Below are 57,671 nucleotides of genomic sequence, written 5' to 3' on the forward strand. Positions count from 1 at the left end.
AAGGCTAAAAGCTGGGTGGGATGAAAAATATTTATCAAAACTTTTACAGGATAATGATTTTTAATGCGTCTGCCCTGCTGAAAGGATGAAACCACTAAAGATACAAAATAAATCAGTAAAAAGCAATAGTAAGGTAGGAAATTTGTCTGGACTGCAAACACACTTAATTTGTTTCAATGCAGCATAATAAAGAGGCCGCATTCATATAATGCAGATTAAATCTAACCTGTTAATTGCAGAACCTCCATCTCTCACTCTCTTCGTGATATGACGGTCTTTTTACTACCAATTATCTTACCCCTTTTATATTAGAAATTTTTCCGGAAAGTACATCCATTTCTCCATTCCGAACATCCGTAAGCAGTTTTTCCTTTAATAATAGTTCCCTTACCACAAAGCGGACATGGCTGACCTACAAACGTATCTACATCACCTGCAGCAGAAGGAGTTGAAGCAGGAGTAGTAACCGGAGCCGGAGAAGGTGCCGAATTAGAACTTACTTCGTTTGCCGCTTTTCCTGTTTTTGGTTTCTTTTCTTTCGGTGCACTTGATTTACGTTCGCGCTTTTTAGTTTCTTTCTTTTCTTTCTCTTCGGCTTTTGCAGCTACTGCATCCTGAATAGTAATGCGTCGGTTTGTGTTATCAGAAAGTACACTCATCACTATTTCCGAAACCATCTGTTTCAGTTCTTCAAGAAACTGGCGGGCATCGTATGTCTTCTTTTCAATTTCGCGCAACTTCTTTTCCCAAATACCAGTCAGTTCTGCCGATTTCAATAATTCTTCGTGAATGAGCTGCACCAACTCCACTCCTGTCGGGGTGGCAATCAGGTTCTTTCTTTCTTTACGAATATAGTTCCGTTTGAATAATGTCTCAATAATGGCAGCACGGGTAGACGGCCGACCGATACCATTCTCTTTCAAGGCATCACGAAGTTCATCATTGTCCACCAGTTTTCCGGCTGTCTCCATTGCACGAAGCAAAGTTGCTTCGGTATAAGGTCTGGGCGGCTGCGTCCATTTTTCATTCAGGTCGGGAATGTGAGGACCACTTTCTCCTTTTACAAAAGCAGGAAGTACATTTTCATCCTCTTCCTCTTTTTCTTCGGTAGGTTCTTTTACATCTTTGGCAAATACAACACGCCATCCCGGTTCCAGGATTTGTTTTCCGGTTACCCGGAATTCTATCTTATCCACTTCGCCCATGACTGTAGTAGTAGAAATCTTACAGTCCGGATAGAATACGGCTATAAAACGACGGGCTATCAAGTCATAGACACGACGTTCCATATCCGTCAGGTTTTGAGCATAGACTCCGGTCGGGATAATGGCGTGGTGATCCGTTACTTTCGAGTTGTCAAATACCTTTTTTGATTTAGGAAGTGTAGTGCCGGCTAACGGAGCTGTCAAGACTTCGTAATCACGAAGTCCTTTCAGGATAGCGGGACATTTCGGATAAATATCATCACTCAAAAAAGTAGTATCGACACGCGGATAGGTAGCTACCTTCTTCTCATAAAGAGACTGGATCAGTTTCAGCGTTTCATCAGCTGAATAAGCGAATTTCTTGTTGCACTCTACCTGAAGAGAAGTCAAGTCGAACAAACGTGGGGCGAACTCTCTCCCGTCTTTCTTGCCAACACTAGTGACTACAAACGGAAGATCCTTTATACGTTCTACCAATGCCTCACCTTCTTCCCGGTTAGCAATAGGGTCGATACCCGGATTATCTATTTTCTTTTTTCCACCGTTCTTTTCTTCTTCCGCAGCTATTTCTTCATCACTTTTGCGGATAAGTGCGGAAAAAGTAGTATCCCGATAGTTGGTTTTCAGTTCCCAGTATTGCTTGGGTTCGAAATTGGCTATTTCCAACTGGCGGTTGACAATCAGTGCCAAGGTCGGTGTCTGCACACGACCAATGGAAAGCACCTGTTTATTTTGACCGTATTTAATGGTATAAAGACGGGTGGCGTTCATTCCCAATAGCCAGTCACCCATCGCACGGGAAAGTCCGGCTTCATAGAGTGATTGAAAATCAGTCTGATCTTTCAGCTTCGCAAACCCTTCCCGGATAGCTTCTTCTGTTAATGAAGAAATCCACAGCCGTTTCACCGGACAGCGTGCACCTGCTTTCTGCATCACCCAACGCTGAATCAATTCTCCTTCTTGCCCGGCATCACCGCAGTTGATAATTTCATCTGCGTTCTGCATCAGTCCCTCGATAATGTGGAATTGTTTTTCGTATGTAGGATTCTCTATCAGCTTGATGCCGAAACGTGGAGGAATCATTGGCAGACTACCTAAATTCCACGATTTCCAGTTAGGCGTGTATTCATGCGGCTCTTTTAGGGTACAAAGATGCCCGAATGTCCAGGTCACCTGGTATCCGTTTCCTTCTATATATCCTTCTTTTCTGGTATGAGCGCCGAGTACTTCGGCTATATCGCGTGCTACTGATGGCTTTTCGGCTATGCAAACTATCATTTTTTTCTCTTCTTGTTTTTACACTAACAGTTTACAAAGTTACACGATTATTTCTCATTGACCGCATGAAGAGAGAAAAAAGTCCATAAAGTCATAGATCGGAGAAAGAATGATAACTTCAACTAAATAGTTTTCAAGATGTACCACTTTCTCCTTTTTTATACCACTCCATTTGATGTTTGATAAGCTATATAATGAAGCTGCACAGTTCTACACACGATATGTGCATAGCTCTGTGCAGCCTCTCTATAACGTTTCTATTTTAAACCGGAGAAATCACAGAAAAGAGGATAATGTGTAGAAGCAACGGTCACATCTACTCCCGATAGACTTTCTATCACATCAGTCTGCGTCACGTTTACGTTGTGACTCTTCAAAGACACGATAAAGTCAAGGCGACGTTTCTTACCACTGACTTCGGTAGACTTATCAGCACTAAGAAGATTCCAGTTACTCTTCACCATTTGGAAAAACTCGCTTTCCAAGTCGCCCTCATTGAAGTATCCTAACAGGAATGCAGGTTTATTATAGGCGGACAGTTTCGTTTCTAACGTTTGAAGGGCCTCTATACGCTTTGCCATATCCGTATCGAAATTGGTACTGGCTACTACAAACTTTTCATATTCCACTACCATAGCTGCACGCATCTCGCTCTTTCCCGCCATTTGGTATCTGTCTACACTTACAGGTTCTTCTTTTGTCAGTATACCAACACCGAATTCACCGCCTTTATAATCAATGGCTTTAGCAAAGTAATCATGCATATTCGTTTTCTGTGCCAGTACGTTCAACTGGTCGATACCTTCCGAACGTTCCGTTTCCTTATCCAGTCCCTGCAAGCAAACAATATCCGCATTCATTTTGGCGATAATACGTCCTGTCCGGTCGTAATCAATCACGCCATCTGTGCCTTTACAATAGGTCAGGAAATAGTTACCTATGCGCAGGTCACCTTCTGCCTTCGGATATTCTTCAAGTCCGGCCGGCTTCTTAAAATCACAATAAAGTGGATAATGGTCGGAAGTTATTGCTACGTTGACACCATCCAGGTTGTATATTACATTCGATTTTACCACAGTGGTAGGTGGAGTTTTCAAAGTAACAACAAAATCAATCCGTTTGGTAGCCTGTCCGGTAGGAAAAGTGTTTTCTGTAGAACTGACAACCTCCCATTCTTTCTTCAGTTCCGTAAAGAATGTGCCATTCATCAAGTCCTCGTTAAAGTCACCAGCCATATAAACCACTTTATTATATGTTTTGGCAAGGTCTGTGAGCTGTTTTGCAGATTCAACTCTATTATTCTCTTCCAAAGCCAAGTGGGTGGAGATAACTACATAGTTCTCAAATTCAGCTATGGCAGCAGAACGGAGTTCGGCACCGGGAAGGGGATAAGTCTTCGTGCTGATCGGCGTCCCTTTGAACAAAAGACCGTTACCATATTCACCACCCTGATAAGCGATTGACTTACTAAAATAGTGGTTCATGCCTGTTTTATCCGCCAAGGTTTTCAGTTGGTCGACTTTATTACTGCGGGTAGTCATGTAGTCCACTTCCTGCAGGCAAACGACATCGGGTTCCATTCCGTTGATAACAGCGGCTGTCCTGTCATAATTAATCACGTCATCGTTACCGGCACAATGCCTTATATTAAAGGTCAACACTCTAAGGTTCCCCTCCCCTTTCGGATAAGTATAGGAAACTTCCTGTTTACCGTAAGGTATCATATTATCGAATTTAGAGTTGTCCATGTCGTCGGCACAGGACAAGTTGGCAAACACGGTTGCCAAAAGACATATATAAGAAATCATATTTTTCATAAGAATTTATATTTCTGAATCTAATTAATTAAAGTTCAATCCGTCATTCCAACCGGGATTCTGTGTTATCACACCATTGGACAAAGTACGTTCGCTGATAGGAACAGGGTACAAATAATCTCTGTCTTCATTCCATTTCTTGGTAATCAGACTATGACAGATGATATAACCACTTTCACCATTCGACAAGCGAATCTGCTCGCCAATCTCTAAATATAAAGGTACATTTCCGGCAGGTTTTGTTCCTACGTAGAAACAGACATCATCCGTACCGTCTTTATCTAAATCGTAAGTACCGGGCCCGGGAACATAGATTCCCAGCAGATCGTTCTCAAATAGTTTACCTTCTTTCCAACGCATGATGTCGTAATAACGGAAACCCTCCATTGCCAGTTCGATGGTTCGTTCGCGACGGATTTCAAGGATTACTCCCTGATTGGCTCCTTCCACATTCGGATAACCTGTGGCAGCACTCATCAAATACGGGTCGGGTTTTGAATTTGCCAGTTCCATATCCAGGTTAGTCATTCCTACCCTGTCTCTAAGTAATTTTATGGATTTATTGATGTCAGCTTGCTTCAAAGTGCCCAGTTCGGCTTTTGCTTCTGCAAAATTCAGATACACCTCTGCTGTGCGGAACAGGGGAATATCGTTGCACGATTTATTATATTCATCGTAGTTAGCCGTCATCGAATATTTTACCAGGTGATATCCGGTCATGGTATAAGCCAGGTTCGGGGCTTCTTTCTTTGTACTTCCGATTCTCGTATATCCAGGGGTACGGATGGTTTGTGCCAGTCGTGGATCCCGATTCTGACATTCCTGATCGAATGTCATCGTTTCATAACCGGCTTTATCCGTGAAACGGCTTCCGTCCGCCATCAGATAAGAATTCACTATCTTCTTGTTCATTCCCGGACGTCCCATTGTGGTGGAGTTCTCATAATTCTGCACATTATGAAGCACAGAAAGAGAAGCTTCATAATCACGCCCGAAAATCACTTCATCCGCTTGTAGATTTATGGAAGCGAATAAATCCCTGTAAGGTGTGCTGCCCGATTTATAGAGTGTATATCCGCTTTCGTTCATAAAGGTTTCAGAAGCCGAGACACAGGCATTCAGGTATTTTTCATAATCCTCCAGTCCATGATATTTGCGGAAAGTACCCTCAAACAGGCAGACACGGGATTTCAGTGCCAATGCCGTCCACCGGGTCAGTACATACGCATTCTTCGTTTTCGGAAGATTGGCTATCGCAAAATCCAGATCCTCCAGCATTTTCTGCATGACAAATTCACGTGAGTCCCGGGCTTTATACAATTCGGGATCATCCGAGTCGAGTGCTTTGTCATACCAGGGAATATCGCCGTATCTCTTCACCTTCTCAAAGTAGAAATAAGCTCTGAAAAAACGGGCAACACCATCGTAACGGTTACGGGCATTCACTTCCGTGCAGTTATGGGAATACTGCAGATAGAAATTAATATCGCGAAGTGCCGTAAAATTCCAACCGTTTCCTTCATCGGGTATGATGCGCTGTCCGGACATTTCGAGCATCAAGTCGGACTTGACAATCAAATCGGACGACTCGGAATAAATATCGACAGCGGACGGAACCAGATTGTTATAAAACTGATTCGTAAATAATCGCAACTCATCTTCAGTCTTGAAATATACATCCGGATACAGGCGGTCTTTTGGTGTCTTATCCAACCAATCGTCGCAAGACACGAAAGATATCGCCAATGCGAACAACCAAGATACTATATAAACAGGTTTCATAATTCAAATATTAGTTAGTTTAAAAAGTTACGTTCACTCCAAAAGAATAGGTCTTTGACCAAGGGTACAACTTTGCGTTACCATTTGCCGATTGGATGGAATTTTCTGCCGATGCTTGTTCCGGATCAATGTAGTCGCTCTTTAGCGGAGAGAAGGTAAACAGATTCTCACCACTGAAATAGATATGCAGGCGCTCTATCTTTACCTTCTTCGTCCATACGGCGGGAATCGTATAGCCTACTGTGATATTCTTCACTCTGCAATAAGCCAGATTCTGCAAATAACGATCATTCACCACTCCCAAAGAACGGTTGTTGCCGAGGGCAAGATACCCTATCGGGCGCGGGAAATAGGCATCGGGATTTTCCGGACTCCATACCTGACTCAAGAAATCGCGTGGAATGAACGATGAATACGGACGAGCGTATGGTCCCCAAAAGAATACAGAATTAGTGCCCGGATACCAGTCTTGATGTCCTACTCCCTGAAGATAGATGGAGAAGTCGAATCCATACCAGTCGAAACCACCTTGAATACTGTATGTATAGCGCGGTAATGAGTTTCCGATTATTTTGCGGTCGCCCGGATCATCTGCCGTGTTCGAGCCGGAAGATATTGTATGGTCGCCATCCAAATCAACAAATTTCATATCACCGGCATGAAGTCCCGGATTCACCTGTGCTGTATTGATAACGAAGTTGACTGCTGTTTGGTCAACGTTATAGTTTGCCGCTTCTTCGTCTGTTCTGAAAAGTCCGTCCACTACATATCCCCAGATATCTCCCAATTTCTGACCTACATAATAATCACTCAATATCTTGGAAGGATTATCGAATTTGGTTATTTTCGATGTATTATCTGCCAAACCTACGGACAGGTTATAACGGAAAGGTTTGTTTGTCAGTTTGAAAGCATCATTCCAAGTCAGCATCAATTCCCAGCCTTTGGTACGCAAGTTGGCTGCATTTTGCTTGGGCTCGTTGGCTCCATAAGCACCGGGAAGTTTTTTACCGGAAGTTTGCATACCTTTAGTATCACGAACATAGGCATCGGCAGTCAGGTTCAAGCGGTTGTTCAGGAATCCGAGATCCAGTCCTATGTTCCAAGTCGAAACGGTTTCCCAGGTCAGGTCAGCGGAGTTCGGGTCGGAGACACTTGCATAAGAGCCTTTCTTCTGATCGCCAAAGATATAATTCATTGTACCGTTGGTATTAATGGTTTGGATATAATCGTAATATCCTACCTGCTGATTTCCTAACGAACCGTATGAGAGACGCAATTTCACATTATCAATATTCTTCTTTAAATTCCCGAAAAACGGTTCTTCACTTATTCTCCATCCTACGGAAGCCGAGGGGAAGAAACCGAAACGGTGTCCGCTTCTGAAACGTGAACTTCCGTCATAACGTCCGCTTGTCTCAAATAGGTAACGACCTCCTTTATAGGAGTAATTAAGACGATAAAATGCTCCCAAAAGCGCATATTCATTCTGTCCGCCGGACATAGTCATCGCATCTCCGACTGCCAGATTTAAGTCATTCAAGTCATCGGAGAGCAAACCCTGGCGGGAGACTTTGATATCTTTCAGACGCTTGGTTTCATAATTGTAACCTGCCATGATTTTTATCTGATGGTCGGCAATATCCAGCATATAATCACCATAAACATTGAAAGCTTGATACCAATGATTGGTCTGTGTTTCCTTCAACTGATTCACACCGCTTCCGGTAGTCAGATAGGATATCTCACCCGGATATTTGGAATATGGTACATTTACTGTTCTATTCATGGTCTGATAGTTATAGTGCAGGTAGCTGTAGTTTGCACGGACATTCAGGTTCTTCATTACATTGAAACTTGCTTCGAAAGTCGTGGAAAACTCATACCGCTGGTCTTCATTCTTATGTTTTCCATAAGCAAGGATAGCTCCCATGCCATCCAAAATGGCAGAATTGCTCAACGAAGTCAGATACACTGCACTGCCATCCGGATTAATGGGTACAAAGCTCGCCAGTGCATGATTCACCGCAGTATTGAAGTTGTTATTAATACCCGATAATCCCGGATAAGAGTAACTATTATAATGGTACTTCGTGTTATTGCTGATTGTCAGTCGTGGAGTGATCTTTGCCGAAATTTTACTTCTGAAATTATATACCTTATATTTATCAGGATTCTGTCTGAAGATACCCGTTTGGTCAACTGTATTTCCTGATAAATAATAGTTCAACTTTTCATTTCCCCCACTGACACTGATATTGTGCTCCCACATCGGTCTGTTTTTACGATAAAGATAATTATACCAGTCGAAGTTACCGTAATAGACGTATGTATCTCTTCCGTCACGTTGGTCGGTAACCACCCAGGGACGTTCGGGATTCTCCGTTTTATCATTCCGGCGCAACCAAAGCTGGCGGTAGTCTTCTTCCGTATAGTTGGTATAAGGCTTTCCGTTATAATTGGTATAAAACAAGTCGTTGATACCTGCCGAGTAATATCCCCTGGTTTCAAAATCAGTAGAAGTCGTCTGATTGCTCCATGAATATCTTCCATCATACGAAACGGTAGTCTTACGGGCTGAACCTTCTTTGGTAGTCACGAGGATAACGCCATAAGAAGCACGAGCTCCGTAAATAGCGGCCGAAGATGCATCTTTTAATACGGAAATGGAAGCGATGTCATTTGGATTCAAGCGGTCGATATCCCCTTCTATTCCGTCAATCAGCACTAATGGCGATGCATTGCCACTGATAGAATTCACACCACGGATATTGATAGTTGCCGAAGCTCCCGGATACCCTGACCCAAAAGTTACATTCATATTGGGCACAGTCCCTTGCAACATCTGTGAGGCTCTCGGCACGGGTCTGTCTTCCATCGCTTTACTGTCTACTACTGCAACAGCTCCCGTCAGGTTTATTTTCTTTTGAGTACCGTAGCCTACCACCACCACTTCTTCCAGCGTAGCCGTATCTTCCCGGAGTATTACCCTCGAAGATTTCTGCAGGTCGGAGACTTTAATTTCTTTCTTCTCAAATCCGATATAGGACACAACGACTAGGGCATTGGCCGGAACCGAGGACAATGTAAATTCACCATCCAAATTCGTGATCGTTCCCATAGACTGTCCCATCACCTGTACACTGGCACCGATTACCGGATCACCGTTCACATCGACCACTTTCCCCGTAACCCGATGTAAAGGCTGCGATGGGACGGCAGCAGTATTGCGTGCTGTTTTCTTTGTGATGATAATCATCCGGTTTTGTAGTTTGTACTCTACATCCTTATCCAAAACAGTAGCAAGCACATTATTAACAGTTGCCTGCTGAAAGGAAGCCGTAATCTTCTTGTTTTCATTAACCTCGTCCGTTTTATAGATAATGGAGTACTTCGTCTGCCGCTCAACTTCTTTCAATACCGCCTTCAGCGGCTCATTTTTAAAGACCTTTGTAACTGTCTGCGCCCGTAGTGACTGGACGCCCAAACACAACAGAATCAGGAGAAACAGTCTAAAAAATGAGTTTCTTCGGTCATTCATAATTTTATCAATTAAGTTGTTACAATTTAAAGTGATTTATATTTAAGGATATATATATTCGATTGTAGTATTTCTCTGAATCGCTTCTATAAGATAAAACAACTCATCATTCATCTGCCCAACCCCTATAAAAGCAAAAAAGCAGATTATTTCTGCTTTTTTGTATCGACTGGCTTTATTTATTCAGACCACTGGAATATCGGATAACCGTTCGTTCCTTTTTTCCAAAGATTCGGATTCCAGGCTACGATGATATTCCCCAGTTCTTCCGCTGACTTCGCCACTCCGTGAAAAGTTGTTCCCGTGGCTGATGATTCGTCTGATGCGGTAATCGTTTTTTCATTCACTTTGAGTACAATACTTTCGCAGGCGTAACAATTCTCATAATTGCCTAATGAAGCAGAGACCCCAACAATGCGTCCTACGGTTGACGAAGCATCCACTCCGGTCAAGTTACTCCATGCTGCGCTGTTCTTGATAGCAATGTCACAACTTTTGTCAATTTGTCCCAAAATACCGCCTACGCCTCCTTTAGTTGCACTGACTGCTCCGTATGCATAGCAGTTCTCAATAAATCCGCCGACACCTACTTTCCGTCCGGCAATACCGCCTGCTTTTCCGCCACTTGCCGCCTGATCGCTGACCGTTGCATTTGAATAACAGTTCTTTATATAACTTTCCTGCCCATCATAGCTATTTGCCAATACACCGGCTATTCCACCTGCCGCACCAGAACCGATCACTTCACCGGTCGTATAGCAGTTCACAATTCTTCCTGTCTTATTTCCGTTACCTTTATCTTTAAGTCCGAGATAACCGGTAATAATTCCAATCCCCTGCCGAGCAGATGATACAGAAGCATTCACAAAGCCTACATTACGACAATCACCGCACAATACTCCGAAGAAACTCGGATAATCACCGGCAGAACATTTGAAGTTCTTAATGACATGGCTGTCTCCGTCAAAATCTATTTCATAAGGAAAATCACCGGAACCATTCAACGACTGCCAGTCATCAATGCCTGCCATATCAATATCAGCACCTAACTGGAAATAAACTTTCATTCCCGATTTCAACACACTACGCATATTTCTGATCTGTGTAGCATTCATTATCATATAAGGTTTGCTGTCCGTTCCGTTTCCTTTCTCGAACAAACCGCCGGCACCGTCTCCGTCACCATCACTATTTCCGTCATCCGTTTCCGTTTTTTCGAACGGAACACGAGTGTATGAGTCCAAAGGATTAGGGTCAGAACACGAGATTGCAACAGATGCCATCATCAACAGCATCCCAAATCTGCCTATTTGAGTAATATTCATACTTGATTTCTTTACAATTAAACATTGAGTTCTTATCTTATATATATATCCTTTTCCTTATATTCTACTTTGATAGGTATGATTTCTTTCAGTGCATCCATTACATCTACGATTGTCTCTTTATTACGCAACGAAACACGGAACTTCATATCTCCCAATTTCTCCGACTCTAACTGAATATGCACATCGTACTGACGTGAAAGTTTCTTCACCATCTCTCCTAACGTAATGTCATCATATTCAATCCTGTCTTCCGCCCACGCCATTGCCTGACGTGCATTTACCTTCTTTCCTTTCAACTGTCCTGTTGCCAAATCCAAAGAAATAGATTCTCCTGGAGACATCCGTATCTGATCTTCTTTATAATTCAACTCTACCGCTCCTTCCAGCAAGGTGGTTGTTATATAAGAATCGTCCGAATAGGCAGATACATTAAATTTCGTACCTTTTACCACCACATCATATTCATGCGTCTTTACCGTGAATTGCTTTCCATTCTGTTTAGTCACCTCAAAATACCCCTCCCCTTCCAGCTCTACCACTCGGTCGGCTGTATTAAAATAATTCGAATATCTCAATACGGAACCTGCATTCAGCCATACAACCGTACCATCCGAAAGCTGTATCTTACTCTTATCCCCCAACGGAGCTTCGCAAACAAAGAAAGTCTTTGGCGTAAACAAGTAAATAGCCTGTTGAATACCCAACGTAGTACCAACAATCAATGCTATAACGGCAGCGATACGGGCTATCTTCCATATACCAAGTTTCGACTTTCTCAATAACGGGACAATCGCTTCCTGCGTATACATCTTATGCTTCAAAGCTTCCCATCCGGCATCTGTCTCCGAATCGGTATTCCGGTGATTCATCCATTCCCTCTCCCACTGACGGAACCTGCCATAGCCACCTTCCACCTGTTCAATATATTCGAACAGATTCTTTTCGTCAGCTCTTGATATGCGTCCTTCAAAATACTGAATAGCCAATTCATGGATATTTTCTTCTTGCTTCATTATATTCACTTTCTATAAGATGTAACAACCCATATTTCTTTTACCCAACCTCTGAAACAAAAAAAGCAGAAAAAACTTTCCTGCTTCTTATTCTTTATATAACCGAAGAGTGCATTGATTATTTCTGCTCCATCATCAGCCATGCCAATATCACTATATACAGATCCACCGGATAGCGTTCGCTGAAATGCCGGGAAAAATATTGCAAAGCCCTTGCTATATGCTTTTCGACTGCTGTGGTAGATATTTGTAGTTTTTCTGCAATTTCCCTATTCTTCAATCCCCTGAAACGGCTTAACAAAAAAATCTCACGCGACCTGTCCGGCAACTGATTAAGCACAAGGGCAATCTGCTCCTGCAATTCTTTGTATAATAATTTATATTCTGCATCCTGCATAAAGTCTGCATAGTAGAGTCTTTCTTCCCCATCCACCTTTGCCAGGTATTCCACCCGGTACTTTTCAACAATCGAGCGATGTTTCAGATAATTCAGACATCCGTTGCGGACCATAGAAAAAAGAAGAGAAGTAAGTGAGAAGGCAGATAACATTTCGCGACGTTCCCAAAATCGTAAGAAACACTCTTGAATAATATCACGAACCGTTTCTTCATCTTCTATAAAACGAATAGCATACCCTCGCAAACGAGGATAATAACTTTTGAACAGAAACTCAAAAGCTGCATTATTGCCTCTTTTCAGCTCTCCCAATAATTGTTTATCATCCATGAAATCTACCATAGTTTAGAAATTTATGCGCAAAGGTACGGGGCAACAGTTAACAAAGTGATGACAATATTATGAATATTTTTTCAATAAATCAAATCTGAGGTACTTTTTTATAAAACGCCCAAAAGGAAGTTTTCAATAATAGGATACAAAAAAAGGGCCAGTAACTGACCCTTTTTTCTATTGATTCATGGTTACTTATTGCATATACAATCTGTCAATAAGATAGTTTTCCTTATTCTTCATCCATTAGAATTTCCAAAATCTGACAAGCAGCTCTCGCTACCGGAGTACCCGGACCGAAGATAGCAGCTACACCTGCCTTATACAAGAAATCGTAATCTTGTGCAGGAATAACACCACCGGCAATCACTACAATGTCCTCACGACCCAGTTTCTTCAGTTCTTCAATAATTTGTGGAACTAATGTCTTATGTCCGGCAGCCAGTGAAGAAACACCTACTACATGAACGTCGTTTTCAACAGCCTCGCGAGCAGCTTCCGCCGGAGTCTGGAACAAGGGTCCCATATCCACGTCGAAACCACAGTCAGCATAACCGGTTGCTACGACTTTAGCACCACGGTCGTGACCGTCCTGTCCCATTTTCGCAATCATGATACGAGGTTGACGTCCCTCTTTCTTCGCAAACTTCTCGGCCAGTTCACAAGCACGTTTGAAGTCGCTATCGTTTTTACTTTCTGATGAATACACGCCTGATATCGTTCTAATTATTGCTTTATAACGTCCTACTATCTGTTCGCAAGCATAAGAAATCTCACCCAATGTTGCGCGAACACGAGCTGCTTCCACAGCCAATTCCAACAAGTTACCCTTGCCAGTCTTTACACATTCGGTAATTGCTGCCAATGCTTTGTCCACTTCAGCTTGGTTACGTCCTTCTTTCAAACGTTTCAGGTTTTCAATCTGTTCAAGACGAACAGCCGTATTATCAATTTCAAGAATATCAATCGGAGCTTCTTTTTCCAAACGATACTTGTTCACACCGACAATTGTCTGCTGACCACTGTCAATACGGGCTTGTGTACGTGCAGCAGCTTCTTCGATACGCATCTTAGGAATACCTGTTTCGATAGCTTTCGCCATACCACCCAATTTTTCAATTTCCTGAATGTGTTCCCAAGCCTTGTGTGCCAGCTCATTAGTCAGAGACTCTACATAATAAGATCCACCCCATGGGTCAACGTTCTTGCAAACATAAGTTTCTTCCTGGATATAAATTTGAGTATTACGGGCAATACGTGCAGAGAAATCTGTCGGAAGAGCGATAGCCTCATCCAATGCATTGGTATGCAGAGATTGAGTATGCCCCAGAGCTGCAGCCATAGCCTCAATACAAGTACGCCCTACGTTATTGAACGGATCCTGTTCTGTCAACGACCAACCGGATGTCTGTGAGTGAGTACGCAATGCCAGTGATTTCGGGTTCTTCGGATTAAATTGCTTCACAATCTTCGCCCACAACATACGTGCAGCACGCATCTTGGCTATTTCCATAAAGTGATTGGTTCCGATCGCCCAGAAGAAAGACAGACGCGGTGCAAATGCATCAATGTCAATGCCTGCTGCCGTTCCGGCACGAAGATATTCCAAACCATCGGCCAATGTATAAGCTAACTCGATATCCGCAGTTGCACCTGCTTCCTGCATGTGATAACCGGAGATAGAGATAGAGTTGAACTTAGGCATCTTCTGCGAAGTGTATTCGAAAATATCAGAAATAATCTTCATAGAGAATGCAGGCGGATAAATATAAGTATTACGCACCATGAATTCTTTCAGAATATCATTTTGGATAGTACCGGCCATTTCTTCAAGTTTAGCACCTTGCTCCAAACCGGCATTGATATAGAATGCCATAATCGGAAGCACAGCTCCATTCATTGTCATAGACACAGACATTTTGTTCAATGGGATACCATCGAACAGCACTTTCATATTTTCCAATGAACAGATAGATACACCGGCTTTACCTACGTCGCCTACTACACGTTCGTGATCGGGGTCATATCCACGGTGAGTAGCCAAGTCGAATGCTACTGACAAACCTTTCTGACCGGAAGCCAAATTACGGCGATAGAATGCATTTGATTCTTCGGCAGTGGAGAATCCGGCATACTGGCGGATAGTCCAAGGGCGAAGAGTGTACATTACTGAATACGGACCGCGCAAATAAGGAGGGAGTCCGGCAGCATAGCCAAGATGTTCCATTCCTTCAAGGTCTTCTTTTGTATAGACAGGCTTCACTTCAATGTGTTCCGGTGTTTTCCAGTCAGCGGAGATACCGTTAGCCTTTTGCCATTCAGCACCATTCGTCGGCTGAAATGCGGCATATATATCGATGTTTTTAAAATCTTTTCTCATCTTACTTCAATAGTTTAGCGTTAAACTCTTTCAAGGTATCCAATACATTGACACGGACATGGATGAAATTTTCGATACCTGCGGCTTTCAAGTCGTCCATACAAGCCGGAGCACCGGCAACGATAAACATAGCACGACCATTCAGTGCTTTGAAAGCTGGAATTGCATATTCAGCATATTCATCATCACTGGAACAGATAACAACAATATCAGCTTTTGCAGCCATAGCTGCCTCTACTCCTGCTTCTACAGTTTCAAATCCCAGATTATCGACTACTTCATAACCGGCACAAGCCAAGAAGTTACAAGAATATTGAGCACGTGCCTGACGCATTGCCAGATTACCAATAGTCAACATAAACGCTTTCGGACGTTTACCCGACGCTTCTGTTTCAAGACGCAACGCTTCAAACTCACTAGCAGCACGATCGAACACTAATGTGGATACATCTTTCTCACAAGTATGAGAGTCACCTCCGCAGCAGCACTTACCTTCAACAGGTTGCTTATCACCAGCCTTTTCATTGAAATTCGGGAATTGATTTGTACCCAACAACACTTCACGACGCTGTGCAACTGCCTTGTGGCGAGCCTTGTTGCTTTCATTCACAGCAGCCTGAACAGTTCCTGCTTTCAATGCCGCATAGAAGCCACCTGCTTCTTCTACAGTAAGGAAGAGTTCCCAAGCTTGTTTTGCAATAGACACAGTCAGATTCTCGATATAATAAGAACCGGCAGCAGGGTCGATCACTTTATCAAAATGAGATTCTTCTTTCAACAACAGTTGTTGGTTACGAGCCAAACGTTCCGAGAACTCGTCCGGAGTCTCATAAGTCTTATCAAACGGAGTTACCGTCATTGAGTCTACGCCTCCTAATGCAGCACTCATTGCTTCTGTTTGTGTACGAAGCAGATTCACATGTGCATCAAACAAAGTAAGATTGAAAGTAGAGGTTTCGGCATGAACCGCCATTTTTGCTGCGCAACGACATTCTCCGTTAGGACCTTTATTCTCGCAATCACGCACACATTCGGGATTGTAAGAAGCTACAATATTTGCCCAAAGTAAACGTGCCGCACGGAATTTTGCTATTTCAAGGAAGTAATTGGAACTGATACCAAAATTAAACTTGATTTTCTTGGCTACTATAGCAGCAGGAATACCGGCATCAGTCAATTGACTCATATATTCATTTCCCCAAGCCAGAGCATAACCCAATTCCTGAGAAATATAAGCACCTGCATTATTCAACGATAAAGCATTTACATTCAGCACACGATAGAAAGGAAGAGGCTGAATAGCTTCAATCAAGGATTTGGCTGTTTGCACCATATCACCTTTCTCCTTGCCACGAGTCAGCATCTTGTTGAAGAAATCATAGTTGATAGAACCTTTCAGTTTCTTCACATCATAATCTTTCTTCCGGAAATAAGCTACCAGCAGATTAGCCAACTCAACCACATGCCCCTGACAGGTTGAGAAATTCAGTTCAACACACTCTGCCTGAATATCACTTAACAGTGTTTCAATATATTCCGCATTGAGTTCTTTTGCTTTCACATGAAAAGAAAGTGAGTCAACACCCTTATTTAAGATATCCAGTGCTTTCGCATTGGCGTCTTTCGGACATTCCACTCTAATTTCCTGGCGAACCAACCACGCATTGTTATCTTTTTTAGTTCCTCTTAAATAAGGGAACTCCCCAGGAAGCGCATCAGTAGTTTTTAAATCCTCCAGATCTTCCATCCGGTAAAAAGGTTTCACCTTAAACCCTTCGTTTGTTTTCCAAACGAGCTTCTTCTCAAAATCAGCACCTTTCAAATCGGCTGTAACCTTCTCCATCCATTGTTCGGTAGAGACAGGAGAAAAGTCTGAGAAGAGTTTTTCTTTTTTGTCTGCCATAGTTTATTTAAAATTAAAACAAGATTAATATTGTCTTTATTTTTATCTATCTCTTTCTAAACATCCGTCGTTCGACTTGCAAATATAACCAATAAGTTAAAACGAATCTCTTTTTTAGGGAAAATTCGCACAGGGCGTCCCGATTCGTCGAATGTATACAATCTGCATAGAAATTCTTCATTTTTAGTTCTTCATTTATTTGATTTGCTCCGATGTTATGAGTAATTTTGCACCCGTTTTTAGAAAAACATTATAAAAACTGCTATATTATGGATTGGTTACAAAGTTTATTGTGGGACCCCAGCTCCGTAGCTCACATCGTGCTCCTCTACGCATTTGTAGTGGCTGCCGGCGTGTATCTTGGTAAAATAAAGATATTCGGAGTATCTTTGGGCGTCACATTTGTTTTGTTTGCCGGCATCCTAATGGGACATTTCGGCTTCACGGCCGATACACACATCCTACATTTCATCCGTGAGTTCGGATTGATCTTGTTCGTATTCTGTATCGGTCTTCAGGTGGGGCCATCTTTCTTTTCCTCTTTCAAAAAAGGAGGAATGACATTGAACCTGTTGGCTGTAGGCATCGTAGTGTTAAATATTGCTGTTGCACTGGGACTCTATTACCTCTGGAACGGCCGGGTAGAACTGCCGATGATGGTAGGTATCCTCTATGGAGCTGTCACAAACACTCCGGGACTTGGTGCTGCCAATGAAGCCTTGAACCAGCTAAATTATACTGGTCCACAGATTGCATTGGGATATGCTTGTGCCTATCCGCTTGGTGTGGTAGGTATCATCGGCTCTATCATCGCTATCCGTTACATCTTCCGTGTCAACATGACCAAAGAGGAAGAGAACTTAAAGACTCAAAGCGGTGATGCACACCACAAACCTCACATGATGAGCCTGGAAGTTCGAAACGAATCAATCAGTGGAAAAACCCTGATTGAAATCAAGCAGTTCTTGGGTCGTAACTTCGTTTGCTCTCGAATCCGCCATGATGGTCATGTAAGTATTCCCGACCATGAAACAGTGTTTAATGTAGGCGACCAGTTATTTATCGTCTGCTCGGAAGAAGATGCTCCGGCAATTGTTGTATTTATCGGAAAAGAAGTGGAACTCGACTGGGAGAAACAAGATCTTCCAATGGTTTCCCGCCGTATTCTGGTCACTAAACCGGAAATCAATGGTAAAACATTAGGTTCTATGCACTTCCGTAGCATGTATGGGGTGAATATTACCCGTATCAACCGTTCCGGTATGGATTTATTTGCCGATCCGAACCTGATACTTCAAGTAGGTGACCGCGTAATGGTAGTAGGACAGCAAGATGCAGTAGAACGCGTAGCCGGTGTACTGGGTAATCAATTGAAACGCTTGGATACACCGAACATTGTCACAATTTTCGTTGGTATCTTCTTAGGTATCCTTCTGGGTAGTCTTCCGATTGCATTTCCGGGCATGCCGACTCCTTTAAAATTAGGCTTGGCAGGCGGGCCGCTGGTAGTGGCTATTCTTATCGGACGTTTTGGTCATAAGCTACATTTAGTAACCTATACAACCATGAGTGCCAACCTGATGCTTCGCGAAATCGGTATTGTACTCTTCCTTGCCAGTGTAGGTATAGATGCCGGCGCCAATTTCGTGCAAACGGTAGTTGAAGGTGACGGTCTGCTTTATGTAGGCTGTGGTTTCCTGATCACCGTCATCCCGCTACTTATTATCGGTGCTATCGCAAGATTATATTATAAGGTAAACTACTTCACCCTAATGGGATTGATAGCCGGTAGCAATACCGATCCCCCCGCATTGGCTTACGCCAATCAAACAACCTCCGGAGATGCTCCGGCAGTGGGTTATTCTACAGTTTATCCGTTATCGATGTTCCTCCGTATTCTGACAGGACAGATGATATTATTAACAATGATGTAAATCAAATTTAGCACATAAAGAATAAAGCCGGCTATATCCTAATGAAATATGCCGGCTTTATTTATTTTTTCAATCTACTTTTCTATCACCCTATCATACAAGCTGCAGTTTCTTTACCACAAATTCTTCAATGAACCGCACTGTCTCTTCAATTCCCAAAGAAGAAGAATCGATACACAAATGATAAGTAGCTGCTGCTCCCCACGTTTTATAGCTATAATAATTATAGTATTCCGAACGTCTCTTATCCGCCTTTTCCATCATTTCTTCTGCAGCTTCCGCATCAATATGATGCATACTACACAACCGTGCTATGCGATCTTCTTTAGAGGCTGAAATAAAAACATTCGCACAACGAGGATGTTCCCGCAGAATATAATCTGCGCAACGTCCTACAAAGACACAAGATCTTTCTGCTGCCAGATGACGGATCACATCACTCTGTACTTTGAACAAGGCATCATTGCTCAAGCAGTTGTTACATGGCATAGCTCCCTCACTGATAAAAGGAAAACGCATACCGAACAGTCCGCCAATAATACCTTGCGAAGCTTTTTCATCAGCCTTTTCAAAAAACTCCTTACACAATCCGCTTTCCTCTGAAGCCAGATTGATCAGTTCCTTGTCGTAGAAGTTGATCCCCAAACGGGCAGCCAACTTCTCTCCTATTTCTTTTCCACCGCTACCTAACTGACGGCCGATATTGATCACGTAATTACCGCTCATAGTACATTTTGTTTTATGGTTCTGTAGCAAACATACGACTTTTTTCTAAAAATCACATCATCAAACGAAAGTTATATTTAAAAGTGACTATGAAATATCCTTTTATTTCTTGGTTACGGAACTCATAAAAACCATCAGAAGTAGTCGTACGCCCGAAACTCTTCCTCTTTCCGAGAATATCCGCCCAATAGGCAGATAATTCCGCTTCTTTCTTTTTCAAAAACCGCCAGCTAGCACTTGCATTCCACAACATTTGGTCATCTTCGCCTTTACGGATATTCGTACCATTACGGAAAGAATAAGCCCCGTCAGTCCGTAATTGCAAACCAAAAGGAAGGTCAACGTATCCCTCAAGACGGAAACTATAATTACGTGTATAGGTATCGTTATCATTGATAGAATTAAGCGAATACTGATAATTCCAGGAAGTAGAGAAATCAATGCCTCCCCACGTGGGCTGATAAGATACATTCGCGTCACACCCCAATCCGGTATCACGTGTCGTACTTTTCTTCGGTTCGAGGCTCTTGTCTTCATTAATCATACTGACACGATTGCTATGATTACCGTTCATATCCAACCGCAAAGAAAAATGTCCCAGACGTTTCCACCAGTTGGCACTTCCATATACATTCCAGTTTCCGTTAATATTAATAGGAGATGTCTCACGTCCACCGGTTTGTGCATCATATAGCACTACCTGCGTCACGCTATTCTGTTCCATTTGCCCGCCGATATTCGCAGATATACCTTTTTTTGAGTGTTGAAAGCCCACACGGACACTATGAGAAAACATCTGTTTCAAATCCGGATTTCCCCGGGTGATATACAACGGATTACTGTTATCCGTCAGCGGCATTAAATCAGATAAAGAGGGTTGCCGGGTTCTACCGCTATAATTGAAAGTGATCCGTGCCTCTTTCTTTTTCCAATTCACCCATATCATAGGCTGGAAGTCGATAGTATGCATGGTAGTGTCCGCATAGAGCTTTCCCATTTTCCGTTCAATGGCACGTTTTTGCGGGGTCATTCCCAATGAGGCATTAAACATCCAGGTATCATCGGAGTAATTGAGCCCTACATCCAAGTTATGTCCATTCGTACGACTATGACTCCGATTGCTCAAACTATCCACATATCCTGCTTCATAGTCGGGAGGCAGCTCACCAAAAACTTCCGACTTCGTCAGAGAAGATAATTCATACGTATCACGATTATCACGCTCATAGTTAGTATCCCAGTTATATGCTACCCGGAAATGCATCTTCTTACCAATAGGCTGGGCAAAGGTAATCCCGACTCTCCATGAATTATTTTTTTGAGGCGACTTCAAATACTGGTTACGATAAAGCACCGAATCATTTCCCAATTTATCTTCGAGACGGAAATAAGTAGTTTTGGAAAGCGAAAAGCTTTCATTATCTCCCCACGAATCCGAGTTCAGGATATTCAATGCCAGCGTTGTACCTTTTTCATTCAGACGCCTCATAATACCCATCATCCAGCTATAACGGTTCGACTGATTCTCCGAACGCGACCGGTTCTCACTACGATTCACTTTTATATTCCGAGGAATAGATTCAAAGTCATCAAACAAGCTCTCATGACTTATGCCGGGAGGAGCATCAAAGGATGCATTCTGGCTACTGTTTTCATTCCTGTTGGGAGAGATTCCTACATTACCGGTGAAATGTATGCGTGTACGCTTATCCACTTCCCAACTTCCCATGAAGTTAGAACTAATCGACCGCCCCTTAGAGTTACTTTCGTTAGTAGACGCAGAGTATTGATTACCTGCCGGCAAATACTGTTCCTGATAAATGGAAGAAAGATTTCCGTTCCGGTTCAAATTATAGTTCACACTTCCGGTCAGGGAGAATTTCTTACCGAATTTATGAGTCATATTCATTCCTACCGAATTGTTGATATTATCCTTGTACGTACTATTTTGGTATCTGTTGGTAGACTGCGCGATGAAAGAAAGATTATCTCCGTCTTTACTAAAATAATTCACTTGTCCCTCCAAATCCTTTTTCTGGTTATTCCCGTATCCTACCGTTGCATTTGTCAGCCAGGTTTTGTTCAATTCATCCTTAGTCTGCAAGTCGAGTACATATTTCTTTTCTCCTGAACTAATTCCGGTGAACTCCTCTTCTTTTGATTTCTTATCATATACTTTCAACTTACTAATCAGGTCCGCCGGAAGATTTTCGAGCGCTGTCTTTTTATCTCCGGCGAAAAAAGCTTCGCCATTTACATTGATTTCACTGATGGGCTGTCCGTTATATATCAACGAATTATCTTTCTTATTATATACCAATCCGGGAACACGCTTCACCAAATCTTCCAGATAAGCTCCTTCACGAGTCTTAAAAGCGGCAGCATTGATAACCGTAGTATCTCCCTCCATCACTACTTCCTGCAATTTTCCCGTTATCGTCACTTCACTAATCTGAATATCATCATCTTTCAATACCACTGTACCGATATTCACCGATACAGAGTCTTCCAGCGTCCGGTATACAGATTGCATTCCCATAAAAGAGACTTTCAACAGGTATTTCTTTTTCTTCTGCGGTTGATAATTAAGAACGAAACGCCCATTCTTATCACTTGTTATCCCCTTGATAAAGGCAGAATCGCTCTTCGCCAAAATAACAATGCTGGCAGATGGCAATGCCCGCTTCTCATTACTGCCGGCTTCCACAGTCTGCACTCTTCCTCGCACAGTTCTCACTTGTTGAGCATACATTATTGTATGCATGCAAAAGATTAATAAAAAGCCCCCGCATAGTCTGCTAATTTTCATATCAATAGTAGTCAAGTCTAATATTTAATTCTGTCGAAATTATGACACAAAATTAAGGAGTTTTCTTGAAAGCATACTACTTTATCCATTTTATTAAAACTAATTACATTCCAATCACACAAGGTCACAATATATCCAAACAAAAAGAAGACTTCCTTACCAATCAAAAAATATACTTCTTAAAAGGACATTCTTTTCTCGGACAAGGAAGTCTCTATCATTCAACGTAATAGATTATAAACTATATTTTTTACTTAAAATTTTCCGTGAAGAAAACTCCTGCAGGAAAACTATTTTTATTTTTAATATCAGTCTGCAAAACCGGCGACTTAGTAAAATCCAAAATAGCAATATCATTTGTTTTATACTCTGCATATCCTTTTAAAGTCGCAAAATAGACTTCTCCGCTTACTGGATCAACTCCCAAACTATTATAATATATGCCGGCATCTTCCACATAATCTTTTATATTAGCAACCTCTTCTGTCTTATCTTGAGAGAAAATATGCCGATATAACTTAAAGCCGGCATTGCTAAAATAAATAATATCATCTTTCGCAGAAAAGGCAGGAGCAACTCCCCAGCCAGCACCGATGCTGACATCTAATTGATGAGAATCAATTATTGTATAATCAACCGGATTAATTTTTATAATACTTGCCGGACTTGTACACGATACCCACAAATTTTCATCAAACGCCTTAGCGACGCCGGATAAAGCACCTTCGAATGAAATCGTATGTACAACAACTCCATTCTGAATCACGAAAAGCTTTTTACTACCCATTACAAAAGTTTTTTCTCCAACCACAGCCATACGATTTTTCAAAGCTCCGCTAGTGCCTTCAACTAAAGTCAAAACATCTGTAGAAGTATTTAACATATAAACTCCTTTGTTATCACGAATATAGAGATTTTCTCCTACCACAGCCAAGTTAGTCGGCCAAGATAAAGTCGTATTATTATACACTCTCACTTTCTCCAAATTATCTGCATCAGCAATAGTCAATAATCCTTCACCCCCATTCTTTGCGCCATTCTGAGAAAGTATATAAATTCGGTTATCACTAATAAACAAGTCCTGACAGACATTACCGAGCAAAGTCTGATTTACCCGATAATACGCACTATCTACCGCTATTCCTTTTGAATCAACAAAGGTCAGAGTTCCTGTCTCATTACTCATATTTCCTTCATTCAAAACAAAAGCGCCATTACCAAACCGTCCTTCCACCTTGGCAGTCATATTCGTTTGAAAGGTCTCGCCGTTACTGTCTGATACAGTCAAGCCTATAACATACTCTCCAGTCTTAGGTTGTGAGAATTTATATGTTGAAGCGGTTGACACTTCTTTTCCATCTACTGTCCACAGATATTTCATTGTTCCTGACAGATTTTCAATCCGAGCATCTAAGTATAATGTATCCAGCTGCGCTAACACATTACTTCCCGATCCGTTCCCAATCAATACAGATGAGTTCACATTATTCTCATCATCACAAGCTGCAAAAGCTAAACTCAAGGCAACAGTTGCCAATACTAAATACTTTCTCATTTTTATCTTCATTATTATAAATTATTTTTACTTATTTACGCGTATCAATATCAACTCCTAAAATATGTAAGTCCTCAACTCCTGATATTTCAGTGGAGCATTCCCCCAACCACCCATTTCCCTGATTGACTCCAGTATATATCTTTATGAAATCAACCCCGGGTAAATGCACCTTTTGACCTTTTGAATTTACTGCCCAATCTATATCAATAGCAGACTCGTCTTTTGTATTCAATTCATTATCAGCATAACCATAACGGAATTTATACAATACAAAATAACTACCTTGCCCACTTTCGTCAACAGCATTTTGAGGTAAACAAGTTCCCTTAAAAGTTATTTTATCTTCTTTTATCCATTCCGGATAATAACATTGCTTGTGAAATGTATTCTTCACTTTATATCCGGAGTTTCCCTGATTATCTTCCCACCAGATATATTTCTCCCTTTCTTCCGAAGTGGTCGGCTCTTTTTCCGGACGATAGTATGTAATTTCATAGTTTCGATAAGTCTTCACATCATTTCCAGCAGTTACAGCCTTATCATACCATAATTCTAATGCAGGGTTTTCGTGAGCACTACCAGCAATTTCATACCACTCATCATCCGGCACACCATTCTGATTTTTATCATAAGCTACCATGATCACTCCCGGCTCACAACTTCCTCCCTCCGGTGCATTGATATCAGGATTATCCGCAGAATAAAAAGCATTGCCAAGCACTCGAAAATCACGTTTTCCAACAACATTGGCGATCGTATGATCAAAACCTACCACAACATATCCCCCGAATCCTCCTAACGAAATCATTCCTTTTTTATTATTACCAATAGCAGCCAACACTTTCTCATTCATTGCCTCTTGTGTATCACCTTCCTCATATTCCGGCAACGAATTAGTAAATTGTCCTACGGCCGGAACAAAATCAAAAACTTTAGTGATATAGGCCGTAGCCCCTTCAGGAGTAGGTTCTATATTTTCAAAAGTATCTTCTTCATCACCACACCCTGTGAATACAGTTCCCCAACATAAAAAAACTGCAATGCCCCATGTTAGTCTTAAAATCTTCCTTTCCATTTTTATTAATTATCAGTTAGTTATTGAAATGTTTTCGTTGTAAAAGCAAAATGAGCCGGTATATCTCCTGCCCTGACTTTCCATCTTTTCTTTCCTTCAGGACTAAAGCAATAAAGATATCCGGGCACTACATAACTTTTTGCATCTGTTACAAAAATTTCTTTTGTCTCTGGGTTTACGGCCACCCCATATGGAATTGCAATCTCTGTTTCTGTTCCATCAGTAATAAAATTGTGAGAAACTATTTTATTTTGTCTCACGTCATAAAGAGTATAAGTGATAGTATTACTTTCCGTAACGTAACTCCATTCCACACTTGTCATATAGATAGAATCTCCACTCATACACATCTCACTGGCAGCAAGTCCCAAACTCCCTGTCACACGATCCGTTTGAGTATCTATAATAAAAACATCTGACCCGGTTCCATAATAATCCCCCCTCGAACTCACATATATACGCCCGTAACGATCCAACTTCATACGGTGAAGATTGATAGCCACGTCAATAGTTTTAATAACTTTAAAGGTCTTCAAATCAATGACTGATACAGTCCGGTCATAATCCGGGAAACGGTAACCGCCGGAATTGGCGACATAGAGTTTTCCATCTTTTATTACCATTTCTTCGGGCTGATAACCGACCACCACTTCACGGGTTATAGCCAAATTAGTCGTATCTACTTCAACTATTTTTCCCGGGCGTGCATTAGGGTCTATTCCGACAGGCCCTGCATAAGAACTAACATACGCCTTTCCATCGCTAAAAGTGATATACCGGCAATTCGTTACATCTATTTGCCCCAAGTGTTGCGCTGTTTCCACATCCATCACTTCTATAAAGTTTGAGCAATTAATTACAGCATACAATTTATCCCCATAAATCTGCAAATCATTTCCAACATCTCCCAATTCTTTTACCACAGACGGATTTCGTTCAGCATAAATATTGCGATGATACTTACCGGTAGTACAATCATAAAAATCAAGCGTACATTTATTGCTCCCCATGTTTCCTTCATTAAGAAGATACATTCCTTTGATACGGATCCCCCCCATCGGATCCTTACCAACTTCTATCTCATCAGAAGGTAAAACCGGCAGTTCTCCCCGACAAGCAAACAAACAGCAACTTGTTACTATTCCAAACAAGACATGCAAAAGAATATTCTTCACCATCATATAGTTAAATATAAAATGAATTTAAAGTTAGTTCCGGGCATCGGATAAGACCTTACGACTTCATATTGTTGATTAAAAATATTATTCACTTCCAAAGCCAACTTGAAATCATACTTTTTCCAATTGAAATTCTTTGCAAAAGATAAATCACTTGTATACCAAGGAAGGTGATAATTTTCCGGAGTATTGGCAGAAACATCATAACGTTCTCCCGTATATATAAAACTATAGTTCAACTCCCATGATTTGTATTCAGCATTCAGTATGGCCGAACCACTATGCCAGGGTATATACGCTATTTGCCCTCCATACGTATCTTTATCCAGCTTATCAGTAAAATCCTGTGCTTTTTGGTAAGTATATGACAATCGGCTATCAAACATCCAATCATCACCCAATTTCCAATTTCCCTGCAAAACGACATCCACCCCTTTTATTTTGACAAGCCCCAAGTTAACCATTGTCCAACGAAAGAAATTATTGGTAGGAGTTGCTATTATTTTATTTTCCACCTCATTATAGTATGCATCCAGTTGAACATTTAAAGCTTGCAGCCACGTTCCAGCAAATAATTTCTGATAAGTAAACCCTACATTATATTGATTCGTATATTCAGGTTTTAATTTTATATTTCCTATGAATGTATAATACAAATCATTTAATGTCGGCATACGAAATATCCGTTTATAAAAAGCACGTAAATTAAAATCAATATTCTTGAAAGGCTTATAGGAAGCCATGAAAGTAGGAGTAAATTCCATTTTATTCCCGGCTGAAGTAGTATCCGAAGCAACATTTTCCTGTACGAAAGTTCCTAAAACACTAGCTTGCAACTTAAAACGCTCAAAATGTAAAGAAGTAGCCGCTGCTACTAATGTCGTATTCCGTTGGGGATAAGGAAAATCAGTCAGATTAGCATCCAACTTATTCCATTGATAGTCCGCTGAAAGATTCACATCACAAAAAGGAAGAAGAGTTACCCTATTAGCCATTGACAAATAAACTTCCTGTTGACGATATGTATTGTCCACATACATAGTAGCCTCCTCTTTTCTGGGATCTGCCAAATAGTGCAAATAATCATACGCATACTTGGTGTTCAACAACAAACTATATACTCCACCGAAATCTTTCTTGAAAGAAGACTGAAAAAAGAAATTTTTATCCCACTGGCGATCTTCATGTGAGAAACGATTCCGAACAACAGCACCAGGATATCCACGCTCCGAATTATAAAAATAAGCTTTCGTACGCCAGTATCCACCTTTCATTTTACCATATAAGCCTCCTTCGGCACGTAAAGCATTCACATCTCCATTGCGACGGACTGCCGTAGTATCATATCCCCCGGCTACAGCATAAGTAAATTTATACTTTCCGGTTGTATACATATATTCGGTACTAAGTGATGCACTCACATTCTCACTCAGTTTTTGTTCCCAAAGCAAAGAGGGATTGGCAACTCCGAAAGATCCCGTTTTAAAGGTCGCTCTTACATGATAGTTTCTATTTCCTTGAAACACAGGCGTCCTCGACTGCAGATAGATAGATCCCGCAGAGCCGAAATCTTTTGCCGGCTGAAAAATTGCACTTTTCTGACCATTATATAAAGTGACAGCTTCCATGTTATCCAAAGAAAAGCGCCCCAAATCAATAACTCCATTCTGAGCATTCCCCAATTCAATGCCATCATAGAACACTCCGACATGATTCGTCCCCATACTTCGAATATTAACGGTCTTCAAACCACCTATTCCACCATAATCTTTTATTTGCACTCCTGAAAAATAACGTATGGCATCTGCAACTGAATGTACCGCCAACTTTTCTAACTTATCTCCTGATAAAGATTGAACAGGAATCACTTCCTTATTAATTTTAGCAGTGACTACTACTTCATTAAGATGATGTAAACTGTCCAGCTTGCTTTGTGCTGACAACCATGAAACCATACTCAAAAAGCATCCTATCCAAAATATCCTAAAATGAATCTGCCCGAACATAATCCTCCTGTTTATTAATTAAAATAATAAACTTTCATAGGGTTACAGCAAGGATGCAATTTTCCACACACTCAAACACATATACGTACTTCTTTCCCGTATAATGGCACATTCAAAAAGGCATATTATTCCCTTCCGGAACTTCACATCATCAATAAAGATGTATTTTGAATAAAAAAACTGCACTCTTCAAACTCTAATCCCAGAAAGTTTCAAGAATTCAACTTTGGCAGGTCTTCTGACTTACTCCATTTTCCTAACGCCCTTCCCATCTCTCCAAAGTGAGACAGTGGATTTGAGTATTGTAGGAAAACTTTTGGCGGAGCTTACAGCAGCGGGTCTGTTCAGGATTTACACCTGATTCCCTTTTCACCACTCTTCCGTAGCATCGGACGAGTGACACCAAAATTTCTGTGGCAAATATACACTAAATAGAAATAAATCAGAAGAAAATTCGAATTAAAATAAAAACAAACTAATAATAAGTCCTATCTTTGCCCCCGAGAGCATCCACTATTATTTTTTCTAATTAAAAGCCGTATAAAAGTGAAATCTCCAATCTCAACTATCGCATTACTATGCCTCTTCTTTTTGGCAAGCTGCATATCTCGTAATAAAACATCTCTGGAGGTATTTAAGCAAAATATATATATCCCCGAATATGCTTCAGGATTCAAGATTCTAGGCGCAGAGAATTTTGCCAGCACCCTTATACAGATAACGAATCCATGGCAAGGGGCTAAAGACATAACAATGTCCTATTTCGTTTCACGCAACGGTGAACAAGCGCCCGCCGGATTCAATGGACCTATAATTCCTGCCGGAGCGAAACAAATCGTATGCATGTCTTCTTCTTACATTGCCATGCTCGACGCGTTGGGAGAAATAAACAGAATTGTCGGAGTGTCAGGTATCGATTACATTGCCAATCCTTATATTCTTGCCCACAAAGATTCGATCAAGGACCTGGGACCGGAAATGAATTACGAGCTATTGATCAGCCTAAAGCCTGATGTGGTATTATTATATGGAATAGGTGATGCCCAAACCGCTGTGACGGATAAACTAAAAGAACTCTCTATACCCTATTTGTATATGGGAGAGTATCTGGAAGAATCACCACTCGGCAAAGCCGAATGGATGCTTGTTCTTTCGGAGCTGACGGACAAGCGGGAGGAAGGAATGGAAATATTCAGAGAAATCCCCAAACGCTATTATGCACTAAAAACACTTACAGACTCCGTCAAGCAACGTCCTACCGTTATGTTCAATACCCCGTGGAACGACAGTTGGGTGATGCCTTCCACACAAAGTTACATGGCACAATTGGTAACTGATGCAGGTGCGGATTACATCTACAAAGAAAACACTTCTAACAGTTCCACTCCCATCGGACTGGAAACGGCTTACAAACTGATACAAAAGGCCGACTACTGGATTAATGTAGGCATGGCTTCTACGTTGGATGAACTAAAGACGGTCAATCCTAAATTCGCAGATGCCAAGGCAGTACGCGAAAAAACTGTTTACAACAACAATTTACGAACAACGCCGACAGGAGGCAATGACTACTGGGAATCTGCAGTGGTACGTCCCGACATCGTATTGCGTGACCTGATTCATATCTTTCACCCCGAACTCGTATCCGATTCACTTTACTATTACAGACATCTGGAATGAAACAACCTGATAAACGTACTCCCTTTTTATTCATTACACTGGGTATAGTTGCCATACTGTTATTACTGATAGACATGGCAACGGGAGATACATATATTCCAATCACTAAGGTATGGACTGTACTCACAGGAGGCGAATGTGATGAAATGACACGTAATATTCTCCTTTCTATCCGCTTCATACGGGTAGTGGTAGCGGCTTTGATAGGAATAGCACTCTCCGTTAGTGGTTTACAGATGCAAACAGTATTCCAGAATCCGTTGGCAGACCCCTACCTGCTGGGAGTAAGTTCCGGTGCAGGACTGGGCGTAGCTCTGTTCATACTAGGTGCTCCATTACTTGGATGGGCGGAGTTTCCAATTCTTCAGTCACTGGGTATCGTAGGTTCGGGCTGGATAGGAACTGCTGTAATCTTATTGGGAGTAGCCATTATCAGCCGGAAAGTAAAAAACATTCTCGGTGTACTGATTATGGGAGTTATGATAGGTTATGTGGCAGGCGCCATCATCCAGATTCTGCAATACCTAAGTTCTGCCGAACAACTGAAAATGTTCACACTTTGGTCAATGGGATCTCTTAGCCATATCACAGCCACCCAACTGGGAATTATGCTACCTATGCTATGTATCGGCTTACTGATTTCCGTAGCCTGTATCAAATCGCTGAACCTGCTACTGCTCGGTGAAAACTATGCACGAACGATGGGAATGAACATAAAACGTTCACGCACGTTCATCTTTGTTTCTACCGCACTGCTGACAGGAACGGTCACCGCTTTCTGTGGTCCGGTAGGATTTATCGGTCTGGCAGTACCGCACGTCACACGACTGCTGTTCAACAATGCCGACCACCGGATACTTGTCCCCGGCACCATGCTGACAGGACTTATCAGTATGCTTCTCTGCGACATCATCGCCAAGAAATTCCAGCTTCCGGTTAACTGCATCACCGCCTTGCTAGGTGTTCCGGTTATTTTATGGGTAATCACCAAAAACTTGCGTAGATTCAAATGATAGAGCTTAAAGAACTGACATTAGGATATGGACAGCGCACGCTGTTGGAAACCGTAAATACCCGAATCACGGGCGGACAACTCGTCGCCCTGCTGGGACGTAACGGGACGGGAAAAAGTACCCTGCTCCGTGCTATGATGGGATTGGAAAAGCCTCAATCAGGAGAAATTACTCTGCAAGGAAAAAACATAGCTTCATTGAAACCGGAAAAATTAGCCCGGAATATCAGCTTTGTCACCACCGATAAAGTACGCATCGCCAATCTCCGCTGTAAAGATGTAGTAGCTTTAGGACGTGCTCCCTACACCAACTGGATCGGTCAACTGCAACCGGAAGACCAAAAGCGAGTGGACGACGCTATGCAGCTAGTCGGTATGTCCGGTTATGCAGAAAAGACAATGGACAAAATGTCCGATGGCGAATGTCAGCGAATCATGATTGCCCGTGCCCTTGCACAGGATACTCCCGTCATCCTGCTTGATGAGCCGACCGCCTTCCTGGACTTACCCAACCGCTACGAGCTCTGTTTACTTTTAAAGAAACTGGCACAGGACGAGGGCAAATGCATCTTGTTCTCCACTCATGACCTCGACATCGCCTTATCGCTCTGCGACTCCATCATGCTCATAGATAATCCGCAGATGTACACACTACCTACTCAGGAAATGGTGACCAGCGGACATATAGAAAGACTTTTCCGCAATGAATCAGTCACGTTCGATGCGCAGGAGATGAGAGTACGCATCAAATAAACAAACAGATATCCGACAAGAATCAGACTGTGTATAAAATAAATAGGTAGCATTCATTTGGGTTCTATATAAATTCGCTATCTTTGCCCCCGAATTGGTTTCAGATAGCCATATCAACTATCTGAATTAAAAGGGAATCGGGTGTAAATCCCGGACAGTCCCGCTGCTGTGAAACTCTATTCAACTTCTTGATATTTACTTTTACCACTGACCGGGTATGATAGATAGTCAAGGTCGGGAAGGAATCAGGAAGGGAGTCAGTCAGAAGACCTGCCATTCATACCTTAATAGCTGTTTTTACTCGTGGGATAGGAAAACGGCAGACTGTAAAAAAAATAATCGGGTAGTCATGACATCGGAAATGATTGAAGGAGGATAAATTCTCTCTAGCTAAAATATCAAAAGGACGGCATTAAACCGTCATGCTCAATGTGTGCGTATCCCCGCAGAAGTGATTTCTCCGGGGGTACTTTTTAGCTAAACTAAATATCATCATATAATAATCACAATGGAAGTTCTAAGAAATTTATTTGAAGGTTACCCCAATCTTTGGGGCGGCGGAGTGGCACACTCCGTACTGATTCTGTCACTAACCATAGCGTTTGGAATCATCCTTGCAAAAATCAAAGTGCGGGGAGTATCTCTGGGAGTTACCTGGATACTCTTTGTCGGAATCGTATTCGGTCATTTCAACATGAATCTGGACGAACACCAGCTCCACTTTCTGAAAGAATTCGGATTGATTCTGTTTGTTTACTCAATTGGCCTGCAAGTGGGGCCCGGCTTTTTTTCGGCATTCAAAAAGGGTGGCTTCACCTTGAATATGCTGGCCATGCTGGTAGTAGTATTAGGAGTAACCATTACTATCATCCTGCACTTCACCACCGGAACTCCGATTACCACAATGGTAGGTATTCTGTCCGGAGCCGTCACCAACACTCCGGGACTGGGAGCCGCACAACAGGCCAACAGTGATTTGAATGGTATAGACGCTCCCGAAATTGCTTTAGGATATGCTGTCAGTTATCCGCTGGGTGTAGTAGGTATCATCCTCTCACTGCTTGCTTTGAAATATCTCCTGCGCATCAATACTGCTCAAGAAGAAAAAGATGCAGAAGTCGGTCTGGGACATCTTCAGGAACTTACTGTACGCCCTATCTCCATCGAGGTGAGAAACGAATCGGTAGACGGTATCAAGATTAAAGAACTCCGCCCGTTACTGAACCGTAAATTTGTCATTTCCCGCATCAAACACCGCGAAGGTGGAGAAACCGAATTGGTTAATTCCGAGACAACCCTACATGTAGGGGATATCATATTAGTGATCTCTACCCCGATTGACGTGGAAGCAATCACTGTATTCTTCGGAAAGGAAATCAAAATGGAATGGGAACAACTGAACAAAGAACTCATTTCACGCCGTATCCTGATTACTAAACCGGAATTGAACGGGAAAACACTCTCACAACTTAAAATCAGAAATAACTTCGGAGCAAACATCACCCGCGTCAATCGTTCGGGAGTAGACTTGGTAGCTTCTCCACAATTACAGTTACAAATGGGAGACCGTGTCACCATTGTAGGTTCCGAACTGGCTGTTGCTCATGCAGAGAAAGTACTTGGCAACTCCATGAAACGCTTGAATCACCCGAACCTGATTCCTATCTTTATAGGTATCGCTTTAGGATGTATCCTGGGAAGTCTTCCTTTCGCATTTCCCGGAATCCCGCAACCTGTGAAACTAGGACTGGCAGGCGGTCCGCTCATCGTTTCTATCCTGATTAGCCGTTTCGGTCCGAAATACAAGTTGATTACTTATACCACCATGAGTGCCAACCTGATGCTTCGTGAAATCGGTATTTCCATCTTCCTCGCCTGCGTAGGTTTGGGAGCAGGCGAAGGCTTTGTAGACACAGTCATTCATGGCGGAGGATATGTATGGGTAGGCTACGGAGTCATTATAACCATCCTGCCACTTCTGATTACAGGATTGATAGGACGATATTATTGCAAGCTGAATTATTTCACGCTTATCGGTGTTCTGGCAGGTTCTACCACCAATCCGCCGGCATTGGCTTACTCCAATGACCTGACCTCTTGTGATGCTCCTGCCGTTGGTTACGCTACGGTCTATCCGCTCACCATGTTTCTGCGAGTATTGACGGCACAAATATTGATTCTGTCGTTGGGATAATAATACCCTACTTCTTGCATATCAGCATACGAATCAACAAAGTGCCTCTTCTTATCTTATTACTATATAGCAAAAATTACCATTTGGTAATTTTTATCTCCTCTCATAAGCCTACCTTTGTCGCCATTTTCAATGACAAAGGTAGAAAGTTATGAAAGATAGTATTGATTTCGGCAGTATGAACATCTCCACGTTGTTCCGTAAGTTACTAATTCCTACAGTACTTGGGATGGTATTCTCGGCTCTGTTCGTTATTACGGACGGTATATTTGTAGGAAAAGGAATTGGCAGTGACGCACTGGCAGCAGTAAATATCACTGCACCGCTTTTTATGATTGCAGCAGGGATTGGACTGATGTTCGGAGTGGGAGCTTCGGTGGTGGCTTCCATTCATTTATCTCAGGGAAAACGCAAAGTGGCAAGTATTAATATCACTCAGGCAATTGCTTTTTCCGCATTGCTCATACTTATCCTGTCTGCTCTGTGTCTTTATTTTATAGAGCCATTAGCCAGATTATTGGGTAGTTCGGACCGGTTATTACCGTTAGCCATAGAATATATGGCATGGTACATCCCTTTTCTCGTATTCTACGAAGTATTAAATATAGGAATGTTCTGCATCCGCCTGGATGGTTCGCCCACCTATGCCATGATGTGTAATGCGGTTGCAGCCATACTCAATATCATACTGGATTATATATTTATCTTCGAATTTGGTTGGGGAATGATGGGAGCAGCTTTTGCCACCAGTCTGGGGACTGTTGTAGGAGGGCTGATGACACTGATTTACCTCCTCCGTTTCTCTCGTACCCTCCATCTATGCCGGATAAAATTAAGTATCAAAAGTCTGTTACTGACTCTTCGCAACATCGGCTATATGATTAAACTGGGAAGTTCTGCTTTTATCAGTGAAGCCTCCATTGCCTGTATGATGTTTCTGGGGAACTACGTTTTCATCCACCATCTCGGTGAAGACGGAGTGGCAGCATTCAGTATTGCCTGTTACTTCTTCCCCATCATCTTCATGGTCTATAATGCCATTGCACAATCCGCACAACCGATTATCAGTTATAACTTCGGAGCCGAACAGCCCGAACGTGTACGAAAGACACTGCATCTCGCCATTCGGACCGCTTTAATCTGCGGTATCAGCTTTTTCATTCTTACCGTACTATGCTGCCAAGACATCGTTTCATTATTTATTGACCGCAGTTACGCTGCATTCGATATAGCAGTAAACGGGCTTCCTTATTTTGGAGCAGGATTCATCTTCTTTGCCGTCAACATGATTGGCATTGGTTATTACCAGAGTGTCGAAAGAGGTCAGCGGGCAACAATTATCACTCTTCTCCGGGGAGTAGTGTTTATGTTGATCGGATTCTTTGCGCTCCCTCCGGTATTGGGTACACCGGGTATCTGGCTAGCCGTACCATTGGCAGAGTTATTAACCACTTTCTATATTTTCGGAATTTATTTGAAAGATCGTTTCATTGTCTGCCGACGATAAGTATCTTTGCAATATGAGAACATTCATTGAAAAACTTTGCGATAGATACAAGGTATCAAAAACCGATGTACAGTCTCTACTGAACTGTATGGAAGAGGTGCATTTCAAAAAGAGAGATTTAATAGTACGCGAGGGGACAAAAAACTGTAATCTTTATTTTATCAAGACAGGAATATGGCGAGCCTATTATCATAAAGACGGAGTGGACACTACCATCTGGTTTGCTTCAGACGGAGAAGCTGCTTTCTCCGTCTGGGGTTATGTAGATAATGCCTACTCATTAATAAATATTGAGGTCATGTGTGACAGTGTGGCCTATTGTATTTCCCGAACAGCTCTGAATCAGCTATTCGCCTCATCCATCGGACTCGCTAATTTGGGGCTCCGCCTCATGGATCATCAGTTTCTTCAACAGGAAAACTGGCTTATCAGTTCGGGAAGCCCACGGGCTAAAGAACGCTATCTCAACCTTATCAAAGAGACTCCGGAATTATTGCAATATGTACCTTTAAAACATATTGCGTCTTACTTGTGGATAACTCCGCAGTCGCTAAGTAGGATTCGGGCGAAGATAGCATCTTCTCCGCAATAATACTATGCTTTCGCGGTCTTCACCCCAAAAGCACAATAAGTCAAATAACCCACACAAGCTAAAGTGACAAAAACGCCTCCAATAATACCTACTGTTCCAATCGCAAATCCAATCACCGGAGTAACTACTCCACCTCCGGCAACAGCAGTAATCATCAGCCCTGAAATCTGGTTTGCTTTTTCCGGCCTTGCCTGTAAAGCCATAGAATAAATGATAGAGAATACCGATGAAGCAAAAAAACCGACAGCACCGATACAAATCAGATTTATCATATCATCTTTCACAAAGGCCAGAATAAGCAAAGAGATCATACAGGCAACAATATTCACACGGAAATATTTCATTTCAGCAATACGGGCTAACAAGAAAGCACCCAGCAAAGCACCTACCGTACGGCTTAAGAAATAAACCTGTGGAGCAAACTTCACTTGTTCTGCCGTCCAGTCAAATCGTTCCGCCATCAGTTTGGAGCTGATAAAATTGGTAGCAACATCTACACCGACAATAAAGAAGATACCCAAAAACAACAGCAGAATCGTTTTATCTTTCAAAAGAGAAAAAGTATCACTGATAGAAAGTTGTTGGGTCGCGGCACTAGAATCTTCCCGTTTAACAGGAGTAGCCATCAGCCAAACAGCGGACAATAACGTGATGAACCCTAATATAGGGAAGCAATAATACCATTTGTCGTCTCCAAAGTGCGCTACAGCCAGCAATACAATCTCCGGTCCGACAAGAGAAGATACTGCTTTGATTACCTGTCCTGCCGTCAGACTACTGGTTAATAATCGTTGACCAGTTACTACATTACTCAGTAACGGATTCAGTGAAACTTGCAGAATAGCGTTACCTATACCTAACAACGCATACGCAATCATACAAGTCATGCTATCATAAATAACCAAAGGCAGAAGCATACCTACCACCGTTATTCCCATACTAAGCAAGACCGTATTCTTACGCCCCCATTTGTTCATCTGATTTCCAATAGGAATACCCAAAAACAGAAACCAGATAAAAACTAACGAAGGAACAAATCCGGTCATCGCAGGAGACCAATTGAAAGTACGTTGAACATAATCGGAAGAAATGCCGACTATATCACAGAAGCCCATAACAAAGAACCCGAAAAGAACGGGAAGGGCGGCATATATAGATTTTTGTGTTTTCATTTAACGACTCCCCAAGCTTTATTAGGTGTATCTCCCATTTCCAATATCAATTCACCTCCTTTTAGTAATTCTGATGCCGGAAAATAAAAATGATCAAGTTTCTCCCCGTTTAACACTGCACTTTGAATATATTTATTCTTTCTTGAAACATTTTTAGCAACAATCATGAACTGTTCCCCCCGATTGTAAAGTCTTCCCAATTTAATGACAGTTTTTTCATACAAAGGACTTGCTATCTCATATACGGGATCCATTTTACATCCTCCATCTGTCTGGAACAAACCTATAGCAGCCATCACAAACCATGCACTCATCTGTCCTTGATCTTCATCACCTAAATATGCATTAGCAATTCCATAACCATAATATCTATCAATCACCGAACGGACCCATTTCTGTGTCAACCAAGGCTGCCCTGCCCAATTAAATAAAAAAGCAAAATGCATAGACTGCTGATTACCTTGAACTACAGGAAAATCCCAATATTGATCATTAGGAGCATTATAACGCCATGGTTCACTAGCAGAAAATCCCCAATTCAGCCGATTCACAAACTTATTTTTCCCAATTATATCAATCAGGCCAGGTATATCCTGCGGAACAAAGAAACTAAGTTGCCAAGCATTTCCTTCCACATAATGTATATTACATCCAGATCTAAAGGGATCAAATTTTTCTACAAAATTTCCTAGTGTATCCCTCATATGAACATATCCATTTTTTGGATTAATAGCATTTTTCCACCATGAACCTCGCTGGCTGAACATCTTATAATCTTCATATTTTCCTAATGATTTTGCAAACTGAGCAACTGTCCAATCATCATAAGAGTACTCCAAAGAATTGGAGAATCTCCCTTTCTCAATAGGTACATAATGATACTGTAAATAAGGTATAAGATCTCTGTTTCCCGCAAATCCGCCAGCAACATGTGTAGCAGGAGTAGTTTGCATCTTCTTTACAGCCCTAAAAGCCTTATTTACGTCATAATCCCGAATCCCCATCTGATAAGTAGAAACTATCAACGGAATCTCATGTTCGGCTACCATAACCGGAATATACTTCATACCAGCAGGTCCTTTAGCCAACCATCCATTTGTTTCATATAAAGCTAATTGAGAATTAACCCATCTGGAAGCCCACTCCGGAGTTACCAAATTCCACACTTGATTTAAATTCCAAAATGTATTCCAAAAAGCATCACAACCTAATGCCCTATGATTCGGATCTGCCAGTTTTTGCACCTTTTTATCTGCCGACATCCATTCACCATTCACATCACTCCAAATATTCCGACAATAAGAACGATACATATTTGTATAAAAGCGTACCTTTTCCAGACGATCATTGGAAGTGATTTGTACACGACCCAAAATCTCATTCCATGTTTGTTTCTGGTTTTGTACAATAGAAGCAAAATCCCAACCAAATTTCCTGGAAATTTCTTCTTCCAGATTTTCCGATGCGTTAGCGATACTAACCAAAGAAATACCTGTACGAACTTGAACAACCGGTGTTTGTTTAGTATCAAATTCTACATACAAACCAGCATATTTCAAGTCTTTGCCTTCAATATGGTCCCTATTCAACACCTTATCTTCCACCCATCCTCCTACACTTTTAATAGGGGTATCAAATTCTATGACAAAATTTACGACATATTCCTGATCAGCATCTCCACTCCAGACATTAGGTCGAGGAGATAACTGATGACTGTATCCCTCAATTCGATAATCACTGATTTTTTTTATTTCTACATCCATCAGTTTATAATCATATTCAGTAGGAATCTGAAGATCAATCATTACACGCCCATCCTTATCTTTAGGGAAAGTATACCTTTGAAAAGATGCCCTAGTGGTAGCCGTATTCTCCACCCATATCTTCGTATCAGTCATATACACCTTATAATACCCCAATGGTGCCTCTTCTGTTTTTTTATCTATACGAGATCGATAACCCTCATCCGGTCTTAGTTCATCCCCTACCCTTATTTGAAGTTCGCCATTTGTCGGCATCATGCCAAGCCCTCCCATCGTCCATTCATGTATATGACTAAAACAGCCGATAGTTTCAAAAGTAGGTTGATAGCCTGATTGCCATCCTGCATTTTGATTATCAGGACTCAGCTTAACCATACTAAAAGGCATCCATGGTCCCGGAGCAATCATCCAGCGAGAATGTCCTGTCCCTATCTTTGTGTCCACGTAATCGGCACACGATTGCAATTGTTGAGGATTACGAACCACTATATCCGAATATAGCAGATCATTATCAGCCCAAACTTTATACATGCTTTTCTGACGTCCATAAACAGCAGGCATAAGAGCCTCAAATTGATAACGAGCCGTATCCATATCAGCAGAAAAGATTTCTAGTCCGTCCAATTCTACCCTTAGTTTAGGATTTCCTGCCAAATGTTCTGCGTCAATTAACAAAGGCTGATATCTTCGTCCATTTTCCTCTATTTCATAAGGAGCTGGAGAAACACCACGTAAAAATACTTTTTTGTTTAATTTACCCAAGCCCGCCTTTTCAGGCCCCACTAATCGTATCTGGTCAAATACAATCCATCCACCTTCTAAAACTGAAATAACAACAGTGTTTCCCCCTTTTTTTAATTCATCAGCAGGAATAGGAAATATTAATGCACTATTTTTAGCATTCCGTAAATCACCTTCTAAAACTTCTTTCACTCCCCCGTCTACAACAAATCTTTTGTCAACAGAGTTTATTCTAATCTTTACCACTGCCCCTATAGGACTCGCCCCCAATAAATCTACAACCAATTTCCAATCCTTAGATTTGGGAACATTTGCCAAATCAAAAAGAATGGTCGCATCATGCGTCCGCCATCCAGAAGTTCCTCCCGTACCTCCCCACTGATCTGCAGGTCCCGGTAACACATATGGAAAGTCCTTACTTACATCTGAACCTCCAATTAAAAAATAACGATCTTCATATCCGAAATCATTAGCCAGAAATTTTGTATATCCTGAAGGTCCTAATGCAAATTCAGCCGAAGAGTTATTTTTCTCACCTATTTCCCATAATGTTTTATCGGCTCTAACATATAAGACTACAAAAATTATCAACAAAAAAGAAAAAAAAAGTCGTTTCATATGTCACATTATTAAAATTATATATTCTTTATGCCCCTAATACGCGATAGTGAATATTGCAAGCTGTTGATTATTACATATTAATATAGATACTATAAATATTTATCCAATTCATTTAATGCAAACACATAGGCTCCTACAGAAATAGCGACATTAGTAGTTAGCTTAGTTTTCACTACTCCTACATATTTATTCAAATCACATGATACCAAAGTTCCATATTCCGGAACTGGAATTTCCGTCAACTTTTGCGATAAAAAACGGGACAAATCTTCAGAATCGTCCAAATCAAAAACTTCCATCTGTAATCTGGATAAGAAACGACCAGAAAAAGTAGTAAGTTTACCTCTCAACACTTCCAGAAATGAAGGCATTATATATTTAGAGGCTCCGGAAAGCCCCCCACCAATCACAACTATTCCATCAATAACCGTTAAAGCATAGGCAACCGCATCTCCTGCAGCCTTTCCCAGAGAAGAAAAACTACCAATGGCCGCTACCTGATTACCCATCATTTTTCCTTCAGCAATCTCATAAATATCTTTGGGGGTCAGACATCTTTCATCCCCTGATATTTCTTTATAAACTCTATTTACAGCACGAATACTGACACTCTCTTCCGCTATTTTATCTTCGTAAAAATAATTTCTAAATATCCAAAGGTCACCGCCACAGCCATTATCGCCAGATAACAACTCATTATTAATAACAACCCCACCACCAAAGCCTGTACCTATGGTAATACCCAACAAATTTCTATATCGTTTTTTACTTCCTGAAGTTTCCAACATTTTATTTATTGCAGGCAAGACTCCTGCAAGCGCCTCTCCATAAGCAAAAAGATTACCATCATTGTTAATAAAAACCGGTAAATGGAATTTTTGTTTTAAATATTCTCCTAAAGCAATACCACCCCGAAAAGCTAGAAAGTTAGGCAGATCACCAATAACACCATTCTTATAATCTGCCGGTCCAGGAAAAGCAAAACTGATTGCTACAGGCTTCCGAGTCAGTCGTTTCATCACCTCCTCAAATCCTTTTACCAATACATCCAAACATCGTTCCAAATTGTCAGTTACAGCTGCCTTACAAACTGGACATATTATTTGCTTACAGCCCTGTATGGCTGAAAACACAAAATTAGTGCCTCCCGCATCAAGCGTCATTACGATTCGTTCATCATGTTCATACATAGTTTTCAAGATATTAGATAATTGAATTATTTCATTATTAAAAGCGTACGTAGGCTTTTATCGTTACACATTCTTTTCCTGCCGATTTACCATACGGGGCAATGGTGTACTCTTTCACCGCAGCAGGAATGATAAATGTTTCCGCATAATGCACCACGAAAGGTTCAAAGGCGTGAGTAGGACTCTCAACGACGGCCTCTTCTCCCTCCAGCAAATTCAGCACATTTACACTGTCGTTTGTGTGATGCAGCACCGGTGACGAGAAACGGTGACGGCGGGTTTCGATAAATTCATTCGGATGCAATCCGGTACGTTCCTCCATCCACCCATCTCCGGAAGCCACTTCCTTAAACTGATTGCGAAGATGTTCATTTACATATTCCGTATCCCGGTTCCAGTTGATTACGCATTTACCACGTTCCACATTGATTGGGCGTGGTTTTCCATCCAGTCCCAGACGTTGCCAGTCCCATAGTTTGAAAGTAAAGAGGTTCGGAGTCGAACTGATTTCAAGCACCATGCTATTCGCACCGGAACAATGAATCGTTCCTCCCGGAATCAGAAAGTGATCGTGTTTCTTTGTCGGAATCTTGTTGACATACTTTTCTGCGTCGAACACCAATTCACCTTTTTGTGCCTTACGCAAATCGGCGATCATCGCTTCTTTATCAACACCCGTTTTCACTCCCAGATAAACTACGGCATCTTCTTCCGCGTCTACCATGTAGTAGCTTTCATCCTGTGTATAATACATACCGAAACTATCACGGATAAATTGAGTGGTAGGATGCACCTGCAAACTCAAATTACCTCCACCTATCGTATCCAAAAAGTCGAAACGGATGGGGAAGTCTTTTCCAAAACGGGCTTCCACCGGTTCGCCAAGCAACTCTTTACTTTTCAGCAACACCAAATCGACCGAAGGAAGTTCGAAGCGCACTCCGTTCACCTCAAAATAGAGGCTGTTTTCTTCGGGCACACAGTCAAAGCACCAACCAAAATTTTCGCGTTCACGATCCAAATCGCAAACATCTTTCATCCATTGACCACCCCAGGGAGCCGGATCGAAGAAAGGAACTACCCGGAACGGCGTGTTCACCGTTGCCTCTACCCCTTTAAAGAAAGTATCCTTATCAATCATCTTCGGTGTTCCGGCCACATGGGTGTCAATCCAGAATTCTACCCTGTCAAACAATCTTTCCTTATACCTATCACATACTCTCCAATCATTGAAATAGCCTCTCTTGTATTGCAAAGAAACGGCATCTTTCCGATTGTCTATCCCTAAAGCTTTTACCTCATGCCGACGGAAACGTTGTTGAATTTCCCAACGTGCCATATCCGCATATACAATCATCGCATCCTGCGGAGCCACCATGGCAGCTCCCGTACCTATTATTACAATAGTATCCTCCGCTTCACTAATTTGCTTTTGAGCAGCAGCCAATTTATCCGCATCCAAATAATCTTCCAGTTTCAAATTGGTCACATAGCCAAACAACACATCTTCTGTCATGAAGCGTTCCGTCAAAGTTTGGATCTCTTGTTCCGGTTTCATCAAATCACGCACATTCATCACCTTTCCGGAAAATTCTTTTGAAAAAGCATCCAGCACTTCTTCTTCATATACTCCAGTATATAAATCCACTGCCAGCACTTTTCTTGCATCCATTTGATTTTTTAACACAGAAATGATAGCATCCCAACCCTGAACAAGCATCCCCGTCAACTTCGTAGAAGGAAATTTATCATAATTAGCTTTTCTCATATTATAGTTGTTTTTAATTTTATATGTTCATACATACTTTAGATTGTGCAAATATATAGATTTTATTTTTATTTCAAACAAAACTTGGATTATTTTTTGATAAATCTTATATTTGCTGAAAATAAACCAATCCGGATAGATATGAAAATAGACCATAGCAGTGATAAACCTCTTCATATTCAAGCAGAAGAGATACTTAGAAGACTCATAGAATCTGAAGAGTACAAAAACGGAAAGCTATTTCCTAACGAAGTCGAATTGTCTGAACAATTACACATTTCAAGGAACACATTAAGACAAGCTATCAACAAACTCGTGTTTGAGGGACTTCTGGTACGAAAGAAAGGATACGGAACGAAGGTGGTAAAGAAAGGTATCGTAGGCGGAGTAAAGAACTGGCTTAGTTTCTCGCAGGAAATGAAGATGTTAGGTATCGAAATACGTAATTTCGAACTACATATCAGCTTGAAACGTCCGACTGAAGAAATTGGCACATTCTTTAATTTAGGTTCTAATCCTGATGCCCGCTGCGTAGTAATGGAGCGCGTCAGAGGAAAAAAGGAATACCCGTTTGTCTACTTTATCTCTTATTTCAACCCTAACATTCCATTGACTGGAGAAGAAGACTACACACGCCCATTATACGAAATGCTGGAAACTCAATATAATATAGTGGTAAAAACCAGCAAAGAGGAGATTTCAGCCAGACTTGCAGGGGAATTTATCGCAGAAAAGCTGGAAATAAAATCCAGTGATCCTATATTAATAAGGAAAAGATTTGTTTATGATGTGAACGGAATGCCGATTGAATACAACATCGGATACTACCGCGCAGACAGTTTTACTTATACAATAGAGGCGGAAAGATGAAGAGTATGTTCATACATACGCAACATAGAAAGACTATTTTAAAGACCGGAACTCTTATCTTCTTTTAAAATAGTCTTTTTGCATTCCATTTCTTTGCATTATGCTTTATCCATCATCTATCATTTATTATTAAACTTACCAATAGAGCGCCCGGCAAGAATCCTGTCCAGACTTTCATCCACAACACCTATCATCTGAAGTTTGGATAATAAATGATAGTAGGAAGTTTTTCCTACTCCTTCTATTCTTAACAGACTTTTCCAACCTCTTCCCGATACGATTTCCAGTAAATCTTTTACCGTTCGAACATCTTGATTATACAAAACATTACCCAACCGGGTATCAGCTACTTTGCAAACAGGTAATTGAAGTATCCACTCTTCCTGCTCAACATTTATATTCTTATTATTGTCTGCCAAAGATAAAAAACGAGCATTGATAGCACGTTTTCGATAAGTAGCCAATATATCTTTCTTCAGTTTCAATCCTTTAAGTATAGAGTTATAAATTTGCAATGTCTTTTGATAGGTAATTCGATGCCGACCAGCCACTTTTTCTACTGATTCTCCTGTAGAAATAGAATAGAAAATATTGCGGGCAACAGGGTGAAGAATCAATGCTGCCAGTTCACGAATGATTATTTCATATAGCGGTTTACAGGTCTTCTGTGTTCTCAATACATATAGTAGATCATCGTATCTGGAAATGATAAAGTCACGTTCCAATTTCTTTTCTTCTACGATTTTAGAAAGGTAATCTGCTTCTAAACCAAGTCTTTTGTGAGCTTCCAGATAAGCATCCAAACTCTCATCATCCAAAAACAACTGATCGTTGATTCGGGAACTCGTAATGTATCCAAGATTTGCCCAATTCTTTAAAATAGCCTCTTGGATGTCGTGTCTTTCGGACATCTGTTTTGTTGTGAGCCAATTTGCCATAAAAAAACGGAACTAGATTAATAATATTAACTAGTTCCGTACCTTTTATTATAAAAAAGTACGGAGCTGTCACAATCCCGCTAACAGGAGGTAGTAACGGCTACCCAACGCACACGGGCAGACAGCCCGTACCCTATGAAAAGTCATAGAAGTACAGGCGTCTTCCCGGCGTGAGTTAAAAAATCCGTTACAATTTCCTGTTAGCCGAGGAAACGCACAATCGCACACCACAAAGGCATGCTACGTTCCAATGACAAAGGTACAAATACTTTTCGGAAAACAACAAAAGAAAGCCGCAAATGTTTAGTGAAAATCAAAGACAGAATATTGTGTTAAAAAAAGCCGGTTATTGAATCAGTGTCAATAACCGGCTTTCACTATTACCTATCATTCTATTTTATTTTGTACTTGCCAGCAACAGAGTTGCATTGTTATCATTCAACGCATAAACCGCCTTTTCTACATTACTGTTATAAGTCTTGCTTCTATCATTCCAACGGGCATAGTCCACAGTCACTTCATTGGCACTGTATTCCACATTCATTTTGAAGTAAGGAGTCCAAACTTCCTTTACACTATCCCACTTGGCGGCTTCTTTGCTTATCACACGATTTTCGTTATCGTAAGTATAAGTATAGCGGAGGTGGCGATACAAGTGACCGTCTTCATTACGATAGATGTTCTTAGCGGTTATTACTTCACCAGTCATTTCATTATTGGTTACAAATTCTGTAGGGTTCATTGCACTTGCAGAGAAGTTCATTACACTTGCCATTACTACTGCTACCATCACAACTGCTTTTGAGAATAAATTTGTTTTCATAATCGTTATTTTATTATTATTATTATTATTCGTTTATAGTGGTTGTTGTTTCGCAACCGCTTTCGCTTATATATAGTCAATCGGCATGCCAAAACAATAAATCTCTGATAATCAACAGATATTCAAATTTACACGATGTTCATTATCGGACAACTGTCCGCACAGAAGCGGACAATAACAGCCCGATTGTTACTTTTTCTATGTATAAATCAGTCCAACGACCATTCATTTGAGTCGTTTTAAAGTTTATGCAATCCAGTTTTAATAAGGAAACATATCCGGCATCATTTTTTTCGTGTATTTTTGCAGAAGAATCACTCAAGTAACAAAACAACATGAAGATAGTCAAGAATCAATTCACCAAATATGAAGAAGATGGTTCGCTAGGCAAAGATTTATATGCTGCGCTGGCTGATCTTGTGAAAGAGTACGACTATCCGGCCTGCTTCAATTTTCCGGCAGAGCACGTAACTCATAACCTGCCGCTCATTAATGGAGCGAAAGTGGAATTTACCGTCGGGGAAAAGGAGGTGGAATTAAAGTTCGTTTTTTAGAAGATAGAAACAGTAGGCAACCCCTTTTCCACCCGTGAGACCGTAAGTTCCGAACAAGTAGCGCGTTCTGCTACCTGCGCAATACTCAAATTCCGTCTCAAACGAGCCAATTTTATTTGTTCGCCTACAATCTGCATTTTCGAAATCAACTTACGGGGAAGTTTAGTTCCCATCGTACTCTTTGTCATAATCGTAATCTATCATATAATATACAAAGATAAGATTTATTATTTATTATATGATTGGTTGATAAGAAAAAGATTAGATCAAGCGTATGTATACAAAAAGACAGACTTCAATAAAAAGTTTTCGTTTCATATATAGCATAAAAGGTACACCATTTTATTTTCAAATACGTAACTTACAGCTAACAAAGCTTCCCGATAAAGAAAAGATTCATTTAAAATAAAATCGTTCAGATCGGTATCTCCACAATCGAACGATTTTATTTTTTCTGAAATATTTAATTTATGCATCTCATACGCTTCCTCTATCAACTGACGATTCATATTTTATTTTTTAAAGATTTTCATTGCCAGTTCATAGTCTTTCAACCTTTTTTTCCCGCTGCTCCGACGTTTCACTACGCTTCTCTTTCATCCGTTCTTCAAATCGCCGAGCATCTTCTCCGAAAAGTATCGGAGTTTCCTTAATTGGTCTTGCCATACTTATACAACTCCTTTCTTTTGGTTTATACGCTACAAAAGTAATTGTATAAATCAGGAAGTGCAAGTTATTACGAAGTTATCTTATTCATATAGAATTGACTATTTATCGCCTCATCCCATTCACAAGATAAAACAATAGCATTTTTATCTTGTCTACAGGATAAAAAACACCTATATTTGTATCATTGATAAGATATAAAAATCATGAACCCAAAAATTGACTTTAACGACGTCCCAAAGAATTATTTATACTGCACCCACAGCAAATGTCCGCGCCGTAATAAATGCCTACGCTATCAAGCTACGCTCTGTATACCGCAAAACGTTCCTGATTTCCGGACAGTCAATCCCAACCATATAATAGGAAACGAAGACAACTGCAACTTTTTCAAACCATACTGCACTTCACGCTTTGCATGCGGAATAGACCACATATTGGACAACCTCCCCTATTCTACGGCTGTCACCATCCGCAAAGAATTATATTCTTTGATGGGGCGCAGTATGTTTTACCGCATCCGTAACAAAGAACGAATGCTACATCCTGACGAACAAAAGCAGATTGTCGCTGTCTTTCTAAAACATGGTATCGAAAATAAACCAGAATTCGACCAATATATCGATTTATTCGATTGGTAAAACCTTTATCAGAAAGGCTATAAAGTGGCGTTTCCGAATATTCTGACAAGGGATAATACTCACCCCTATGAGAAAAAATACTCATACTAATGGGAATATATTCTCATAGGTATGAGTATTTTTTCTCATAGGGATGAGTATCGTTGAGAATTCACCAGCCGCGTACAATATTGATATATAATCGTCCTATTCTTATATTGATAATAACTGCCTGCAATTACCTTTGTTGCCAACCGATTATTTCAGGAAGATTGCATTAGTTAAACAAGCCGTTTTACTTGGTATACTCCAAAAATAATTCATAAGTTTGTTTTGTATTAAAGGAGTCCATTGTATGTATAAGAAGTATATCCCATTTCTTTTATTATTTATTTCTACTCTTTCGTTTGGACAAAATATTCACTTTCAAGCGCTCGGAGTAGAAAATGGTATTTCACAACCTACAGTAACATCTATTTATCAAGATGAATTCGGTATCATCTGGATAGGAACCAAAGATGGCCTGAACCGATATAACGGCACTGACTTCCATGTTTTCCGTCCGATAGAGAACGATAAGAACAGTTTGTACAATAATAATATAGGCACTATCTGTGGTGATAAAAACGGCCACATCTATATCCGTTGCAAGTATGCAGTGGTGAAATATGATATCAGGAAAAATGTTTTCCATACTATCCGCAATAATAATGTTCAGGCTATCACGTATGGCAACACACGTTTATGGGTTTGTACCAGAGACTCATTATTTACATATAATTGTGCGGAAGATAAACTGGAATATTATTACAATCTGGACGATGTGCGCATATCATGCGTCACTGAAGATCATGAAGGCAACCTGTATGTAGGAACCATGAATAAAGGCTTGTACATGATAGACAGCAACAAGAAATGGCTTAATTATCTTCCCGATAAAGATATAACCTGTATTTATGAAGATTCCAAGAAAAACATCTGGATAGGGACTAAGGATGACGGACTTTTCCGGCTAGACAGAAACGGTGTACAAACCAACTACAAGGACGGACCTTATAAAAACAGGCTTTCCAGTAATTATATCCGTTGCATTATGGAAGACAGCTGGGGGAATTATTGGATAGGCACTTTTAAAGGGCTGGACAAGCTGGATGTCTCCACCAATATTACTCATTACAGTGAAGACAACAAGCCTTATAGCCTAAGCAACTCTTCTATCATTTGTATGATGAAAGATCAGCAGGGGACCTTCTGGATAGGTACCTACTATGGAGGAATCAACCTATTTAATCCGGATTATGAAATCTATACCTATTATTATCCGGATGAATCGCAGAAAGGAAAATTGACTTCTCCTTTCGCCGGAAGAATGAAAGAAGACTCCAAAGGCGGCATTTGGATCGCAACAGAAGGCGGAGGAGTGAATTATCTCGATAGAAAAACAAAAAACTTCATCGAATATAAACATAGTAATAATAGTAATTCTCTTACATCCAATGCAATCCAAGCTCTATATCTGGATGAGAAGAACCAGCTCCTATGGATAGGAACGCTAAAGGGAGGATTGGATAAGCTGGATTTGAAAACACAGAAATTCACCAACTACAGACATATTCCCGGCAAGGAGAATACATTGATTAACGATATAGTCCGGAAAATTATTCCGTATAAAGGAAACTTGTTGCTGGCCACCCACGACGGTATCGGTTTATTTAATCCGCAAACCGGAGAATGTACCAAACTATTAATGGACAGCAAACTCAACAACAGGCAGATCATCGATATGCATCTCGACAAGCATGACAATCTATGGTTTTCCTATTACCGGGGGCTGGTAAAGTATAATATTGAAACCCATAAACGGGATGAATACTTTGTTCCCAACACCTCAGGAAGAGTCATAGGAAGCAACCTTATAAATGTACTCTTTGAAGATAAAAAAGGAAACATATGGGCAGGTTCTTCCGGAGACGGGATATTTCTATACCAACCTGATACTAATACATTCAAGTCGTTTAACTCACAAAATTCAGACTTGATTAACGATTATATCCTGGATATAAACGAATCTCTTTCCGGTTACCTTCTGATAGCAAGCAACCAGGGCTTTTCTCGTTTTGACATGGAAAACGAGCGGTTTTATAACTATAACAAACAAAATGGTTTCCCGATGACAGCGTTGAATCCTTACGGATTGTTTGTTGCCCATGATAATGAGATCTTCCTATCCGGTCCTAAGATGATGATATCTTTCTTTGAAAAGGAACTGAATTCTTACGTTAAACCTTATCAACTGAACTTTACTTCATTGGAAGTGAACAATAAACTCATATTGCCTAATGATGGTTCCGGTATCCTTTCCGAGTCTATCTTATATCAACCGCAAATCACTCTGAACCACAACCATTCCATACTCACTGTTAATTTCTCATTATCAAATTATGTATCAGTACTAAGAAATCGGATTTACTATAAACTGGAGGGCTTTGATAAAGAATGGATGAGTGCCGGTTATCGCAAAGGTATCACTTATACGAACCTGAATCCGGGTAACTACAAGCTAATGATAAAAAGCTCCGAAGAATATTCCGGAAGGGAAAGCATTTGCAAAGAAATAGACATTATTGTAAAACCGCCTTTCTATAAATCGACATGGGCGTACTGCTCTTATGTCGTTATCATGATTATTTCTCTCTATATAATAGTGAGTTTCTACTCTTCCAAGTTGAAATTGAGGGCCTCACTTGAATATGAGAAGAAAGAAAAAAAGCAGATAGAAGAATTGAACCAGTCCAAACTCCGATTTTTCACTAATATATCACATGAATTCCGTACTCCGCTTACTCTGATTGTGAGTCAGCTGGAAATGTTGATGGAACGGAATGATATTCAACCGCTAGTATATGGCAGACTGATAGGCATCCATAGAAACACACTGCGCATGAAACGTTTGATAACCGAATTGCTTGACTTCAGGAAACAAGAGCAGGGATTCGAAAAGTTTAAATATAGCAAACAGAATATCTATTCGTTTCTGGATGAAATTTATCTATCCTTCAAGGAATATGCCAGAGGCAAACAGATTATTTTCGAATACTTCAACAAAGACCGTTCATTAGATGTATGGTTTGATGTGGTGCAACTGGAAAAGGTTATTTATAATTTATTGTCCAATGCCTTTAAATATACACCTCTCGGAGGTACGGTTTCGTTGTCAGTACAAGAGTATGAAAACAGCGTTATGATACTTATTTCAGATACGGGAATCGGCATTGCCGAGGAAAATCTGGACAAGATATTCGACCGCTTCTATCAAGTCGACAGCTTGGATAACCAGAAAGGTACGGGCATCGGGCTGGCTCTTGCAAAAAGTATTATCGAAGCTCACCAAGGTAAAATCGGCGCCCGAAGCCGGGAGGGAAAAGGAACGACATTTGTCGTCGAGTTGCCTTTGGGAGACAGCCACATATCGGCTTCACAGAAGATAGAGACTCCTGATATTGATTCATACTGCATCTCGTTACTGAAGATGGATGATGAAAAGATGCCGGAGGAACTGCCGGATGACGACAACTCCGACAGTAAGGAAGAACCGTCGAATAAAATACTGATTGTCGAAGATAACGAAGAGTTAAGAGAACTGCTAGTACGGTTATTCTCCAAAGTATATTCGGTTTATGAAGCACAAGACGGTGAAGAAGGTTTTGAAAAAACCAAAGAAGTGCAACCCGATATTGTGCTTAGTGACATCATGATGCCCAAAATGTCCGGTATAGAAATGTGCCGGATGATTAAGAGTAATTTTGAAACGTCACACATTCCTGTAATACTGCTCACAGCACAGACTGCGGAAGAATTTACTATACAAGGGTTAAAAATGGGGGCGGATGACTATATCACCAAACCTTTTAATGTGAAACATTTGTTTATGCGTTGTAATAACTTGGTGAACGGCAGAAAGCTGTTACAGAAAAAATATGCTAAACAAATGGATAATAATATAGATATTCTGGCAACCAATGGGGCAGACCAGCAATTTATGGAACAATGTGTGGCCTGTATCGAACAGAACATCGATAATCCCGATTTTGACGTGAATATGTTTGCACAGGCTTTAAACATCGGACGCACTAAGTTATTCCTGAAACTGAAAGGAATAACAGGACAGACACCGAATGATTTTATTTTGAACGTCAGACTGAAAAAAGCACAAATGCTGCTGATCCAGTCTGACACTAAAACAATTTCAGAAATAGCTTATGAAGTAGGTTTCAACTCTCCAAGCTATTTCATTAAACGATTCAGGGAATTGTTTGGAATGACACCGGCGCAGTTCCAGAAAGGAGAAGAAAAAAAGACTCCCGAATAAGCACTTTCCAGATTAGCGGTGCTTTATCTGAATTTATCAATACGTGGAATAAATTTATTATCCATTTTAAATACAATAATCATACTATGAAAACAAAGCTATTAGGTGCTTTTGGCCTGTTATTCCCATTATTATTGACAGCAGCCAATATTCAAAGAATAACTCCTGTCACCTCTGATAAGAGTGTCAAGATAGAAGTAGCATTATCAGCAGAGGCAGGTGAACGGTTATTATTTGATGCTACCATTGTCGGTTCACAGAATAAAGAGAAACTATGCAGCTTTTCCAAAGAATATCTCTTTACTCATAAAACCGATACGACAGTAGTACTGGAGACAGGCCAACTGACTCCTAAATTGTGGAGTCCGGTTTCACCTGTACTCTATGATCTGACACTAAAAGCCGGGGAGCAGACTTTTCAGAAGAAAATCGGATTCAGAAAGTTCGAGATGCATAACGGCATCTTCTATTTAAATGACAACCCGATCTACCTGAGAGGCAATGCCATAAATCCACCGGAACGCGGCATACCAGAACAACTGGAACAAAGTAAAGAGTTTGCCCGTGACTATGTGCGATATATGAAAAGCCTCCATATAAATATCATCCGTATCCCTGATAACCAAAATTGGATGGACGTATGCGACGAAGAAGGAATGATGATATTCGCCGGCCGGTACGGTCGCCCCAAACATGCAACCCAAACAGCTCCTCCGAAAGATTTTGAACTATCGCTCAAAACTTATAAGGAAATAGATTTAGGCCCGTTCGCCTCCCATCCTTCTGTTGTGATTTATATCTTATCCAACGAAATGCCTTACGAAGGAAAGGCGGGTGATTTATACAGAGATTTTCTCACCCGAATGTATCAGGAACTCAAAAAATGGGATAATACCCGCCTGTATATATGTAATGCAGGCTATGGTCTGGGGAAATCTGCAGACATTTATGACGTACACAGATATTGGGGATGGTATTACAACTCTTTTCTTACTTACCTGAATATGCGCGATAAGGATATGTGGCAGAATCCGGGCAAAGTACAGCCGATCACCTTTACGGAATGTGTTGGCAATTATACCGGTATAGACGGACGCTTTAACCTCTGTTCAAGAACCAAACAACCCGGTTCTCAAAAATGCTGGACAGGGCATTTGCCTGATACGGAACAGGCAGAAGCAGCCATGGCCTATCAGGCGTTTGTCCTGAAAAATGCCACGGAACTATTCCGGCGTTTGAGAAGCCAAAACGATTGTCTGGCAGGCACCATGCCCTTCACAATTGTATTTCATAATTGGGATGGAGTGAAATCTTTTGCCGAAATGAAGCCAAAACCGGTTGCCGGACAATATCAACTTAGTTATCAGCCCATATTATTGAGCTGGGAAAACTGGCAATCACAGATATATGCAGGAAACAAACTTTCAGTGGTGGCTCATGTGGTAAATGATGACGATTACTGCAATGCATTGAGTGATGTCCGCCTGCATTGGTGGATTGAACAGGAAGGCAGGAAAGTGATATCGGGAGAAAATGAATTTCCGTTTGTACCTTATTACGGAACCGGTAAATTGCCTCTGACTATCAATATCCCCCCCAATTTGCTTACGGGAGATTATTTATTAAAAGGAGAGATTTATTCCAAAGGCAAAAAAGTGTCATATAATGAAAACGAATTATTTATAGCCGGAAAGGACTGGAACAGCGCAGTTGATGCAACAGCTACGATTTCCGTATATGACACCACACCGGAACAACAGACTTTGAATTGTTTGAAAAGAAACGGATATTCGGTGAAACCAGTACGTTCAATAACAGAACTCACCCAAAACTCCACGCTTGTCATCGGCAAAAACTCATGGAATGATAATCTTGACAGGCAGACCGGAGAACTGAAAGCATATATCAATAAGGGTGGCCGCATAATTTGTCTGGAGCAGGATAAAACAGACTTCAACCAATCCTGGTCACCTATAAAGATTGAATTTCTGCAGCACAGTAATAACGACCCGGTCTATCTGTCACCTTCTCTGGCATATAAAGACGGAATGAATATTAACCTGGAACGTCCCTATCATCCGATTTTCAAAGGATTAAATCCCCGTATGTTCAGGCTATGGTCTGACTATACATCCTATGATGAGTCGAAGAATGGTTTTCCGGCCATCTACCCTGTAAAAGCCGGTTATGACCTGCAATCACCCTCCATGAAGGATGTAGCTGTTCTTGCCAATTATAGCCGTGCTCTGGCTGCTACGGCATTATCCGAAATATTTATAGGTAAAGGTTCCATCCTTTTATCCGGATTTGACTTGATAGACCACTGCGGAACAGATCCAGTAGCTGACAAACTTTTGTCCAACATGATTCAATACATGGCTGTCGATAAGAAGCACGAACGATATGTAGCCGTAAACGATTCCATTATCTGGGGAGACTATGCCTCCGAACGAGGAATCGTCAATGCTCCCTGCAACGGCCTGATGGTAAACACGGTTCCTATCATTCCTAAGGGACAGGAAGAACTGCCTAAGTATAAAGTGCAGATTGACGAATATGGCTATCAGTATGCAGGTTCCTACGGAGGCTGGAATTCGAAACCGGGAGTACAATACGTTCCTTATGGCAGACGCCCGATGGCCCCATTCAAATTCTCGCGTGGTGGAAGCCCTATAATCGATAAGTCGTCCACTATTGGAGAAGGTTACTTTTATCTGGCACTTCCCCGAAAAGCGAAGACTATGATTACCGTATTGGAGAACCCGGTAGAAGAACCTCTTAATATCAGTCTTTCGGTTGCAGAAGGAGAATGGAAAGAGTATGTTATTCAACCTAAACAGCAGTTGGTTATCAGAACAAATATCTCTCATTTAAAAGACAGTATGAAGGTGATGCTGAAAGGAGACAGGCGTACCATATTGTTAAAGACGATAATAAGCAAATCGAAAAGTTAACTTCCGTACGATGTTACTTCTTAAAAGAACGATTTTTATATCTTATAATGTACAAAAGCAGGATATTTGCCAATGAATTTTAATCAGGCAAACTATGAAACGCATATTATTCTCTTTGTATTTATCTCTGATAGCAATACTGACTTTTGCAACAGACGGATTTACGGTAGCAGATGTCTTTACGGACCATATGGTGTTGCAGCGAAATGCCATAATAAAGATATGGGGAGAAGCTCAAAACGGCTCACTGGTTGAGGTCCGGTTTGCAGGGCAGCTTCAGAAAGTAAAAGCCATTCAGGGAAAATGGCAAGTGACATTGAAGACCGGAGAAGCCGGAGGACCCTATAAATTAGAAGTTATAAACGGTAATAATAAGGTTAGTTTTCAGGATGTTTTAATAGGTGACGTATGGTTGGCGGGTGGTCAGTCGAACATGGAATTCGCTTTACGCAGGGTAAAAGATGCTCAAACGGAAATTAGTTTGGCAGACTATCCACAAATACGTTATTATAAAGTACCGAGAAAATTCTACCCGGAACAGGAAGTGTCCAAAGCATCATGGAGGGTATGTTCACCGCAGACAGCACCGGAGTTTTCTGCTATCGCTTATTATTTTTCCAGAAACATACATAAAGAGTTGAATGTTCCTATCGGCATCATTCAGACTCCGGTAGGAGGAACCACGGTGGAGGCCTGGACAAGCAGGACACTGCTGATGTCGGACAAAGACTTCCAGCCGATAGTACAGCATTATGACAGTATGGTGAATTCTTACGGACCGGACGGGTACGAGAAATTATACAACCGTTATGTTTCAAGCCTGACAGAATATCACCAGTTGAGCGAAGAACAAAAGAAATATATAGACAAACCGGTAGAACCTATGGGAAGAAAGAATTTCCATAGGCCGATAGGGTTGTCCGAGACAATGCTAAACACTGTTATCCCTTACACATTGAAAGGTTTCCTCTTTTATCAGGGAGAGTCGAACACAGCCCGCGGAGCGCAGTACCGCAAACTGTTCCCTGCCATGATAAAGGAATGGAGAACTGCTTGGGGACAGGGAGATATTCCTTTTCTCTTTATTCAGTTACCCAGATTCGAAACGAAAACACGCTATTGGTATGAACTACGTGAAGCGCAATACCTCACCTCACTCCATGTAAAAAATACAGCAATGGTTGTCGCTTTCGATCAGGGTAATCCGAAAGATATTCATCCCATAGTGAAAGACACGGTAGGCTGGCGGTTGTCTCAATTAGCACTAGGAAAAGTTTACGGTAAAAAAGTGGTTTGCCAAGGACCGGAGTTCAAAAAGATGACGAAAACTGCCGATGGCTCTTTGCTACTTGATTTTGCCAATACCGGTACAGGACTCGTTAGCAAAGACAAAGCAGCAACACTTTCAGGCTTCACTGTTGCGGGTAAAGACGGCAAGTTTTATCCCGCTGAAGCAATAATCGTAGGCAAAAATCAAGTAAAAGTGAAAAATAATCTGGTGACAAATCCCGTAGATGTCCGTTACCTCTGGGTGAATAGTGCCGATATGAACTTATTTAATGAAGAGGGTTTTCCGGCAGTTCCTTTCCGTACAGACAAATATCAGTTGATGACAGAAGGTGTCCATATTAATCCTGAACCAAAAATTCCTGACCTTGATTTGTTTCTTTTCATCGGTCAGTCCAATATGGCCGGAAGAGGATATATCACAGATAACTATAAAGGTTATATTAAAAACACATATCTGCTTACTCCCACCGGCAGTATGGAACCGGCACGCAATCCTCTGAATAAATATTCTACGATCCGCAAACGATTGGGTTTACAAGGAGTAGGACCTGCCTATTCATTTGCAAAATCAATCACAGAAAGAACCGGACGTCCACTAGGACTGGTAGTCAATGCCCGTGGAGGCAGTTCAATCAACTCATGGATGAAGGGAGCAAAAGATAATTATTATGATGAAACCCTGTCACGTATACGTCAAGCGATGAAGTTCGGTACACTAAAAGCCATCATCTGGCATCAAGGAGAAAGCGACAGTAATGACCCGGCAACATATATGCCGAAACTACAAGAACTGATAGCCAATTTACGGAAAGACCTAAATAATGAAAAACTCCCATTTATTGTAGGCGAACTGGCAGAATGGAGAAAGAATGGAACATCGGAAACATTCAATGAAATGTTACGCACGGTTCCAAAACACATTCCTTATTCTTATTGCGTGTCATCCAAAGAATTAGTTCCTCTGATTAATGAAAGTGACCCTCATTTCAGCGCAGACAGCCAGATCATTCTGGGACGCAGATATGCAGAAGCTACCTATAATGCTTGTTACTCCGGAAAATAAATACATACCATAAAATACAAAAGATTTATGTACCTTAGAAAATGTTTGGTTTTAGTTTATGGAGCCATGACTATACCTTTTACAAGTATATCAGCTGACAATGTGAATGTAGCATTACATAAACCGGTAATAGCATCCTCACAACAAAAAGAGTTTCCAGCATCAAATGTGACTGACGGAGTCATTTCACGTAAATCTTCCTGGATAAGTGACCCAAATGCCCGTGCTCCGCATATTCTTGATGTCAATTTGCAGAGATATTATGATA

The 57,671-nt window shown here is 41.1% G+C and carries 35 protein-coding genes, 2 pseudogenes and 2 riboswitches (1 of these 39 running past the window's edge); of the genes and pseudogenes, 14 read left to right on the forward strand and 23 right to left on the reverse strand.

The features are described from left to right. Window positions 1–308 precede the first annotated feature (308 nt). The 9 genes from I2I13_RS06100 to mutA all read right to left on the reverse strand — a co-directional run bounded on the left by I2I13_RS06100 (window position 309) and on the right by mutA (window position 16,977). Complete coding sequence (locus I2I13_RS06100) at window positions 309–2,483, reverse strand: DNA topoisomerase 3 (RefSeq protein ID WP_148365148.1); 2,175 nt, start codon at window positions 2,481–2,483, stop codon at window positions 309–311. Window positions 2,484–2,740: 257 nt separating this feature from the next. Next, window positions 2,741–4,300 carry an endonuclease/exonuclease/phosphatase family protein gene (locus I2I13_RS06105; protein WP_195649096.1) on the reverse strand — a complete coding sequence of 520 codons (1,560 nt, stop codon included), beginning with the start codon at window positions 4,298–4,300 and terminating at the stop codon, window positions 2,741–2,743. Between the two features lie 24 nt (window positions 4,301–4,324). Further along, entirely contained in the window at window positions 4,325–6,082 is a 1,758-nt protein-coding gene (locus tag I2I13_RS06110; protein ID WP_195649097.1) for a RagB/SusD family nutrient uptake outer membrane protein, read from the reverse strand. A 19-nt stretch (window positions 6,083–6,101) separates the two neighbouring features. Further along, a complete protein-coding gene (locus I2I13_RS06115) occupies window positions 6,102–9,623 on the reverse strand; it encodes a SusC/RagA family TonB-linked outer membrane protein (protein WP_195649098.1) in 3,522 nt (1,173 codons plus the stop codon). A 179-nt stretch (window positions 9,624–9,802) separates the two neighbouring features. Further along, window positions 9,803–10,948, reverse strand: coding sequence for a peptidase M26 (locus I2I13_RS06120; RefSeq protein ID WP_195649099.1), 1,146 nt, complete (start codon window positions 10,946–10,948; stop codon window positions 9,803–9,805). Between the two features lie 32 nt (window positions 10,949–10,980). Beyond that, window positions 10,981–11,964 (reverse strand): FecR family protein, encoded by a 984-nt coding sequence (locus tag I2I13_RS06125; protein WP_195649100.1) that lies wholly within the window; start codon window positions 11,962–11,964, stop codon window positions 10,981–10,983. A gap of 118 nt (window positions 11,965–12,082) precedes the next feature. Then, a complete protein-coding gene (locus I2I13_RS06130; protein ID WP_195649101.1) occupies window positions 12,083–12,703 on the reverse strand; it encodes an RNA polymerase sigma-70 factor in 621 nt (206 codons plus the stop codon). Window positions 12,704–12,926: 223 nt separating this feature from the next. Then, complete coding sequence (scpA, locus tag I2I13_RS06135) at window positions 12,927–15,074, reverse strand: methylmalonyl-CoA mutase (protein WP_148365149.1); 2,148 nt, start codon at window positions 15,072–15,074, stop codon at window positions 12,927–12,929. 1 nt (window position 15,075) lies between these two features. Continuing rightward, a complete protein-coding gene (mutA, locus tag I2I13_RS06140) occupies window positions 15,076–16,977 on the reverse strand; it encodes a methylmalonyl-CoA mutase small subunit (RefSeq protein ID WP_195649102.1) in 1,902 nt (633 codons plus the stop codon). A 269-nt stretch (window positions 16,978–17,246) separates the two neighbouring features. Between mutA and I2I13_RS06145 the strand changes: the two genes are divergently transcribed. Then, window positions 17,247–18,911: a putative transporter gene (locus tag I2I13_RS06145; RefSeq protein WP_148365151.1), complete on the forward strand. Its 1,665-nt coding sequence runs from the start codon at window positions 17,247–17,249 to the stop codon at window positions 18,909–18,911. Between the two features lie 93 nt (window positions 18,912–19,004). On the opposite strand, the gene I2I13_RS06150 is transcribed toward I2I13_RS06145, so the two are convergent. The 6 genes from I2I13_RS06150 to I2I13_RS06175 form a co-directional block, all read right to left on the reverse strand. Then, window positions 19,005–19,637, reverse strand: a complete 633-nt coding sequence (locus I2I13_RS06150; protein WP_138274543.1) for an AAA family ATPase — start codon at window positions 19,635–19,637, stop codon at window positions 19,005–19,007. Between the two features lie 52 nt (window positions 19,638–19,689). Next, window positions 19,690–22,401 (reverse strand): outer membrane beta-barrel protein, encoded by a 2,712-nt coding sequence (locus I2I13_RS06155; protein ID WP_229128576.1) that lies wholly within the window; start codon window positions 22,399–22,401, stop codon window positions 19,690–19,692. Window positions 22,402–22,696: 295 nt separating this feature from the next. Beyond that, entirely contained in the window at window positions 22,697–24,001 is a 1,305-nt protein-coding gene (locus I2I13_RS06160) for a DUF5074 domain-containing protein (RefSeq protein ID WP_195649104.1), read from the reverse strand. A gap of 31 nt (window positions 24,002–24,032) precedes the next feature. After that, window positions 24,033–25,079 (reverse strand): hypothetical protein, encoded by a 1,047-nt coding sequence (locus I2I13_RS06165; protein ID WP_195649105.1) that lies wholly within the window; start codon window positions 25,077–25,079, stop codon window positions 24,033–24,035. Between the two features lie 20 nt (window positions 25,080–25,099). Next, entirely contained in the window at window positions 25,100–26,260 is a 1,161-nt protein-coding gene (locus I2I13_RS06170; protein WP_195649106.1) for a DUF5074 domain-containing protein, read from the reverse strand. Next, the gene (locus tag I2I13_RS06175; protein ID WP_195649107.1) at window positions 26,257–28,263 is read right to left on the reverse strand and encodes a TonB-dependent siderophore receptor; all 2,007 of its coding nucleotides are present in this window, start codon (window positions 28,261–28,263) and stop codon (window positions 26,257–26,259) included. The genes I2I13_RS06170 and I2I13_RS06175 overlap by 4 nt, the downstream gene beginning before the upstream one ends. 210 nt (window positions 28,264–28,473) lie before the next feature. Then, a riboswitch (cobalamin riboswitch) is annotated at window positions 28,474–28,685 on the reverse strand. A 124-nt stretch (window positions 28,686–28,809) separates the two neighbouring features. Between I2I13_RS06175 and I2I13_RS06180 the strand changes: the two genes are divergently transcribed. The 6 genes from I2I13_RS06180 (at window position 28,810) to I2I13_RS06205 (ending at window position 36,001) form a co-directional block, all read left to right on the forward strand. Then, window positions 28,810–29,943 (forward strand): ABC transporter substrate-binding protein, encoded by a 1,134-nt coding sequence (locus I2I13_RS06180; RefSeq protein WP_195649108.1) that lies wholly within the window; start codon window positions 28,810–28,812, stop codon window positions 29,941–29,943. Beyond that, a complete protein-coding gene (locus I2I13_RS06185; RefSeq protein WP_074637528.1) occupies window positions 29,940–30,956 on the forward strand; it encodes an iron ABC transporter permease in 1,017 nt (338 codons plus the stop codon). Before I2I13_RS06180 ends, I2I13_RS06185 begins: the two co-directional genes overlap by 4 nt. Next, complete coding sequence (locus I2I13_RS06190) at window positions 30,953–31,708, forward strand: ABC transporter ATP-binding protein (protein WP_148365171.1); 756 nt, start codon at window positions 30,953–30,955, stop codon at window positions 31,706–31,708. The genes I2I13_RS06185 and I2I13_RS06190 overlap by 4 nt, the downstream gene beginning before the upstream one ends. Window positions 31,709–31,786: 78 nt before the next feature. Then, a riboswitch (cobalamin riboswitch) is annotated at window positions 31,787–32,001 on the forward strand. A 215-nt stretch (window positions 32,002–32,216) separates the two neighbouring features. Then, on the forward strand, window positions 32,217–33,902 hold the full coding sequence (locus tag I2I13_RS06195) for a putative transporter (RefSeq protein ID WP_195649109.1): 1,686 nt from the start codon (window positions 32,217–32,219) through the stop codon (window positions 33,900–33,902). 151 nt (window positions 33,903–34,053) lie between these two features. Further along, complete coding sequence (locus tag I2I13_RS06200) at window positions 34,054–35,409, forward strand: MATE family efflux transporter (RefSeq protein ID WP_195649110.1); 1,356 nt, start codon at window positions 34,054–34,056, stop codon at window positions 35,407–35,409. Between the two features lie 13 nt (window positions 35,410–35,422). Further along, window positions 35,423–36,001 carry a Crp/Fnr family transcriptional regulator gene (locus I2I13_RS06205; RefSeq protein WP_074637578.1) on the forward strand — a complete coding sequence of 193 codons (579 nt, stop codon included), beginning with the start codon at window positions 35,423–35,425 and terminating at the stop codon, window positions 35,999–36,001. 2 nt (window positions 36,002–36,003) lie between these two features. Here the strand turns inward: I2I13_RS06205 and I2I13_RS06210 are convergent, their stop codons facing one another. The 4 genes from I2I13_RS06210 to I2I13_RS06225 all read right to left on the reverse strand — a co-directional run bounded on the left by I2I13_RS06210 (window position 36,004) and on the right by I2I13_RS06225 (window position 43,256). Then, on the reverse strand, window positions 36,004–37,173 hold the full coding sequence (locus I2I13_RS06210) for a sugar MFS transporter (protein WP_195649111.1): 1,170 nt from the start codon (window positions 37,171–37,173) through the stop codon (window positions 36,004–36,006). After that, complete coding sequence (locus I2I13_RS06215; protein WP_195649112.1) at window positions 37,170–40,295, reverse strand: GH92 family glycosyl hydrolase; 3,126 nt, start codon at window positions 40,293–40,295, stop codon at window positions 37,170–37,172. The genes I2I13_RS06210 and I2I13_RS06215 overlap by 4 nt, the downstream gene beginning before the upstream one ends. Before the next feature lie 92 nt (window positions 40,296–40,387). Further along, window positions 40,388–41,488 (reverse strand): ROK family protein, encoded by a 1,101-nt coding sequence (locus I2I13_RS06220; RefSeq protein ID WP_195649113.1) that lies wholly within the window; start codon window positions 41,486–41,488, stop codon window positions 40,388–40,390. A gap of 37 nt (window positions 41,489–41,525) precedes the next feature. After that, on the reverse strand, window positions 41,526–43,256 hold the full coding sequence (locus I2I13_RS06225) for a class I mannose-6-phosphate isomerase (RefSeq protein WP_148365186.1): 1,731 nt from the start codon (window positions 43,254–43,256) through the stop codon (window positions 41,526–41,528). 141 nt (window positions 43,257–43,397) lie between these two features. Here I2I13_RS06225 and I2I13_RS06230 point away from each other — a divergent pair, with 141 nt between their 5' ends. Further along, entirely contained in the window at window positions 43,398–44,126 is a 729-nt protein-coding gene (locus I2I13_RS06230; RefSeq protein WP_148365187.1) for a GntR family transcriptional regulator, read from the forward strand. Window positions 44,127–44,245: 119 nt separating this feature from the next. On the opposite strand, the gene I2I13_RS06235 is transcribed toward I2I13_RS06230, so the two are convergent. Both I2I13_RS06235 and I2I13_RS06240 read right to left on the reverse strand, forming a co-directional pair. After that, window positions 44,246–45,037: a hypothetical protein gene (locus I2I13_RS06235; protein ID WP_148365188.1), complete on the reverse strand. Its 792-nt coding sequence runs from the start codon at window positions 45,035–45,037 to the stop codon at window positions 44,246–44,248. 424 nt (window positions 45,038–45,461) lie between these two features. Beyond that, complete coding sequence (locus tag I2I13_RS06240; protein WP_008998884.1) at window positions 45,462–45,887, reverse strand: DUF3836 domain-containing protein; 426 nt, start codon at window positions 45,885–45,887, stop codon at window positions 45,462–45,464. 341 nt (window positions 45,888–46,228) lie between these two features. On the opposite strand from I2I13_RS06240, the pseudogene I2I13_RS06245 reads away from it, so the two are divergent. Further along, window positions 46,229–46,441: pseudogene (locus tag I2I13_RS06245) on the forward strand (LD-carboxypeptidase); the annotation flags it as partial. Between the two features lie 2 nt (window positions 46,442–46,443). On the opposite strand, the pseudogene I2I13_RS06250 reads toward I2I13_RS06245, so the two are convergent. Together I2I13_RS06250 and I2I13_RS24610 are read right to left on the reverse strand one after the other, a co-directional pair. Next, a pseudogene (locus tag I2I13_RS06250) lies at window positions 46,444–46,629 on the reverse strand (helix-turn-helix domain-containing protein); the annotation flags it as partial. 352 nt (window positions 46,630–46,981) lie between these two features. Next, on the reverse strand, window positions 46,982–47,107 hold the full coding sequence (locus I2I13_RS24610; protein WP_255518800.1) for a hypothetical protein: 126 nt from the start codon (window positions 47,105–47,107) through the stop codon (window positions 46,982–46,984). 206 nt (window positions 47,108–47,313) lie between these two features. Here I2I13_RS24610 and I2I13_RS06255 point away from each other — a divergent pair, with 206 nt between their 5' ends. From I2I13_RS06255 to I2I13_RS06275, 5 genes are all read left to right on the forward strand, one after another. Next, window positions 47,314–47,748 carry a DUF6078 family protein gene (locus I2I13_RS06255; RefSeq protein ID WP_074559465.1) on the forward strand — a complete coding sequence of 145 codons (435 nt, stop codon included), beginning with the start codon at window positions 47,314–47,316 and terminating at the stop codon, window positions 47,746–47,748. Window positions 47,749–48,082: 334 nt separating this feature from the next. Then, window positions 48,083–52,096 (forward strand): two-component regulator propeller domain-containing protein, encoded by a 4,014-nt coding sequence (locus tag I2I13_RS06260; RefSeq protein ID WP_195649114.1) that lies wholly within the window; start codon window positions 48,083–48,085, stop codon window positions 52,094–52,096. Between the two features lie 86 nt (window positions 52,097–52,182). Beyond that, window positions 52,183–55,050: a glycoside hydrolase family 2 TIM barrel-domain containing protein gene (locus I2I13_RS06265; protein WP_195649115.1), complete on the forward strand. Its 2,868-nt coding sequence runs from the start codon at window positions 52,183–52,185 to the stop codon at window positions 55,048–55,050. 94 nt (window positions 55,051–55,144) lie between these two features. Then, the gene (locus I2I13_RS06270) at window positions 55,145–57,403 is read left to right on the forward strand and encodes a sialate O-acetylesterase (RefSeq protein ID WP_148365192.1); all 2,259 of its coding nucleotides are present in this window, start codon (window positions 55,145–55,147) and stop codon (window positions 57,401–57,403) included. A gap of 27 nt (window positions 57,404–57,430) precedes the next feature. Continuing rightward, window positions 57,431–57,671 carry the 5' end (the start) of a DNRLRE domain-containing protein gene (locus I2I13_RS06275; RefSeq protein WP_195649116.1) on the forward strand. The gene runs 2,780 nt beyond the window's last position, so 241 of the gene's 3,021 nt are visible here — the first part of the coding sequence; the start codon lies at window positions 57,431–57,433; its stop codon lies beyond the right edge, outside the window.

Origin of the sequence: Bacteroides sp. D55t1_190419_B8 (assembly GCF_015558905.1) — a bacterium.
Taxonomy (GTDB): domain Bacteria; phylum Bacteroidota; class Bacteroidia; order Bacteroidales; family Bacteroidaceae; genus Bacteroides; species Bacteroides vicugnae.

What these genes read in the sequence shown, in the direction of transcription:
- mutA (WP_195649102.1), bottom strand. Translation starts at nt 16,977, where the DNA reads ATGGCAGACAAAAAAGAAAAACTCTTCTCAGACTTTTCTCCTGTCTCT.
- I2I13_RS06235 (WP_148365188.1), bottom strand. Translation starts at nt 45,037, where the DNA reads ATGTCCGAAAGACACGACATCCAAGAGGCTATTTTAAAGAATTGGGCA.
- I2I13_RS06230 (WP_148365187.1), top strand. Translation starts at nt 43,398, where the DNA reads ATGAAAATAGACCATAGCAGTGATAAACCTCTTCATATTCAAGCAGAA.
- I2I13_RS06115 (WP_195649098.1), bottom strand. Translation starts at nt 9,623, where the DNA reads ATGAATGACCGAAGAAACTCATTTTTTAGACTGTTTCTCCTGATTCTG.
- I2I13_RS06195 (WP_195649109.1), top strand. Translation starts at nt 32,217, where the DNA reads ATGGAAGTTCTAAGAAATTTATTTGAAGGTTACCCCAATCTTTGGGGC.
- scpA (WP_148365149.1), bottom strand. Translation starts at nt 15,074, where the DNA reads ATGAGAAAAGATTTTAAAAACATCGATATATATGCCGCATTTCAGCCG.
- I2I13_RS06190 (WP_148365171.1), top strand. Translation starts at nt 30,953, where the DNA reads ATGATAGAGCTTAAAGAACTGACATTAGGATATGGACAGCGCACGCTG.
- I2I13_RS06270 (WP_148365192.1), top strand. Translation starts at nt 55,145, where the DNA reads ATGAAACGCATATTATTCTCTTTGTATTTATCTCTGATAGCAATACTG.
- I2I13_RS24610 (WP_255518800.1), bottom strand. Translation starts at nt 47,107, where the DNA reads ATGGCAAGACCAATTAAGGAAACTCCGATACTTTTCGGAGAAGATGCT.
- I2I13_RS06145 (WP_148365151.1), top strand. Translation starts at nt 17,247, where the DNA reads ATGGATTGGTTACAAAGTTTATTGTGGGACCCCAGCTCCGTAGCTCAC.
- I2I13_RS06205 (WP_074637578.1), top strand. Translation starts at nt 35,423, where the DNA reads ATGAGAACATTCATTGAAAAACTTTGCGATAGATACAAGGTATCAAAA.
- I2I13_RS06240 (WP_008998884.1), bottom strand. Translation starts at nt 45,887, where the DNA reads ATGAAAACAAATTTATTCTCAAAAGCAGTTGTGATGGTAGCAGTAGTA.
- I2I13_RS06265 (WP_195649115.1), top strand. Translation starts at nt 52,183, where the DNA reads ATGAAAACAAAGCTATTAGGTGCTTTTGGCCTGTTATTCCCATTATTA.
- I2I13_RS06220 (WP_195649113.1), bottom strand. Translation starts at nt 41,488, where the DNA reads ATGTATGAACATGATGAACGAATCGTAATGACGCTTGATGCGGGAGGC.
- I2I13_RS06120 (WP_195649099.1), bottom strand. Translation starts at nt 10,948, where the DNA reads ATGAATATTACTCAAATAGGCAGATTTGGGATGCTGTTGATGATGGCA.
- I2I13_RS06125 (WP_195649100.1), bottom strand. Translation starts at nt 11,964, where the DNA reads ATGAAGCAAGAAGAAAATATCCATGAATTGGCTATTCAGTATTTTGAA.
- I2I13_RS06165 (WP_195649105.1), bottom strand. Translation starts at nt 25,079, where the DNA reads ATGGAAAGGAAGATTTTAAGACTAACATGGGGCATTGCAGTTTTTTTA.
- I2I13_RS06175 (WP_195649107.1), bottom strand. Translation starts at nt 28,263, where the DNA reads ATGTTCGGGCAGATTCATTTTAGGATATTTTGGATAGGATGCTTTTTG.
- I2I13_RS06210 (WP_195649111.1), bottom strand. Translation starts at nt 37,173, where the DNA reads ATGAAAACACAAAAATCTATATATGCCGCCCTTCCCGTTCTTTTCGGG.
- I2I13_RS06160 (WP_195649104.1), bottom strand. Translation starts at nt 24,001, where the DNA reads ATGAGAAAGTATTTAGTATTGGCAACTGTTGCCTTGAGTTTAGCTTTT.
- I2I13_RS06100 (WP_148365148.1), bottom strand. Translation starts at nt 2,483, where the DNA reads ATGATAGTTTGCATAGCCGAAAAGCCATCAGTAGCACGCGATATAGCC.
- I2I13_RS06150 (WP_138274543.1), bottom strand. Translation starts at nt 19,637, where the DNA reads ATGAGCGGTAATTACGTGATCAATATCGGCCGTCAGTTAGGTAGCGGT.
- I2I13_RS06260 (WP_195649114.1), top strand. Translation starts at nt 48,083, where the DNA reads ATGTATAAGAAGTATATCCCATTTCTTTTATTATTTATTTCTACTCTT.
- I2I13_RS06225 (WP_148365186.1), bottom strand. Translation starts at nt 43,256, where the DNA reads ATGAGAAAAGCTAATTATGATAAATTTCCTTCTACGAAGTTGACGGGG.
- I2I13_RS06255 (WP_074559465.1), top strand. Translation starts at nt 47,314, where the DNA reads ATGAACCCAAAAATTGACTTTAACGACGTCCCAAAGAATTATTTATAC.
- I2I13_RS06170 (WP_195649106.1), bottom strand. Translation starts at nt 26,260, where the DNA reads ATGATGGTGAAGAATATTCTTTTGCATGTCTTGTTTGGAATAGTAACA.
- I2I13_RS06185 (WP_074637528.1), top strand. Translation starts at nt 29,940, where the DNA reads ATGAAACAACCTGATAAACGTACTCCCTTTTTATTCATTACACTGGGT.
- I2I13_RS06215 (WP_195649112.1), bottom strand. Translation starts at nt 40,295, where the DNA reads ATGAAACGACTTTTTTTTTCTTTTTTGTTGATAATTTTTGTAGTCTTA.
- I2I13_RS06110 (WP_195649097.1), bottom strand. Translation starts at nt 6,082, where the DNA reads ATGAAACCTGTTTATATAGTATCTTGGTTGTTCGCATTGGCGATATCT.
- I2I13_RS06155 (WP_229128576.1), bottom strand. Translation starts at nt 22,401, where the DNA reads ATGCATACAATAATGTATGCTCAACAAGTGAGAACTGTGCGAGGAAGA.
- I2I13_RS06200 (WP_195649110.1), top strand. Translation starts at nt 34,054, where the DNA reads ATGAAAGATAGTATTGATTTCGGCAGTATGAACATCTCCACGTTGTTC.
- I2I13_RS06130 (WP_195649101.1), bottom strand. Translation starts at nt 12,703, where the DNA reads ATGGTAGATTTCATGGATGATAAACAATTATTGGGAGAGCTGAAAAGA.
- I2I13_RS06105 (WP_195649096.1), bottom strand. Translation starts at nt 4,300, where the DNA reads ATGAAAAATATGATTTCTTATATATGTCTTTTGGCAACCGTGTTTGCC.